This window comes from Kitasatospora sp. NPDC057965, from assembly GCF_042887135.1.
GTDB lineage: Bacteria > Actinomycetota > Actinomycetes > Streptomycetales > Streptomycetaceae > Kitasatospora.
This window is the reverse complement of sequence record NZ_JBHVPZ010000025.1, coordinates 56,606-112,060: the sequence shown is the minus strand read 5'-3', so window position 1 is coordinate 112,060 and position 55,455 is coordinate 56,606. Positions and strand designations below refer to the sequence as shown.

Annotated in this window: 52 protein-coding genes, 1 pseudogene and 3 riboswitches (2 of these 56 only partly in view); of the genes and pseudogenes, 22 read left to right on the top strand and 31 right to left on the bottom strand. The window is 73.4% G+C overall.

Annotated features, from left to right (window positions below):
- Positions 1-37: the 5' portion of an NAD(P)/FAD-dependent oxidoreductase gene (locus ACFVVU_RS28645; protein ID WP_387793131.1), read on the bottom strand. The gene continues 1,193 nt to the left of window position 1, outside the view; 37 of the gene's 1,230 nt are visible here — the first part of the coding sequence; its start codon is at positions 35-37; its stop codon lies off the left edge, out of view.
- Between the two features lie 120 nt (positions 38-157).
- A riboswitch (TPP riboswitch) is annotated at positions 158-264 on the top strand.
- Between ACFVVU_RS28645 and thiO the strand changes: the two genes are divergently transcribed.
- From thiO to pknB, 4 genes are all read left to right on the top strand, one after another.
- Entirely contained in the window at positions 259-1,422 is a 1,164-nt protein-coding gene (gene thiO / locus ACFVVU_RS28640) for a glycine oxidase ThiO (RefSeq protein ID WP_387793130.1), read from the top strand. Its footprint overlaps the riboswitch before it by 6 nt.
- Positions 1,419-1,640 (top strand): sulfur carrier protein ThiS, encoded by a 222-nt coding sequence (thiS, locus tag ACFVVU_RS28635; protein WP_380683776.1) that lies wholly within the window; start codon positions 1,419-1,421, stop codon positions 1,638-1,640. The genes thiO and thiS overlap by 4 nt, the downstream gene beginning before the upstream one ends.
- 3 nt (positions 1,641-1,643) lie before the next feature.
- Positions 1,644-2,441, top strand: a complete 798-nt coding sequence (locus ACFVVU_RS28630) for a thiazole synthase (RefSeq protein WP_355361741.1) — start codon at positions 1,644-1,646, stop codon at positions 2,439-2,441.
- A gap of 148 nt (positions 2,442-2,589) precedes the next feature.
- Positions 2,590-4,377 (top strand): Stk1 family PASTA domain-containing Ser/Thr kinase, encoded by a 1,788-nt coding sequence (gene pknB, locus ACFVVU_RS28625; RefSeq protein ID WP_387793145.1) that lies wholly within the window; start codon positions 2,590-2,592, stop codon positions 4,375-4,377.
- A 51-nt stretch (positions 4,378-4,428) separates the two neighbouring features.
- On the opposite strand, the gene ACFVVU_RS28620 is transcribed toward pknB, so the two are convergent.
- Complete coding sequence (locus tag ACFVVU_RS28620; protein WP_380683778.1) at positions 4,429-5,058, bottom strand: molybdopterin-dependent oxidoreductase; 630 nt, start codon at positions 5,056-5,058, stop codon at positions 4,429-4,431.
- A gap of 249 nt (positions 5,059-5,307) precedes the next feature.
- Here ACFVVU_RS28620 and bfr point away from each other — a divergent pair, with 249 nt between their 5' ends.
- Positions 5,308-5,787 carry a bacterioferritin gene (gene bfr / locus ACFVVU_RS28615; protein WP_355361745.1) on the top strand — a complete coding sequence of 160 codons (480 nt, stop codon included), beginning with the start codon at positions 5,308-5,310 and terminating at the stop codon, positions 5,785-5,787.
- Positions 5,788-5,824: 37 nt separating this feature from the next.
- On the opposite strand, the gene ACFVVU_RS28610 is transcribed toward bfr, so the two are convergent.
- On the bottom strand, positions 5,825-6,127 hold the full coding sequence (locus ACFVVU_RS28610) for a bacterioferritin-associated ferredoxin (RefSeq protein WP_380683779.1): 303 nt from the start codon (positions 6,125-6,127) through the stop codon (positions 5,825-5,827).
- A 213-nt stretch (positions 6,128-6,340) separates the two neighbouring features.
- On the bottom strand, positions 6,341-7,678 hold the full coding sequence (locus tag ACFVVU_RS28605) for a class II 3-deoxy-7-phosphoheptulonate synthase (RefSeq protein WP_380683781.1): 1,338 nt from the start codon (positions 7,676-7,678) through the stop codon (positions 6,341-6,343).
- Positions 7,679-7,988: 310 nt separating this feature from the next.
- On the opposite strand from ACFVVU_RS28605, the gene ACFVVU_RS28600 reads away from it, so the two are divergent.
- Positions 7,989-9,947, top strand: coding sequence for an anthranilate synthase family protein (locus ACFVVU_RS28600; RefSeq protein WP_380683782.1), 1,959 nt, complete (start codon positions 7,989-7,991; stop codon positions 9,945-9,947).
- 48 nt (positions 9,948-9,995) lie between these two features.
- On the opposite strand, the gene ACFVVU_RS28595 is transcribed toward ACFVVU_RS28600, so the two are convergent.
- From ACFVVU_RS28595 to ACFVVU_RS28585, 3 genes are read right to left on the bottom strand one after another with little or no spacing between them, the layout of a single operon-like run.
- Positions 9,996-10,694: a response regulator gene (locus ACFVVU_RS28595; protein ID WP_380688240.1), complete on the bottom strand. Its 699-nt coding sequence runs from the start codon at positions 10,692-10,694 to the stop codon at positions 9,996-9,998.
- A gap of 40 nt (positions 10,695-10,734) precedes the next feature.
- Entirely contained in the window at positions 10,735-11,973 is a 1,239-nt protein-coding gene (gene macS / locus ACFVVU_RS28590) for a MacS family sensor histidine kinase (RefSeq protein ID WP_380688238.1), read from the bottom strand.
- Positions 11,974-12,008: 35 nt separating this feature from the next.
- Entirely contained in the window at positions 12,009-12,833 is an 825-nt protein-coding gene (locus ACFVVU_RS28585) for a lysophospholipid acyltransferase family protein (protein WP_380688242.1), read from the bottom strand.
- A gap of 265 nt (positions 12,834-13,098) precedes the next feature.
- Here ACFVVU_RS28585 and ACFVVU_RS28580 point away from each other — a divergent pair, with 265 nt between their 5' ends.
- Complete coding sequence (locus ACFVVU_RS28580; RefSeq protein ID WP_387793126.1) at positions 13,099-13,893, top strand: alpha/beta hydrolase; 795 nt, start codon at positions 13,099-13,101, stop codon at positions 13,891-13,893.
- Positions 13,894-13,903: 10 nt separating this feature from the next.
- Positions 13,904-14,719 (top strand): hypothetical protein, encoded by an 816-nt coding sequence (locus ACFVVU_RS28575; protein WP_387793124.1) that lies wholly within the window; start codon positions 13,904-13,906, stop codon positions 14,717-14,719.
- 26 nt (positions 14,720-14,745) lie between these two features.
- Here the strand turns inward: ACFVVU_RS28575 and ACFVVU_RS28570 are convergent, their stop codons facing one another.
- The 5 genes from ACFVVU_RS28570 to ACFVVU_RS28550 all read right to left on the bottom strand — a co-directional run bounded on the left by ACFVVU_RS28570 (position 14,746) and on the right by ACFVVU_RS28550 (position 18,959).
- Positions 14,746-15,507 carry an endonuclease/exonuclease/phosphatase family protein gene (locus ACFVVU_RS28570; protein WP_387793123.1) on the bottom strand — a complete coding sequence of 254 codons (762 nt, stop codon included), beginning with the start codon at positions 15,505-15,507 and terminating at the stop codon, positions 14,746-14,748.
- Between the two features lie 151 nt (positions 15,508-15,658).
- Positions 15,659-16,603: an ROK family glucokinase gene (locus tag ACFVVU_RS28565; RefSeq protein ID WP_380688252.1), complete on the bottom strand. Its 945-nt coding sequence runs from the start codon at positions 16,601-16,603 to the stop codon at positions 15,659-15,661.
- 192 nt (positions 16,604-16,795) lie between these two features.
- A complete protein-coding gene (locus tag ACFVVU_RS28560) occupies positions 16,796-17,170 on the bottom strand; it encodes a DUF5304 family protein (protein ID WP_380688254.1) in 375 nt (124 codons plus the stop codon).
- 108 nt (positions 17,171-17,278) lie between these two features.
- Positions 17,279-18,454, bottom strand: coding sequence for an ArsA family ATPase (locus ACFVVU_RS28555; protein WP_387793121.1), 1,176 nt, complete (start codon positions 18,452-18,454; stop codon positions 17,279-17,281).
- Positions 18,455-18,503: 49 nt separating this feature from the next.
- Positions 18,504-18,959: an SRPBCC family protein gene (locus tag ACFVVU_RS28550; protein ID WP_380688258.1), complete on the bottom strand. Its 456-nt coding sequence runs from the start codon at positions 18,957-18,959 to the stop codon at positions 18,504-18,506.
- Positions 18,960-19,316: 357 nt separating this feature from the next.
- Here ACFVVU_RS28550 and ACFVVU_RS28545 point away from each other — a divergent pair, with 357 nt between their 5' ends.
- A complete protein-coding gene (locus ACFVVU_RS28545; protein ID WP_387793119.1) occupies positions 19,317-21,110 on the top strand; it encodes an AMP-dependent synthetase/ligase in 1,794 nt (597 codons plus the stop codon).
- A gap of 18 nt (positions 21,111-21,128) precedes the next feature.
- Here ACFVVU_RS28545 and ACFVVU_RS28540 read toward each other — a convergent pair.
- Positions 21,129-22,256, bottom strand: a pseudogene (locus tag ACFVVU_RS28540) (glycosyltransferase family 4 protein); the annotation flags it as partial.
- Positions 22,257-22,509: 253 nt separating this feature from the next.
- On the opposite strand from ACFVVU_RS28540, the gene ACFVVU_RS28535 reads away from it, so the two are divergent.
- On the top strand, positions 22,510-23,949 hold the full coding sequence (locus tag ACFVVU_RS28535; RefSeq protein WP_387793117.1) for a glycosyltransferase 87 family protein: 1,440 nt from the start codon (positions 22,510-22,512) through the stop codon (positions 23,947-23,949).
- A gap of 6 nt (positions 23,950-23,955) precedes the next feature.
- On the opposite strand, the gene ACFVVU_RS28530 is transcribed toward ACFVVU_RS28535, so the two are convergent.
- The 6 genes from ACFVVU_RS28530 to ACFVVU_RS28505 form a co-directional block, all read right to left on the bottom strand.
- The gene (locus ACFVVU_RS28530) at positions 23,956-24,915 is read right to left on the bottom strand and encodes a hypothetical protein (RefSeq protein WP_380688380.1); all 960 of its coding nucleotides are present in this window, start codon (positions 24,913-24,915) and stop codon (positions 23,956-23,958) included.
- A 230-nt stretch (positions 24,916-25,145) separates the two neighbouring features.
- On the bottom strand, positions 25,146-26,210 hold the full coding sequence (locus ACFVVU_RS28525; protein ID WP_380688378.1) for an NlpC/P60 family protein: 1,065 nt from the start codon (positions 26,208-26,210) through the stop codon (positions 25,146-25,148).
- A gap of 249 nt (positions 26,211-26,459) precedes the next feature.
- Positions 26,460-27,662, bottom strand: coding sequence for an NlpC/P60 family protein (locus ACFVVU_RS28520; protein ID WP_387793115.1), 1,203 nt, complete (start codon positions 27,660-27,662; stop codon positions 26,460-26,462).
- 10 nt (positions 27,663-27,672) lie between these two features.
- Positions 27,673-27,829, bottom strand: a riboswitch (cyclic di-AMP (ydaO/yuaA leader).
- Positions 27,830-28,173: 344 nt separating this feature from the next.
- Entirely contained in the window at positions 28,174-29,217 is a 1,044-nt protein-coding gene (locus ACFVVU_RS28515) for an NlpC/P60 family protein (protein ID WP_380686652.1), read from the bottom strand.
- Positions 29,218-29,428: 211 nt separating this feature from the next.
- Positions 29,429-30,946: an NYN domain-containing protein gene (locus ACFVVU_RS28510; protein ID WP_387793113.1), complete on the bottom strand. Its 1,518-nt coding sequence runs from the start codon at positions 30,944-30,946 to the stop codon at positions 29,429-29,431.
- 135 nt (positions 30,947-31,081) lie between these two features.
- Positions 31,082-31,345, bottom strand: coding sequence for a hypothetical protein (locus ACFVVU_RS28505; RefSeq protein ID WP_380686656.1), 264 nt, complete (start codon positions 31,343-31,345; stop codon positions 31,082-31,084).
- Between the two features lie 202 nt (positions 31,346-31,547).
- Here ACFVVU_RS28505 and ACFVVU_RS28500 point away from each other — a divergent pair, with 202 nt between their 5' ends.
- A complete protein-coding gene (locus ACFVVU_RS28500; RefSeq protein ID WP_387793111.1) occupies positions 31,548-32,390 on the top strand; it encodes a rhomboid family intramembrane serine protease in 843 nt (280 codons plus the stop codon).
- The gene (locus tag ACFVVU_RS28495; RefSeq protein ID WP_355361788.1) at positions 32,387-32,668 is read left to right on the top strand and encodes an Lrp/AsnC ligand binding domain-containing protein; all 282 of its coding nucleotides are present in this window, start codon (positions 32,387-32,389) and stop codon (positions 32,666-32,668) included. Before ACFVVU_RS28500 ends, ACFVVU_RS28495 begins: the two co-directional genes overlap by 4 nt.
- A gap of 16 nt (positions 32,669-32,684) precedes the next feature.
- On the opposite strand, the gene ACFVVU_RS28490 is transcribed toward ACFVVU_RS28495, so the two are convergent.
- From ACFVVU_RS28490 to ACFVVU_RS28480, 3 genes are all read right to left on the bottom strand, one after another.
- Entirely contained in the window at positions 32,685-34,049 is a 1,365-nt protein-coding gene (locus ACFVVU_RS28490; protein WP_387793109.1) for an aminotransferase class V-fold PLP-dependent enzyme, read from the bottom strand.
- Positions 34,050-34,100: 51 nt separating this feature from the next.
- A riboswitch (SAM riboswitch) is annotated at positions 34,101-34,218 on the bottom strand.
- A gap of 107 nt (positions 34,219-34,325) precedes the next feature.
- Entirely contained in the window at positions 34,326-35,402 is a 1,077-nt protein-coding gene (trpD, locus tag ACFVVU_RS28485; RefSeq protein WP_380690286.1) for an anthranilate phosphoribosyltransferase, read from the bottom strand.
- Positions 35,403-35,590: 188 nt separating this feature from the next.
- Positions 35,591-36,016 carry a hypothetical protein gene (locus tag ACFVVU_RS28480; RefSeq protein ID WP_380687297.1) on the bottom strand — a complete coding sequence of 142 codons (426 nt, stop codon included), beginning with the start codon at positions 36,014-36,016 and terminating at the stop codon, positions 35,591-35,593.
- A gap of 393 nt (positions 36,017-36,409) precedes the next feature.
- On the opposite strand from ACFVVU_RS28480, the gene ACFVVU_RS28475 reads away from it, so the two are divergent.
- The 5 genes from ACFVVU_RS28475 to ACFVVU_RS28455 all read left to right on the top strand — a co-directional run bounded on the left by ACFVVU_RS28475 (position 36,410) and on the right by ACFVVU_RS28455 (position 41,267).
- Complete coding sequence (locus ACFVVU_RS28475; protein ID WP_355361795.1) at positions 36,410-37,030, top strand: heme-copper oxidase subunit III; 621 nt, start codon at positions 36,410-36,412, stop codon at positions 37,028-37,030.
- 187 nt (positions 37,031-37,217) lie between these two features.
- Positions 37,218-38,027: a c-type cytochrome gene (locus ACFVVU_RS28470; RefSeq protein WP_355361797.1), complete on the top strand. Its 810-nt coding sequence runs from the start codon at positions 37,218-37,220 to the stop codon at positions 38,025-38,027.
- Positions 38,024-39,094: a Rieske 2Fe-2S domain-containing protein gene (locus ACFVVU_RS28465; RefSeq protein WP_380687300.1), complete on the top strand. Its 1,071-nt coding sequence runs from the start codon at positions 38,024-38,026 to the stop codon at positions 39,092-39,094. The genes ACFVVU_RS28470 and ACFVVU_RS28465 overlap by 4 nt, the downstream gene beginning before the upstream one ends.
- Complete coding sequence (locus ACFVVU_RS28460) at positions 39,091-40,749, top strand: cytochrome bc complex cytochrome b subunit (protein ID WP_380687302.1); 1,659 nt, start codon at positions 39,091-39,093, stop codon at positions 40,747-40,749. Before ACFVVU_RS28465 ends, ACFVVU_RS28460 begins: the two co-directional genes overlap by 4 nt.
- A gap of 134 nt (positions 40,750-40,883) precedes the next feature.
- Positions 40,884-41,267, top strand: a complete 384-nt coding sequence (locus ACFVVU_RS28455; RefSeq protein WP_380687304.1) for a GntR family transcriptional regulator — start codon at positions 40,884-40,886, stop codon at positions 41,265-41,267.
- A 9-nt stretch (positions 41,268-41,276) separates the two neighbouring features.
- On the opposite strand, the gene ACFVVU_RS28450 is transcribed toward ACFVVU_RS28455, so the two are convergent.
- The 4 genes from ACFVVU_RS28450 to coxB form a co-directional block, all read right to left on the bottom strand.
- Positions 41,277-42,539, bottom strand: a complete 1,263-nt coding sequence (locus ACFVVU_RS28450; protein ID WP_387793106.1) for an Ig-like domain-containing protein — start codon at positions 42,537-42,539, stop codon at positions 41,277-41,279.
- Positions 42,540-42,712: 173 nt separating this feature from the next.
- Positions 42,713-43,129, bottom strand: coding sequence for a cytochrome c oxidase subunit 4 (locus tag ACFVVU_RS28445; RefSeq protein ID WP_350549522.1), 417 nt, complete (start codon positions 43,127-43,129; stop codon positions 42,713-42,715).
- Positions 43,129-44,904: a cytochrome c oxidase subunit I gene (ctaD, locus tag ACFVVU_RS28440; protein WP_380687175.1), complete on the bottom strand. Its 1,776-nt coding sequence runs from the start codon at positions 44,902-44,904 to the stop codon at positions 43,129-43,131. Before ctaD ends, ACFVVU_RS28445 begins: the two co-directional genes overlap by 1 nt.
- Complete coding sequence (gene coxB / locus ACFVVU_RS28435) at positions 44,901-45,755, bottom strand: cytochrome c oxidase subunit II (RefSeq protein WP_380687177.1); 855 nt, start codon at positions 45,753-45,755, stop codon at positions 44,901-44,903. Before coxB ends, ctaD begins: the two co-directional genes overlap by 4 nt.
- A 335-nt stretch (positions 45,756-46,090) precedes the next feature.
- Here coxB and ACFVVU_RS28430 point away from each other — a divergent pair, with 335 nt between their 5' ends.
- A complete protein-coding gene (locus ACFVVU_RS28430; RefSeq protein ID WP_387793143.1) occupies positions 46,091-47,563 on the top strand; it encodes a cysteine desulfurase/sulfurtransferase TusA family protein in 1,473 nt (490 codons plus the stop codon).
- Here the strand turns inward: ACFVVU_RS28430 and ACFVVU_RS28425 are convergent.
- Positions 47,556-48,533: a carbohydrate kinase family protein gene (locus ACFVVU_RS28425; protein ID WP_380687179.1), complete on the bottom strand. Its 978-nt coding sequence runs from the start codon at positions 48,531-48,533 to the stop codon at positions 47,556-47,558. The genes ACFVVU_RS28430 and ACFVVU_RS28425 overlap by 8 nt on opposite strands.
- A 276-nt stretch (positions 48,534-48,809) precedes the next feature.
- Between ACFVVU_RS28425 and ACFVVU_RS28420 the strand changes: the two genes are divergently transcribed.
- Positions 48,810-49,028, top strand: coding sequence for a hypothetical protein (locus ACFVVU_RS28420; protein ID WP_387793104.1), 219 nt, complete (start codon positions 48,810-48,812; stop codon positions 49,026-49,028).
- Positions 49,029-49,138: 110 nt separating this feature from the next.
- On the top strand, positions 49,139-49,837 hold the full coding sequence (locus ACFVVU_RS28415) for a hypothetical protein (RefSeq protein ID WP_387793102.1): 699 nt from the start codon (positions 49,139-49,141) through the stop codon (positions 49,835-49,837).
- A gap of 141 nt (positions 49,838-49,978) precedes the next feature.
- Here ACFVVU_RS28415 and erpA read toward each other — a convergent pair whose 3' ends face one another.
- A complete protein-coding gene (erpA, locus tag ACFVVU_RS28410; protein WP_355361817.1) occupies positions 49,979-50,332 on the bottom strand; it encodes an iron-sulfur cluster insertion protein ErpA in 354 nt (117 codons plus the stop codon).
- 242 nt (positions 50,333-50,574) lie between these two features.
- Between erpA and ACFVVU_RS28405 the strand changes: the two genes are divergently transcribed.
- Positions 50,575-51,444, top strand: a complete 870-nt coding sequence (locus ACFVVU_RS28405) for a GNAT family N-acetyltransferase (RefSeq protein WP_387793100.1) — start codon at positions 50,575-50,577, stop codon at positions 51,442-51,444.
- A gap of 97 nt (positions 51,445-51,541) precedes the next feature.
- On the opposite strand, the gene ACFVVU_RS28400 is transcribed toward ACFVVU_RS28405, so the two are convergent.
- The 3 genes from ACFVVU_RS28400 to ACFVVU_RS28390 all read right to left on the bottom strand — a co-directional run bounded on the left by ACFVVU_RS28400 (position 51,542) and on the right by ACFVVU_RS28390 (position 54,642).
- A complete protein-coding gene (locus ACFVVU_RS28400) occupies positions 51,542-52,909 on the bottom strand; it encodes a pyridoxal phosphate-dependent decarboxylase family protein (protein ID WP_380688843.1) in 1,368 nt (455 codons plus the stop codon).
- 195 nt (positions 52,910-53,104) lie between these two features.
- Positions 53,105-53,569 carry an Lrp/AsnC family transcriptional regulator gene (locus ACFVVU_RS28395; RefSeq protein WP_380688845.1) on the bottom strand — a complete coding sequence of 155 codons (465 nt, stop codon included), beginning with the start codon at positions 53,567-53,569 and terminating at the stop codon, positions 53,105-53,107.
- A gap of 149 nt (positions 53,570-53,718) precedes the next feature.
- Positions 53,719-54,642, bottom strand: a complete 924-nt coding sequence (locus tag ACFVVU_RS28390; protein WP_380688847.1) for an NADP-dependent oxidoreductase — start codon at positions 54,640-54,642, stop codon at positions 53,719-53,721.
- Between the two features lie 201 nt (positions 54,643-54,843).
- On the opposite strand from ACFVVU_RS28390, the gene nadA reads away from it, so the two are divergent.
- Positions 54,844-55,455: the 5' portion of a quinolinate synthase NadA gene (gene nadA / locus ACFVVU_RS28385; protein WP_380688849.1), read on the top strand. The gene runs 573 nt beyond the window's last position; 612 of the gene's 1,185 nt are visible here — the first part of the coding sequence; its start codon is at positions 54,844-54,846; the stop codon falls past the right edge of the window.

Sequence of the window (55,455 nt, the reverse complement as noted above, 5' to 3'; positions counted from 1 at the left end):
CCCGATCCGTCTGTCCCGTTCCGTTCAGCTCAGCCACGCCCGTCACTGTACTGAGGCCGGTCCCGGGTCCGAGGTCCTAGGCCGCCCCTCCCCCGTCCCTCCCCGCCCCGCTCCCGGGCACCTTCAGGGGGCGCACCCCCCGGAGTTAAGGTGGGGGCACCATCACGGGAGCCCGGCGCACCGGGCTGAGAGGCGGGCTGGCACGGCCCGCGACCGTCCGAACCTGATCCGGGTCATACCGGCGAAGGGAGAGCAGCTTTGACACGCCTGGTACGGGGCGCCCATGCCGAGGTGCTGGTCATCGGCGGTGGGATCATCGGCCTCGTCGTCGCCTGGCGGGCGGCCCAGCGCGGGCTGCGCGTCCTGCTGGTCGACCCCTGGCCCGGCCACGGTGCCGCCCAGGTCGCGGCGGGCATGCTCGCCCCGGTCACCGAACTCCAGTACGGCGAGGAGCCGCTGCTGCGCCTCGGGATGGCCTCCAACGAGCGGTACGCGTCCTTCGCCGCCGAACTCACCGAGGCGAGCGGCGGCCGGGACATCGGCTACCGGCAGTGCGGCACCCTCGCCGTCGCCCTCGACGCCGACGACCGCGCGGAACTGCGCGAGCTGCACGCCTTCCACCAGCGGCTCGGCCTGGACTCGCAGTGGCTCACCGGCCGTGAGGCCCGCCGACTGGAGCCGATGCTCGCACCCGGCGTGCGCGGCGGCCTGCACGTCACCGACGACCACCAGGTGGACGGCCGCCGGCTGGCCGAGGCCCTGCTGCACGCGTGCGAGCGGGCCGGCGCGGTGGTGCACCGCACCGAGGTCACCGATCTGCTGGTCGAGCACGACCGCGCGACCGGAGCCCGGCTGGCCACCGGCGAGAGCGTCACCGCCGACCGGATCGTGCTCGCGGCCGGCTCGCGCAGCCACCTGCTGCCCGGCCTGCCCCCGGGCGTGCTGCCGGCGATCCGCCCGGTCAAGGGGCAGGTGCTGCGGCTGCGGGTGCCGGAGGCGTACCGGCCCTTCCTCTCGCGCAACGTGCGCGCCGTGGTCCGCGGCGGCCACCTCTACCTGGTGCCGCGCGAGAACGGCGAGCTGGTGGTCGGCGCGACCACCGAGGAGCAGGGCCACGACACCACGGTCACCGCCGGCGGGGTGTACGAGCTGCTGCGCGACGCGCACGAGCTGGTCCCCGGCATCACCGAGCTGCCGCTGGTGGAGACCGGCGCCGGGCTGCGCCCCGGTTCGCCGGACAACGCGCCGCTGCTCGGCCCGACCGCGCTGCCCGGCCTGGTCGCCGCCACCGGCCACTACCGCAACGGCGTCCTGCTGACGCCCGTCACCGGCGACCTGCTGGCCGACTACCTGGCCACCGGCACCCTGCCGGAGCTCGCCCACCCGTTCGCCCCCACCCGATTCACGAAGGTCCCGGCATGAGCCCCCGCACCAGCGACATCCCCCTGAGCGTCAACGGCGAGCCCCGCGAGGTGCCCGCCACGACCACCCTCGCCGAGGTGGTCGCCACCCTCAGCCAGGCGCACTCCGGCGTCGCCGCCGCCCTGAACGAGGCCGTGGTGCCGCGCGCCGAGTGGCCGCGCACGCCGCTGTCGGCGGGCGACCGGATCGAGATCCTCACCGCCGTCCAGGGAGGCTGACCGATGGCCGACGACCTTCTCACCATCGCCGGGACGTCCTTCTCCTCCCGGCTGATCATGGGCACCGGCGGCGCCCCCAGCCTGGAGGTCCTGGAGCAGGCGCTGCGGGTGTCCGGCACCGAGCTGACCACCGTGGCCATGCGCCGGGTGAACGCCGGCACCCAGGGCTCGGTGCTGGACGTGCTGAGCCGCAACGGCATCCGGGTACTGCCCAACACGGCCGGCTGCTTCACCGCCGGCGAGGCCGTGCTGACCGCCCGGCTGGCCCGCGAGGCGCTCGGCACCGACTGGGTGAAGCTGGAGGTGATCGCCGACGAGCGGACCCTGCTGCCGGACCCGATCGAGCTGCTGGACGCCGCCGAGACCCTGGTCGACGACGGCTTCACGGTGCTGCCGTACACCAACGACGACCCGGTGCTGGCCCGCAAGCTGGAGGACGTCGGCTGCGCGGCGATCATGCCGCTGGGCTCGCCGATCGGCTCCGGCCTGGGCATCCGCAACCCGCACAACTTCCAGCTGATCGTGGAGGGCGCGGGCGTCCCGGTGATCCTGGACGCCGGCGCCGGCACCGCCTCGGACGTCGCGCTGGCGATGGAACTGGGCTGCGCCGCGGTGATGCTGGCCTCGGCCGTCACCCGCGCCCAGGACCCGGTGCTGATGGCCGACGCGATGCGGCACGCCGCCGAGGCGGGCCGGCTGGCCCACCGGGCGGGCCGGATCCCGCGCCGGTTCCACGCCGAGGCCTCGTCCGCGATGGCCGGCCGCGCCGACCTGGACACCCGCGAGCACCCGGCGTTCTGAGGGTCCGCCCCGTCCGTTCCGGGCACCCGACATTCCGGATAATCAACACGATCATCGTTCTGGTGTCACAAACCGGGCACAGAGCGGCCCCGGGAGCGGTGTCTCCCGGGGCCGGCGGACCCCCACGTCCTAGACTCGCCGGGTGGACATGGCATTGCGCGACCCCCTGATCGGTACCCTGCTCGACGGCCGGTACCGGGTCGAGCGGCGGATCGCCACCGGCGGCATGTCCACCGTCTACCAGGGCACCGACACCCGGCTCGACCGGGTCGTGGCGCTCAAGGTGATGCACCCCTCGCTGGCCGGCGACACCGCGTTCACCAGCCGCTTCATCCGCGAGGCCAAGGCCGTCGCCCGGCTCGCCCACCCCAACGTGGTCAACGTCTTCGACCAGGGCGCCGACGGCGCGCACGTCTTCCTCGCCATGGAGTACGTGCCCGGCGGCACCCTGCGCGACCTGCTGCGCGACCGCGGCGCGCTGTCCGTGCGGGCCGCCCTGGACATCCTGGAGCCGGTGCTCGCCGCCCTGGGCGCCGCCCACCGGGCCGGACTGGTGCACCGCGACGTCAAGCCCGAGAACGTGCTGATCACCGAGGACGGCCTGGTCAAGGTCGCCGACTTCGGCCTGGTCCGGGTGCTCGACGCCGCCGACGGCGCCACCACCTCCACCACCGCGACGGCCGGCACCGTGCTCGGCACCGTCTCCTACCTCGCGCCCGAGCAGATCCGCCCGGGCGCCGAGACCGACCAGCGGGTGGACGTCTACGCGGCCGGCATCCTGCTCTACGAGATGCTCACCGGCGCCCGCCCGCACACCGGCGAGAACCCCGTCCAGGTGATGTACCGCCACCTGCACGAGGACGTCCCGCCGCCGTCCGCCGCCGTCCCCGGCGTGACGCCCGGGCTGGACGCCATAGTGGCCGGCGCCTGCGCCCGGGACCGCGCGATCCGCCCGCACGACGCGGTCGAGCTGCTCGCCGCGCTCCAGCGGGTGCGCCGCGGGCTCACCCCGGCCCAGCTGGACGCCGAACCGCCGGCCTCCACCCGGCCCAGCCCGCGGTACCCGACCGGCGAGGCGACCTCGGTGCTCACCCCGGTGCTGCTGCCCGCGCCCCCGGTCGAGCGCACCAGCGTGCTGGACGTGCCGCCGGACCTCATGGACCAGCTGCTCACCGAGCCCCGCCCGTACGACGAGCCGCCGCCCCTGCGCGCGCCGCGCCGCGCCCGGCGCCCCCGGTCCGCCACCGCCCGCCGGCTGCCGCGGGGACCGCTGATCTGGACGGCCGTGGTCGCCGCCCTGGTCCTGCTGGTCGGCGGCGCCACCTACACGATCTCCGGCGCGGTGTACGGCACGGTGCCGGGCGTGCTCGGCAAGGACCGGACCGAGGCGGAGCGGATCCTGGACGCCGCGGGCATGCACGGGCGGGTCTCCGAGGTGTACAGCGAGTCCGTCCCGGTCGGCCAGGTGATGGCCGCCGCCCCCGGGGTGGGCACCCGGACCAGGAAGAGCGACGCGGTCACCCTCACCGTCTCGCGCGGGCCCAAGCGGATCGCCGTCCCGGACGTGGTCGGCCGCCCGTCCGCGCAGGCCTCCTCGACGCTGACCGGGGCGCAGCTGACCGCCGCCACGGTGACCGAGACGTACAGCGACACCGTCCCGGAGGGCTCGGTGATCAGCAGCTCGCCGGCGGCCGGCCAGCAGGTGCCGGAGAACACGCCGGTCGCGCTGGTGGTCAGCAAGGGCATGGTGCCGGTCCCGGACGTCACCGGGATGTCCAAGGAGGCCGCCGAGAAGGCGCTCCAGGCGGCCGGGTTCACGATGCAGAGCAGCGGGGTCAACCTGTTCGGCACCGGCAAGGTGACCGGCCAGTCCCCGGCGGCGGGCGAGCGCCGTCCGCAGCGCACCGTGGTCACGGTCAACTTCCCGTTCCTGTAGGCGTTCCCGCGCGACCCGCCGTCCGCTGCCCGCCGTCCGCTGCCCGTCGGCTCAGCGCAGCGGGCCGTCGCCCGGCTCCTCCTGGTGGGAGTAGCGCTGCTCCCGCCACGGGTCGGCCCGGTTGTGGTAGCCGCGCTCCTCCCAGAACCCGCGCCGGTCGGCCCGCATGTACTCGACCGCCCGGACCCACTTGGGGCCCTTCCAGGCGTACAGCCGGGGGACGACCAGCCGGACCGGGAAGCCGTGCTCGGCGGTGAGCGCCTCGCCGTCGCGGTGGGTGGCGAGCAGCGTGTCGGCGGCGGCGAAGTCCTCCAGCCTCAGGTTGGCGCTGTAGCCGTACTCGGCCCAGACCATGACGTGGGTGACGCCGGTGTCCGGCGGCGCGAGGTCGAGCAGGGCCGCGGCGGCCACCCCGGTCCACTCGCCGTCGAGCACCGAGAAGCGGGTGACGCAGTGCAAGTGGGCCCGGACGGTGGTGCGCGGCAGGGCGTTGAAGCCCTCGAAGTCCCAGCTGTGCTTCTCGGCCGAGGCGGTCGCGCCGAACACCTGGAGATCCCAGGTCAGCGGCTTGAAGCGGGGCACCGGGCCGTAGTGCAGGGCGGGCCAGCCGCGCTGGACGCGCTGGCCGGGCGGGAGCCCGGGGTCAGACGGCGACGACGGTTCTTGTTCGGACTGACCCATGGATCCATGGTGACAGACGGCGGGCGGCACCCGAAGTGCGCCCCTTCCGTACTCCATGCGCCCCGCTCGTACGGGCCAACGACGGGGGCGAGGGTTTTCCTGCGCGCTGGGCAAATCGGATATTCCGACACATGTCCTAGTGAGTGTGAACTTACTGGAATTTCGCCCCAAAGCGGTGCCAGGATGCCTCCAGCCGGAGCCGACGGGCACACGGCCCCGATCCCGCACGCAGAGCAGGAAGGCAACACCATGAAGGGCGACGCAGAGGTCATCGAGTTCCTCAACGAGCAGCTCACCGCCGAGCTGACCGCCATCAACCAGTACTTCCTGCACGCCAAGATGCAGGAGAACTTCGGCTGGACGAAGCTCGCCAAGTACACCCGGCACGAGTCCTTCGACGAGATGAAGCACGCCGAGGTGCTCACCGACCGGATCCTCTTCCTCGACGGGCTGCCCAACTACCAGCGGCTCTTCCACGTCCGGATCGGCCAGACGGTCAAGGAGATGTTCGAGGCGGACCGGCAGGTCGAGGTCGAGGCGATCGACCGGCTCAAGCGCGGGATCGTGGTGATGCGGGCCAAGAACGACGTCACCTCGGCCAACATCTTCGAGTCGATCCTGGCGGACGAGGAGGAGCACATCGACTACCTCGACACCCAGCTCGCCCTGGTGGAGAAGCTCGGGGAGGCGCTCTACATCGCCCAGCTGATCGAGCAGCCGGAGTCCTGAGCGCGGCGGACCGCGGGGCTCCGGCCCGGGGCCGCGGTCAGGCGGCGCGCAGCCGCGCCGGCGCGACGACGGGCACCGGCGCCGCGACCGCGGGCGCGGCGGTGGGCACGACCGCGGGCGCGGCGGCCGGGTCGGCCAGGCCCAGCCTGGCGGCCAGCCGGGCGGTCGGGCAGGGCCGGGCACCGTGCTCGCCGAGCAGCGCCTGGATCCGCCGCACGCAGGAGCCGCAGTCGGTCCCGGCCTTGCAGCCCTTGGCGATCTGGCGCGGGGTGTTGGCACCGCCGTCGATCGCCTGCTTCACCTGGTCCTCGGTGACCGCATGGCACATGCACACGTACATCGCGGTCTCTCCCGGGGGTGAAGCGGTGAAGCGGACTGGATCTTGACTAAGGCAAGCCTTAGTTCACTGAGCCTCACCTTACCCCGGTGGAGCGAGTACGCAAAAGCCTCCCCGGCCCGGGAAACCCCCAGGCCGGAGAGGCTTTTGTCACATGTACTGTCACATGCGCCGTCACATGCGCGGCACCCTCGGGCGCCGCCCGTGGACCGCCGTTCAGTTGCCGCCGCGGTACATCTCGGCGACCAGGAACGCCAGGTCCAGCGACTGGCTGCGGTTGAGCCGCGGGTCGCAGGCCGTCTCGTAGCGCTGGTGCAGGTCGTCGACCAGCACCTCGTCGCCGCCGCCGACGCACTCGGTGACGTCGTCACCGGTCAGCTCGACGTGGATGCCGCCCGGGTGGGTGCCGAGCGCGCGGTGCACCTCGAAGAAGCCCTTGACCTCGTCGAGCACGTCGTCGAAGCGGCGGGTCTTGTGGCCGCTGGACGCCTCGAAGGTGTTGCCGTGCATCGGGTCGCAGATCCAGACCGGCTGCGCGCCCGAGGCGGTGACCTTCTCCACCAGGGTGGGCAGGTGCTCGCGGACCTTGCCCGCGCCCATCCGGGTGATGAAGGTGAGCCGGCCGGGCTCGCGCTCCGGGTCCAGCTTCTCGATCAGGGTCAGCGCCTCGTCGACCGAGGTGGTCGGGCCGAGCTTCACGCCGATCGGGTTGCGGATCTTCGAGGCGAACTCGATGTGCGCGTGGTCCAGCTGGCGGGTGCGCTCGCCGATCCACACCATGTGGCCGGAGACGTCGTACAGCTCGCCGGTGCGCGAGTCCACACGGGTCAGCGCGGTCTCGTAGTCCAGGATCAGCGCCTCGTGGGACGAGAAGAACTCGACCGTCTTGAACTCCTCCGGCGCCACGCCGCAGGCGTTCATGAACGCCAGCGCGTTGTCGATCTCGCGGGCGAGCTGCTCGTAGCGCTGGCCGGCCGGCGAGTTGCGCACGAAGTCCTGGTTCCAGGCGTGCACCTGGCGCAGGTCGGCGTAACCACCGGTGGTGAAGGCACGCACCAGGTTGAGCGTCGCGGCGGACGCGTTGTACATCCGCTTCAGCCGCTCCGGGTCCGGGATCCGGGACTCGGGGGTGAACTCGAAGCCGTTCACCGAGTCGCCGCGGTAGACCGGCAGGGTCACGCCGTCGCGGGTCTCGGTCGACTTGGAGCGCGGCTTGGAGTACTGGCCGGCGATGCGGCCGACCTTGACGACCGGCACCGAGGCCGCGTACGTCAGCACGGCCGCCATCTGCAGCAGGGTCTTGAGCTTGTTGCGGATGTGCTCCGCCGAGACACCGTCGAAGGCCTCGGCGCAGTCACCGCCCTGCAGCAGGAACGCCTCACCACGGGCCACGGCACCGAGCCGGGCGCGCAGCTGGTCGCACTCGCCCGCGAAGACGAGCGGCGGATACGAGGCGAGCTCGGCAAGGGTCTTGCGCAGAGCCTCTTGGTCCGGCCATTCAGGCTGCTGCGCCGCGGGCAGGGTCTGCCAGGTGTGGAGATTCGTCACGGTCACGCGCCCAAGGCTACGGGGTGCGACAACCGATTTGTGACCACCGCCCGAGGGGTGAGACACCGTGCGGACAATCGGGTGACGGGCCTCACTCCCGGCCCGGCATCCGCTAGGCTCGGGCCCGTGAACACGCCGCACACCTTCTCCTGGTGGTGGGCCGACCCCCTGGGTGGCCCACAGCCCGCGCGTTCCTAGACGCAGACGACCGGCCGCCCCTCGGGGCGGCCGTCGGCGTTCTCCAGCCGGTCGACAGCCCTCCCGGGAGCGGAATCCCCACCGCCGCAGAAGCCCCCCCGGAAGGAACGCCGTTACCGTGACCAGTGCCGCCGACCTGCTCGCCCGACTCACCGCCGCCGACGCACCGGCCTTCGCCCTGCTGCACCGCCGCACCCCGCGCACCGCCCCGGACACCGTCGAGGTGCTGCTCGGCACCGTCGGCGTCCACGACCGGCTGGCCGACCTGCCGGTCCGGCACGGCGCCCCCGCCGACGGCCCCGTGCACGACCTGCTCGCGCTCGTCCCCTACCGGCAGATCCGCGAGCGCGGCTTCGAGGCGCACGACGACGCCACCCCGCTCCAGGCCCTGGCCGTCACCGAGCAGTACGCCCTGCCGCTCGCCGAGGTCGCCGCCGCACTCCCCCGGCTGCCGGTCACGCTGCGCGACGGCGGCTTCGACATCGACGACGCCGAGTACGCGGCGATCGTGCGCCGGGTGATCGAGGAGGAGATCGGCCGCGGCGAGGGCGCCAACTTCGTCATCCGCCGCGACTTCACCGCGACGCTGGAGGCCCCCGGCGGAGCCGGTGACGGACATTGCTCCCCCGCCCTCGCGCTCACCCTGTTCGGCCGGCTGCTGGAGCAGGAACGCGGCGCCTACTGGACCTTCCTGGTGCACACCGGGGACCGCGTCCTGGTCGGCGCCTCCCCCGAGGTGCACGTCCGGCAGAGCGGCGGGACGGTCGTGATGAACCCGATCTCCGGCACCTACCGCTATCCGGCCGCCGGCGCCGGACTGGACTCGCTGCTCGACTTCCTCCACGACCCCAAGGAGCTGGAGGAACTGACCATGGTGGTCGACGAGGAGCTCAAGATGATGTGCACCGTCGGCGACCTCGGCGGCCAGGTGCTCGGCCCGCGGCTCAAGGAGATGTCCCACCTCGCGCACACCGAGTACGAGCTGCGCGGCCGCACCTCGCTGGACGTCCGCGAGGTGCTCCGGGAGACGATGTTCGCCGCCACCGTCACCGGCAGCCCGGTGCAGAACGCCACCCGGGTGATCAAGCGCTACGAGCGCGGCGGCCGCGGCTACTACTCCGGCGCGCTCGCCCTGATCGGCCGCTCGGCCAGCGGCGGCCAGCTGCTCGACTCGCCGATCTGCATCCGCACCGCCGACATCGACCCGGCCACCGGCCGGCTCGCCGTCCGGGTCGGCGCCACCCTGGTGCGCCACTCCGACCCGCTCTCCGAGGTCGCCGAGACGCACGCCAAGGCCGCCGGGGTGCTCACCGCGATCGGCGCCCGCCCGGCCCCCGCCCGGCCGGCCGGCCCGAGCGGCCCGCGGCTGGCCGACGACCACCGCGTCCAGGCCGCGCTGGACGCCCGGCGGGCCGGCCTCGCCCCGTTCTGGCTGCGGATGCAGCAGCCGGCCCCGGCCACCGAGGCGCTGGAGACCCTGGTCGTCGACGGCGAGGACACCTTCACCGCGATGCTCGCCCATCTGCTGACCTCGCTCGGCCACCGGGTCACCGTGGTCCGCTACGACGAGCCGGGCCTGCGCGAGCGGGTCGCCACCCACCCCGGCCCGCTGGTGCTCGGCCCCGGCCCGGGCGACCCGGCCGCCGCGGACGACCCCAAGATGGCCGTGCTGCGCCCGGTCGTCGCCGACGCGCTGGCCGCCGTCCGCGACGGCCGGCGCACCGCCCCGGTGCTCGCCGTCTGCCTCAGCCACCAGCTGCTGTCCGCCGCGCTCGGCCTGCCGCTGGTCCGCAAGGCGGTGCCCTACCAGGGCGCGCAGGAGGACGTCGACCTGTTCGGGACGCGGCGCACGGTCGGCTTCTACAACGCCTTCACCGCCCGCTGCACGGACCAGGACGCCGCCCGGCTGGCCGCCGAGGGCGTCGAGGTGGCCCGCGACCCGCTGACCGGGGACGTGCACGCGCTGCGCGGGCCGGGCTTCGCCGGGCTGCAGTTCCACCCGGAGTCGGTGCTCACCCGGGAGGGCGTGGAGATCGTCGCCGGGCTGCTGCGCGGCGCGGTGGCCGCCGCCCGCTGAGCCGGGGCACCGGGCGGGGTGCCGGACCGCACCCCGCCCGGTGGGGCGTCAGATCCCGTCGTCCAGCCCCTGCTCGATCGCGTACCGGACCAGCTCGACCCGGTTGTGCAGCTGGAGCTTGCCGAGGGTGTTCTGGACGTGGTTCTGCACCGTGCGGTGCGAGAGCACCAGCCGATCGGCGATCTGCTTGTACGACAGGCCCTTGGCGACCATCCGCAGCACCTCGGTCTCCCGGGCGGTCAGCTGCGGGACGACCGGCGCGGCCGCGGCGGGCGGCTCGGCCGCCAGCCGGCGGAACTCGCCGAGCACCAGGCCGGCCAGGCCCGGCGTGAACACCGCGTCGCCGACGGCCGTGCGGCGCACCGCGTCCAGCAGCTCCTCCCGCCCGGCCGACTTGACCAGGTAGCCGGTCGCGCCGGACTTCACCGCCTCCAGCACGTCCGCGTGCTCACCGCTCGCGGAGAGCACGAGGACGCGCACCGTCGGATCGTGCGCGACCACCTGGCGGCAGACCTCGGCGCCGGGCAGACCGGGCAGGTTGAGGTCGAGCACCACCACCTGCGGGGCGCAGGCGCGGGCCCGGCGCACGGCCTCCTCGCCGTCGCCGGCGGTGGCCACCACGTCCAGTCCGGCCTCGGCGAGGTCGCGGGAGACGGCGTCGCGCCACATCGGGTGGTCGTCCACCACCATGACCCGCACCGGTCGCCCCGCGGGCGCCTGCTGGTCGATCGGCTGCTGGGTCGTCATGCTCGGGGCCCTTTCGCGGGAGGTGTCGGCACGGGGGTTCTCACAAGGCGGCGGCCGGGGCGCCGGAGCCGGCGCGCGGCACCCGCAGCTCCACCTCGACGCCCTCGCCGGGCGCCGAGTAGAGCTCGGCCGAGCCGCCGAGGTCACGCAGCCGGCCGCGGATCGACTGGGAGACGCCGAGCCGGCCGGCCCGCTCCGCCTCGCCGAGCCGCCCGGGGGCGAAGCCCGGGCCGTCGTCGCGGATCGAGACGGTGACGGCCTGCGGCTCGTCCTCCAGCAGGATCCAGGCGCGCGCGGCGGGCCCGGCGTGCCGGCGGACGTTGTCCACCGCCGCGCCGACCGCGGCGGCGAGCTCGCCGGCCGCCGGGGCCGCGAGCAGCACCGGGGTGCCGGGGGCGGAGAGGGTGACCCGCTCGTCCGCGTACGGGGCGAGCAGGGCGCGCAGGTCCTGCGGCGGCTCCGGCTGCTCCGCGCCGCGCGGGGCGGGCAGCGGGCCGCCGCTCATCAGCGCGCGCAGGGCGCGCTCCTGCTCGCCGGCCAGCCGGCCCAGCTCGGCGAGGTCCGCGCCGTCGGCGGACCCGGCGCCGGACGGGGCCTCGGAGCCCCGGCGCTGGACCAGGGCGAGCACCTGCAGCACGCCGTCGTGGATGTCCCGGGAGAGCCGCTCGCGCTCCCGGGTGGCCGCCTCGACCTGGAGCGCCCGGGTGAGCGTGGCCTCGCTGGCCCGGGCGAGCTCCATGACGTAGCCGATCGCGCAGCCGGACAGCATCAGCAGCACGATGTTGTGGATGTTGTCGCCGGTCGGGCCGCCGTGGCCGAGGATATTGGCCACCCCGATCACCGAGCCGGCCGCCGCCGCCCAGCGCCAGCCGCCCCGCCCGGCGAAGCCGAGCACGGTGCCGGCCGCCCAGATGGTGGGCAGGGTCGGCGCGCCGTGGCTGATCCGGGACGGTTCGTCGATCACCCCGCTCATCACGATGCCGGTGACGACGAGGACCAGATCGGTGGCGAGCACGTACCAGGTGCAGCGGTGCGGGCCGGAGAAGGCCCGGGTGGAGGCGAGCGTCCACAGCGTCAGCGCGCCGAGGTAGATCCAGCCGGCGACCGGGTGCAGGAACTGCAGGTAGGAGTCGAAGTACCGGAGCAGCGCGTAGCAGAGCGCCAGCACCCGGAAGAAGGAGATGGCCCGCCAGAGCGGCAGTTCGACGGACATGCCGCCCGCCGCCACCGCCGCGCCGACCGTGCCCGGGCCGGGCCCGGTTCTGCCGCCGTCCGTCATGCCCGCCGTCCTCCCCCCGTGCGGCCGGCCCCGGCTCAGGCCGGCCCGGTCCCCTTCTGCGGCTCCTGGCCGGCCTTCTCGGCCTCGGCCGCCTTCTCCGCCTCCGCCTTCTCCTCGGCCTTCTCGGCCTTGGCGGCGGCCTGCTCGGCCTTCTGGACGGCCTTGCGCTCGGCGTCGGCCTTCTTCTTGTCCTCGGCGATCTGCCGCTTGGCGGCGGTCGCGTAGACGTCGACGTACTCCTGGCCGGACAGCCGCATGATCTCGTACATCACCTCGTCCGTCACCGAACGGAGGATGAAGCGGTCGTTCTCCATGCCCTGGTAACGGGAGAAGTCCAGCGGGCGGCCGATCCGGATGCCCGGGCGGATGCCGAAGTTCGGGACCACCTGGCCGGGCGGCTGCACCTTCTCGGTGTCGATCATCGCGACCGGGATGACCGGCGCGCCGGTAGCCAGCGCGACGCGGGCCAGGCCGCCGACCTTGCCCCGGTAGAGCTTGCCGTCGGGCGAGCGGGTGCCCTCCGGGTAGACGCCGAACAGCTCGCCGCGGTCCAGCACGGCGATCGCCGACCGGATCGCCGCCTCGCCGGCGCCGCGCACGCCCGAGCGGTCCACCGGGAGCTGGCCGACACCCTTGAAGAAGGCGGCGGTCAGCCGGCCCTTGATGCCCGGCGTGGTGAAGTACTCGGCCTTCGCGATGAAGGTCACCCGGCGCTTGATCAGCGCGGGGAAGAAGAAGGAGTCCGAGAAGGACAGGTGGTTGCTCGCGATGATCGCGGCACCCTCGGTGGGGATGTTCTCCTCACCCTCGATCCACGGCCGGAAGAAGATCCGCAGCAGCGGCGCGACGATCATCTTCATCAGTCGGTAGAACAACCCGGGCCTCCTGTATTGCGGACCGGTCGATCCTAATGCCCCTCGGTGTCCGCCCGTGCCCCGCCCCGCCCCGACGGGGTGTCCGGGCCGCCGGGTGACGGGGTGTCGGGCCGGCTTCCCGGCGGGGGTGTACGGAGCGGGCGGGCCCGTGGGACGATGCGAATTCCGCAGCCGCCCGCACCGGTCCGCCCCGCACGCCCCCGTCCGTACAGCGCCCCCTCCAGCGTCCTCGCCCGCGAAGGAGTCCGCCATGCCGCTGCTGCCCGGCGCCGAACCGTACCGCCACCGGGGCGGGCCGGTGGGCGTCCTGCTCTGTCACGGCTTCACCGGCTCGCCGCAGTCGCTGCGGCCGTGGGCGGAGGACCTCGCCGCCGCCGGGTGCACCGTCTCGCTGCCGCTGCTGCCGGGCCACGGCACCCGCTGGCAGGACATGCAGGTGACCCGCTGGGAGGACTGGTACGCCGAGGTCGAGCGGGAGCTGCTGGCCCTGGCGGCGGAATGCGAGCGGGTGTTCGTCGTCGGGCTGTCGATGGGCGGCGGCCTGGCGCTGCGGCTCGCGGCGGTGCACGGGAGCACGGTCGCCGGGCTGGTGCTGGTCAACCCGTCGGTGCGCTCGGACAACCCCGCGAGTGTCATTCTGCCGGTGCTGCGGCACCTCCTGCCGAGCCTGCCCGGGGTCGCCAACGACATCGCCCGGCCCGGCGCGGTCGAGCTGGGCTACGACCGGACGCCGCTGCACGCCGCCTGGTCGCTGGCCCGGCTGTGGAAGGAGGTCCAGGCCCGGCTGCCGGAGGTGACCCAGCCGGTGCTGCTCTTCCACAGCCCGCAGGACCACGTGGTATCGGCGGCCAACTCCGAGCTGGTGCTGGCCCGGATATCCTCGACCGATGTGACGGAGCGGCTGTGCCAGCGCAGCTACCACGTCGCGACGCTGGACCACGACGCGGCGGAAATATTCGCGACCGCCCAGGACTTCATCCGACGGTTGGCCCCCGCGCAGGCGGCGGGCGCCACCTCGGTGAAATCCGACCACCACCAAGGCTGAAGGGCCGGAAGTGCACGAGAGCAGCACGGCGGGCGGCGAGGACGAGACGCCCCGCGAGGAGGGTGCGGCCACCGGCGGCGCGCGGCCGGGCGCCGGGCGGACGGAGGGCGAGCAGACGGGTCGCGGACCTTCCGGTGAGACGGTCGCCGGCTCCGGCGACGCCCCGGCGGCGGGCGAGGAGACGGGCGGCGCGACGGGCAGCACGGGCAACGCGGGCGGGGCGGGCAGCAGCACCACGTCGGGCACCGGCACGACGCCCGGCGCGGGCGCGCCGGCCGGCCAGTCCCGCCCCCGGCGCGCGCCCGAGCGCAGCCAGGCCGAGCAGGACGAGATCTTCGCCGCGCTGGTCGCCCAGTTCGACGACCCGGTCGACCTCAACAACCCGAACTGGCCGGAGATCGAGAACCTCCGGGCGCGCGGCGAGCTCAAGGGCTTCAAGGAGCCCGACGGCCCGCCCGGCGAGCCCGGCGACCTCTCCGACCTGGCCCCCCAGCCGCGCCCCCGCTCCGGCCGGCCGGTCATGCCGGCCGCCGGCTCCGGCCCGCGCGACTTCGAGCTGGCCGAGGAGACCGACGAGGGCCACTTCGAGCCGCCGGAGCCGCCGCCGCTGCCGGAGGCCGACACCACCGCCAAGTTCGCCTGGCTGGCGGTGCTCGGCGGGCCCGCACTGCTGCTCTTCGACGCGGTCGTCTGGCGCGAGGTCTCCGGCTGGCCCGCCTGGGTCGGGGTGGCCGCCTTCCTCGGCGGCTTCGCCACCCTGGTGGTCCGGATGAAGGACCGCGACGAGGACGAGCCCGAGGACCCGCACGGCGGCGCGGTCGTCTGACCGCCGCGGCCGGCCCGGGCATCCGGCTACCCGGCGGGCAGCTGCAGGACGGCGAGCACCGGGAGGTGGTCGGTGGCGGCCCGCAGGTCGGCGCCGGTGACGCCGGGCAGGCCGTGCGGGACGCCGCAGGCGAGCACCTCGACGCCCGGCGTGGCGAAGACGGCGTCCAGCCGCTGGTAGGGGTTCTCCGGAACGGACGTCATCTCGCCGCCCCAGGGCGCCACCACGTGCCCGTCCTGCAGCCGCGCGGCCAGCGAGCGCCAGCCCGGGCCGTCCGGGTGCTCGTTGAAGTCCCCCGCGATCACGCCGAGTTCGGCGTACCGCAGCTGCCCGGTGAGCAGCTCGAACTGGCGCCGCCGCTCGTCCGCGTCCAGGCTGAGGTGGCAGCTGGTGACGGTGAACGGCGCGCCGCCGGGCACCTCGACCAGCGCGGTCGCGAAGCCGCGCGCGTGCAGTCCGCGGGTCTTCGGCAGCAGCCGGTCGTGGACGGCCGCCACCCGGACGCCGGGCCGGCCGAGCAGCAGCGGCCCGGCGGCGGCCCGGCCGCCGCCGGCGAGCACCGCGGTGCCGGTCCGCCGGGCGAGCCAGGCCGCCTGCCCCCGGGGACGCCAGTAGCGCGGTGACTCCTGGACGCAGACGAGGTCGGGCGCGCAGGCCCGGATCACCCGGACCAGGGCGCGCCGGTCGTCGCGCAGCGAGCGGACGTTGTAGCTGAGCAGCCGCAGCCGGCCCGCTGCGGGCGGCGGCAGTTCGGCCGGTTCGGCAGGTGCGGCCGGTGCGGTGGTCATCGCGGTTCCTCCCCTGGGCGTCCTCGGTGACGACCGTACGGCAGGACGGGGGCGTCGAGGGGTGAACACGGACACGGCGCGGCCCGTCCCTCCGGGCGGAGGGACGGGCCGCGGTGCGCGGGTCACGCCGTGCGCGTCGGGGGCCTGCCGGTCAGACCGTGCGGGCCAGGTCGGCCGCGCCGGCGATGCCGGCGGCCGAGCCGGTGGAGGCGAGCACCACCTCGGCGCGCGGGCGGTGCACCCCGCCGGTCAGGTAGTGCTCGAAGGCCTTGGCGACCGGGTCGAGCAGCAGCCGGCCGGAGTCGGAGACCCCGCCGCCGAGCACGAAGACGCCCGGGTCGAAGAGCGCCGCGAGGTCGGCCATCCCCCGGCCCAGCCAGTCGGCCAGCTCGGCGTAGCACTCCAGGGCGAGCGGGTCGCCCTCCTCGGCGGCCTGGGTGATGTGGATGCCGCGGATCGTCTCGGCGACGCCGTCGTTGAGCTCCAGCATCCGCCGGCCGCGCACCGGGTCGGCGGCGGCGCGCTCGCGGCCGTAGCGGCGCAGCGCCCGGCCCGAGCCGTACTGCTCCCAGCAGCCCTTGCCGCCGCAGCCGCAGGGCAGGCCGTCCGGGACCATGTTGAGGTGGCCGATCTCGCCGGCCACGCCGAACCGGCCGCGGTGCAGCCGGCCGTCCAGGACGAGGCCGCCGCCGATGCCGGTGCCGACGGTGATCAGCACCATGTCCTCGTGGCCGGCGCCGGCGCCGAACCGGTACTCGGCCCAGGCGGCGCAGTTGGCGTCGTTCTCGATGACCGCGGGCAGGCCGGTGAGCTCCTCGATCCGGCCGCGCAGGGGCTCGTCCTCCCAGTCGATGTTGGGGGCGAAGATCACCGTCGAGCGGCTGCGGTCGACGAAGCCGGGGGCGCCGATGCCCGCCGCGGTCACGCCGGGGTACTGCTCCTTGAGCTCGCGCACGGCCTGCGCGATCGCGTCGACCGCCCACTGCGGGTCGGCCGGGGTGGGCACCCTGGTCCGGGCGAGGATCTCTCCCGCCTCGTCGACCACACCTGCCGCGATCTTGGTCCCGCCGACGTCGACGCCGATGGTCAGAGCCATGTGTCCCTCAGCTATTCACTCGTTCCCGCTGGACGGAACGCTACCGCCCAACCATGCCCCCGTACACACCGCCGCCTACATTAACCGAAGACATTCTTGCGGCAACCTGCTCAAGACCGTTCAAAAGTCGTACATTTTCACCGGTCGCTTTCCAGGGTGAAGCCAGAACGTGGCCCACAGGGCATCAGGGGTTCACTGCTTGTCGGACGGTCCCTCAGGCGTGTCGTCCAGGTCCACCCGCTCCGGGCGGGCCGGCCCGCCGGCGGTCCAGCGTCGCTCGTGGCCGGTGACGGCGGCCCGGTAGGCGGCCAGCAGTTCGGTGCCGGCGGCGGCCAGACCGGTGCCGGCGGCGGCGAGGTGGCCGTACACCTCGGGCTGCTTGTCGCGCAGGCGGTCGGCCAGCCCGGCCAGCGAGAGCAGGGTCTCGGCGCTCGCCTCCTGGGCCTTCTCCCCGACGACGGTGGCGAACCGGCGGACCTCGTCCACCAGCGGGCCCAGCTCCGGGCCGAACGGGTGCGGGCCGCCGTCCCGGTCGGCGGTGGGCTCGGTCCGGTCCGTGGTGGTCATCGCGCAGGCCTCCTCAGCAGCGGCGGCCGCACCCGCGGCCGCCCGCCCCGACGCTACCGGACCACGACGGGCCCTCCGGACGCCGAGCGGGCCCTCGTCGAGCGGGCCCTAACTCCGGGGCCAGAGCGCGGGGTCGGGGGCGAAGCGGACGGCGAGGACGCCGTCGTGCAGGCCCGCGCCGGCGACCGTGCAGCGGCGCAGCGCCGAGGGCAGCGCGAGCACCCGCCGGTGGGCACCGAGGCCGACCACCAGTTCGTCGCCGCGCCGCACCAGGTCGAGGTCGGCGCGCTCGGCACCGGGCAGGGCGAGGTGCCAGACCAGCAGGCCCTCCGAAGCCAGCCGGTCCTCGACGGTCCACGGCCCGGCCGGGTACGGCTCGGGGCCGGGACCGGCGCCGTAGAGGCGGTCGGCGACGGCCTCCGGGGTGGTCTCGGCGGGCCCGGTGGTGAGCACCGGGACGCCGTCGCAGGCGACGGCCAGCGCGGCCAGCTCCTCGCGGCGGCGGCGGGCCAGGCCGGCCAGCCAGGGGTCGGGCGAGTCGGCGGCCGCGTCCGGCAGCACGCCGTGCACCACCACGGCGTCCGGGCGGTGGCCGTGCAGAGCCAGTCCGGTGCGGATCCGGCGCAGTTCGTCGAAGGGGTGGGCGTCCGCCGCGGTGACCAGCCGGACGCTGGTGCCGGGCGCGGTGATGGCGGCGCGCGCCTCGGCGAGCGCGCCGGTCGCCTTGGCGCGCGCCTCGTACAGCCAGTCGGCGGGCATCGGCACCCCGGCGAGGCCGGCCAGCAGCGGGCGCAGCGCCCGGGCGGCCTGGCGCTGCTCGGGGACCAGCCGGGCCAGGTAGCGCTCCAGCTGCTCGGGCAGCGCCAGGATGGCGATGAGGTCGGCGGGCGGCGGGGCGAGCACCACCAGGACGTCCGCGTCGGCCGCGGGCAGCGCGCGCAGCAGGGCGAGCCGGGCGGTGCCGGGGAGGGCGGTGAGCTCCTCGGCGTCGAGCGGGTCGGCGCCCAGCAGGTCGAGGGCGGGCTTCAGCCGGCCGCCGATCCCGTCGAGGGCGCGCCGGAAGGCGGCCTGCTCGTCGGTGCGGGCCACGGTCAGGCCGGGCGCGTACGCCGTCGGCCCGGCCTCCAGCCGGACGCCGAGGGCGGCGTCCAGGGTGCGGTGCGGGTCGTCGGCCGCCAGCAGCAGGGTGCGCCGGCCCCGCCGGGCGGCGTGCAGCGCGGTGGCGGCGGCCACCGCCGGCGCCGCGTGGTCGCCGCTGACCAGGATGGTGCGTGTCGCCGTCATGCCGTGCCGCCCCCGTTCGTCGGTGCCGTCGGTCCTGCCGGGCGCCCGGTCAGAGCGCCTTGCCGGCGGCGGTGTCCTCGACACGCTTCTTCAGACCGGCCAGGGCTCGGTCGATGATGACCTTCTCGGCCTTGCGCTTGATCATGCCGAGCATCGGGATCTTGACGTCGACCGCGAGCTGGTAGGTGACCTCGGTGCGGTCGGCGCCGAGCGGGGCCAGGGTGTAGGAGCCGTCGAGCGAGCGGAGCATCTGGCTGCGCACCAGGGTCCAGCCGCACTCGCGGTCGCCGTCCCAGGTGTAGGCGAGGACGTGCTCGTCGCGGATCGCGCCGGCGTCGAGCACCAGCCGGACCTGGGAGGCGCGGCCGTTCTCCCCCGTCTCCAGGACCTCGATCTCCTTGACCTCTCCGGTCCAGGCCGGGTACGCGGCGAAGTCGGCGATCACGGCCATGACCGTCGCCGGGGTCGCGTCGATGGTGATGCTCGACCTGGTGTGCTCCGCCATGGAATGGCCCTCCGCGTCGTCCCGTGCTGCTGGTCCGGCCGAGCCTGCTCGGCCGGGTGCGCCCGGAGCAGGCTATCGCGCCCCGCCCCCGGGCCCGTCCTTCGGTGCACCCCCGGAGCCGGACCGGGCGCCGGGGCGGCGGACGGGCCCGCGCGGGACCCGTACGGCGGCCCCCGGCGGGCTACCGGCCGGTACCGGCGGGCTGCCGTAGGGTGCCATTCGAACGACCCGGTTCCCGACCTGGTCGGACGGGTCAAGGTGTGACACTTCGAACACCGGAGCCGACCCCCCTGGTCGAAGCCGCCTACCGGGCAGTAACGTCCTGCCGTCCCGCAGCGTCGCGAACGAGGAGCAGTCTTGCTCGACTTCAGCCTTCCGGCCCTCTACCAGGTACCGAGCGGCGGTAACCTCTCGGACATCGTGGTCCAGAACGCCGAGCGGCACCCCGGTGTCGCGGTGCTCAGCCGCAAGGTGGACGGCCGGTGGCAGGAGTTGACCGCCGCCCAGTTCCTGGTCGAGGTGCAGGCCGCCGCGAAGGGGCTGATCGCCGCGGGCATCGAGCCGGGCGACCGGGTGGGCATCATGTCCCGCACCCGCTACGAGTGGACGCTGCTGGACTTCGCGATCTGGACGGCCGGCGCGATCACCGTGCCGGTGTACGAGACCTCCTCGGCCGAACAGGTCGAGTGGATCCTCGGCGACTCCGGGGTGGTCGCCCTGTTCACCGAGACCGCGACGCACAGCGCGGTGGTCGCCGAGGTCCGGGGCCGCCTGCCGAAGCTGAGGCACACCTGGCAGATCGAGGGCACCGCGCTCGCCGCGCTGGCCGAGTCGGGCCGCGCGGTCACCGACGCCACCGTCACCGAGCGCCGCTCGACGGCCACCCCCGACTCGATCGCCACCATCGTCTACACCTCGGGCACCACCGGCCGCCCGAAGGGCTGTCAGCTGACGCACGGCAACTTCCTGGCCGAGTGCGGCAACGTGGTGGAGCGCCTGGCCCCGCTGTTCCGCACCGGCGAGAGCTCCGTGCTGCTCTTCCTGCCGCTGGCCCACGTGTTCGCCCGGATCGTCGAGATCGCCCCGGCGATGGCCCCGATCAGGCTCGGCCACGTCTCCGACGTCCGGGACGTCACCACCGAGCTGGCCGCCTTCAGGCCGACCCTGATCCTGGGCGTGCCCCGGGTCTTCGAGAAGGTCTACAACACGGCGCGGGCCAAGGCCCAGGCCGACGGCAAGGGCAAGATCTTCGACAAGGCCGCCGACACCGCGATCGCCTACAGCCGGGCGCTGGACGCGGGCGGCGCCGGGCTACTGCTCAAGCTCAAGCACGCCGTCTTCGACAAGCTGGTCTACAGCAAGCTGCGGGCGGCCCTCGGCGGCCGGGCCACCCACGCGATCTCCGGCGGTGCCCCGCTCGGCGAGCGGCTCGGCCACTTCTACCGGGGCATCGGCTTCACCGTGCTGGAGGGCTACGGCCTGACCGAGACCTGCGCGGCCACCGCCTTCAACCCGTGGGACAAGCAGAAGATCGGCACGGTCGGCCAGCCGGTGCCCGGCTCCTCCGTGCGGATCGCCGAGGACGGCGAGGTCTTCTTCAAGGGCCCGCACGTCTTCACCGGCTACTGGAACAACCCGCAGGCCACCGCGGACACCCTCAAGGACGGCTGGATCGCCACCGGCGACCTCGGCTCGCTGGACGACGAGGGCTACCTCACCATCACCGGCCGCAAGAAGGAGATCATCGTCACCGCGGGCGGCAAGAACGTCGCCCCGGCGGTGATCGAGGACCGGATCCGGGCGCACGCCCTGGTCGGCGAGGTCATGGTGGTCGGCGACCGCAAGCCCTTCGTCGCCTGCCTGATCACGGTCGACGAGGACTTCTTCCCCAAGTGGAAGGAGCTGAACGGCAAGCCGGTCGGCGCCACGGTGGCCGACCTGCGCGAGGACCCGGACCTGCTGGCCGCCCTGCAGACGGCGGTGGACGACGGCAACGCGGCCGTCTCGCACGCCGAGGCGGTGAAGAAGTTCCGCCTGCTCGACACCGTCTTCTCCGAGGAGAGCGGCCATCTGACGCCCTCGCTCAAGCTCAAGCGCAACGTCGTGCTCAAGGACTTCGCGGCCGACGTCGAGGCGATCTACCGGAAGTAGCCGCTCCCCCGCGCCCGCCAGCAGCGAGGTCAGCCGCCCGGCCAGCAGGTCCCAGCGCCAGGAGCGGTCCACCCAGCGCCGCCCGGCCTCGCCCATCCGCCGGCGCAGCTCCTCGTCCTTCAGCAGCCGGACGATCCGCTCGGCCGCCGCCGCGGGCGTGCCGCCCGGCACCACGTAGCCGGTCTCGCCCTCCAGCACCGCGTCCGGCGCGCCGCCGGAGTCCCCGGCCACCACCGGCAGGCCGGTCGCCGAGGCCTCCAGGTACACGATGCCGAGCCCCTCGACGTCCAGCCCGCCGCGCCGGGTGCGGCAGGGCATGGCGAAGACGTCCCCGGCGCCGTAGTGCGCGGGCAGCTCCTCCCACGGGACCGAACCGGTGAACCGGACGGCGGAGCGCACCCCGCGGGCGTCCACCAGCTTCTCCAGGTCCGCCCGGTAGGGGCCGCCGCCGACGATCAGCAGCACGGCGTCCGGCACGTCGGCGAGGATCTGCGGCATCGCCTCGATGAGGGTGTCCTGGCCCTTGCGCGGCACCAGCCGGGAGACGCAGACCACCACCGGCCGGTCGGCCAGCCCGAGCCGCTCGCGCACCGCGGCGCCACCGGAATCCGGGTGGAAGGTCCGCTCGTCCACGCCGGGCGGCAGCTGCACCATCCGGGCGGCGGCCTGCGGGCCGACGGCGGCGGCGATCCGGGAGCGGGTGTACTCGCCGAGGTAGGTCAGCACGTCGGTGCCGGTGCCGATCCGGCGCAGCAGCTGGCGGGCCGCCGGAAGCTGGGCCCAGGCGGCCTCGTGGCCGTGGGTCATGCCGAGCAGCCGCCCGGCGCCGGCCCGGCGCAGCGCGGGGGCCATCAGCCCGAGCGGAGCGGCGGCGCCGAACCAGACCGAGTCGCAGCGCTCGGCGCGCAGGATCTCGGCGGCCCGCCGGGCGACCCGCGGTGTGGGAACCATCACCTTCGTCCGGTCGCGGATCACCGGGAACGGCTGTTCGGCGTCGAAGCGCGCCACCTCGGTGCCGTCGCGCCAGGTGGAGGCGTACACCACGACGCTTCCTGCGGGCTGACGGACGGCCATGTTGTGGACGAAGGCCTGGATGCCGCCGGGCCTCGGCGGGAAGTCGTTGGTCACGATCAAGGTCTTGTGCATCAGGCCACGGCTCGCTCGGTCGGGGGGTGCTCGGTGTACCGCTCAGTGATCCGTACGATAGGTCAACACCATGGCCCGCCGGGAACGGATCCGCGCACGGCAACCGTTCCACCCCCGGGTCTGTCCTAGTACCGGGGTGGTCGGCGCGGCCGGTCCGGCCCGTGACCGCGGCCGGCGCCGACCCGCCCGGACCGCCCGGGCACCCGTCGCGCGGCGCCGCCGGCGGGACGTCCGAGACGAACGAGGGAGCGCAGTGGAGTTGGCCCCGGCCACCGAGTCCGGTACATCCAGCGGCGCCGAGGGCTCCGGCACGGCGCTCGCCGTCCGCCGCGAGCCGGTGCAGAGCTCCGCGCGCCCCTCCGGCCGTTCGGGCGCGCTGCTGGCGCTCGGCGCGACCTGGGTGGCCACCCGGACGCTCCTGCTGCTGCTGGTGACCGGCGTGCTGCGGATGCCCGGCGGGGACATCACCGCCGACGTCTGGCTGATCTACCACGGCTGGTACGGCGTGCTGCAGACCGGCACCTTCCCGCTCGACGACGTCACCTGGCAGTACCCGCCCGGCGCCGCCCTGGTGATCCTGCTGCCGGGCCTGCTGCCCTGGTCGTACCTGGTGTCGTTCTGGGTGATCTGCGGGATCGCCGACGCGGCCGCGATGGCCCTGCTGGTGCGCACCGGGCTGCGCAAGGGCCGGGCGCTGACCGGCGCCTGGGTCTGGGTGGCCGGCGTCCCGCTGCTCGGCCCGATGATCTACAACCGCTACGACGTGATCGTCACCGCGATCGCGGTGGCCGGTCTGCTGGCGCTGGTCCGCCGCCCGGCGATCGGCGGCCTGCTGCTGGGTCTCGGCGGCATCGTCAAGATCTGGCCGCTGCTCGGCCTCATCGGTACCCCGTCCGGGCGGCGCACCCGCCGCTCCTGGACGGCCGCGGCCGCCGCGACCGCCGCGATCGGCTTCCTGCTGGCGGCCGGGATGAACGGCGCGTTCGAGTTCCTGACGTTCCAGAAGGACCGCGGCATCGAGGTGGAGTCGGTCGGCGCGCTGCCGATCCACTTCGCCCGCATCGCCGGCGCCTGGGACGGCAAGGTGATGATGAACTACGGCTCGGTGGAGATGCTCGGGCCGTGGGTCGAGGTGGTCAGCAAGGTGATGCTGGCCGGCACCGTGCTCGGCTTCGGCTGGCTGCTGCTGTGGCGCTTCACCGCCCGCCGGCGCAACGCGGCCACCATGTACGACGCGGCGCTCGCCGCGCTGCTGATCTTCACCGTGACCAGCCGGGTGATCAGCCCGCAGTACCTGGTCTGGCTGGTCGGCGCGGCGGCGGTCTGCCTGACCGTGCGCGGCACCAGCCAGCGGCCGGTGGCGCTGCTGATCCTGGCGGCGACCCCGCTGACCCTGGTGGAGTTCCCGCTGGTCTTCGGCGACGTGGTCGCCAGCCGGCCGGGCGCGATCGCCGTGCTGACCGCGCGCAACCTGCTGCTGCTGGCCGCCACCGGGCTGTCCTGCGTGCGGCTGTGGCGCTCCACCCGGCGCGGCGAGCCGCTCCCGGAGACCGTGGTGATGACCCGCCCGGAGCCGGTGCCGGCGGCCGCGTTCTCGGTCCGCCCGGGCATCGCGTACGAGCAGGACCTGCTGGACGGCATCGACCGGCCGGCCGCCGCGCCCCGCGAGCGGCGCCAGGGCGCCCGGCCCTAGCCGGGCTCACCAGGCCGCGAGTGCCCGGAGCTCGGCCTGCCAGAGGCCGGTGAACTCGGCCAGGCCGAGGCCGAGCCGGTCCCGGAGCAGCCCGTCCAGCCAGGCCCGCCGGTCCGCGCCCGGGCCCGCCGCGCCGACCGCCCGGTAGAGCTCCACCAGCCGCCGCGGCCCGTACCGACGGGCGATCAGGTCGCAGGCCAGCCAGGCCTGCTCGTAGACCTGCGCGAGGCCCTCGCCACCGGCCGTGAAGGCGGCGTCCTCGGGCAGCGCGGCGGGCAGCCGCCCGGCGGCGACGTCCCGGGCCAGCTCCGGGGCGAGCTGCCGGGCCGGGCGGCCCGCGTCGTGGTAGCCGGTCCAGTCGGCGACGCCCTCGGAGAGCCAGAGCGGCGTCCAGGCGCTGGTGTCGGCCCGGGTCGCCACGTGCACCGCCTCGTGGGTGACCACCACCTGGCGGCCGAAGTCGCTCAGGTTCGGGTAGCCGTCCGGATTGACCAGGACCCGGTCGGCCGGGGCGTTCAGCGGTGCGCCGGGCGCGGCCACGGTGACCGCGGCCATGCCCGACCAGCCGGACCGCTCCTCCGCCAGCAGCCGGGTGAACTGCTCACCGGTGGCGGGCAGTTCCAGCAGCAGCCGGCCGGCCCAGGCGGTGCCCCAGAGGGCCTCCACGGCGGTCACCGCGCGGTCGCCGACGGCGGCGAGCCCGGCGAGGGCGGGCGCGCCCGAGGCGTCCGAAGCGTCCGCCCCGAGCACGCCAAGCACCAGACAGCGGGCGCCGGCCCCGGCCCGCACGGCGCCGAGGTCCCACAGCGGCGGCGGCCCGCCCGCGCCCTCCTCGCGTTCGACCCGCCAGCCGGCGGCGGACCGGGCCAGGACCAGCCGGCGCGGGTGGACCACCGGAAGCCGGTCGTACCCGGTCACCTCGACGGTCAGCTCGGCGGTGGCGGTGCACCGGCCGGCCGGGTCCACCGGGCCGAGCAGCAGGTTCCGGTACCCCGCCCGCAGCGGCAGCTCCGGCGGTCCCGCGGTCAGCGCCCGGGCCCGCCCGTCGAGCAGCGCCAGGACGTCGGCGTGCGCGTCCGAGGCCGCGGGCCGCGCCGGACCGGCCCCGGGCAGCGAGAGCTGGGCCAGCCCGCCGGCCGCGAGCAGCAGGGCGGTGCGCCGCGACGGCAGGCGGCCGACGGCGGGATCCGGGCGGCTCAGAGCCGGATCACCCCCGCGACCGGCATCGTGCTGACGCTCTCGTAGCGGACCCTGGCGCCCGGGTAGGGGGCGTGCACGATCACCCCGCCGCCGGCGTACATCCCGACGTGGTGCATGTCCCGGTAGAAGATCACCAGGTCTCCCGGCCGCGCTTCGGAGAGGCTGACCCGCTGCCCGGCGTACGCCTGGGCCTGCGAGGTGCGCGGCAGGGTCACTCCGGCCTGCCGCCAGCTCCAGTACATCAGACCGGAGCAGTCGAACGCCTTGGGCCCGGTGGATCCGTAGACGTAGGGCGAACCGATCATCCGCACCGCGGCGGCCAGCGCGGCGGCGCCGCGTTCGGAGGCGGGCGGGGTGCTGCCGAGGTCCAGCCGGTCGGTGCCGCGGGTGACGCGCTGCTCGGCGTCCCGGGCGTCCTGGGCGGCGAGCCGGGCGCGCTCGGCGGTGCCGAGGCTGTTGAGCAGCCGCTGCGCCGTGGCGAGCCGCTGCTGGATCTGCTGCTTGCTCTCGGCCAGCGCCTTGCGGGTCTGCTCCAGCTCGGCGAGCTTGGCGGTGGCCTCGGCCCGGCGCTGGTCGAGCACCCGCTGACGGCCCACCACCTCGTGCAGGGTCTCGTTCTGCCGCTCGGCGGCCTGGTCGAGGGTGCGGGCCCGGGAGAGGTAGCCCTCCGGGTCGGTGGAGAGCATCAGCTGGACGGTCCGGGTCATCCCGCCGCCGCGGTACTCGGCGCCCGCCACGGTGGCGAGGTCGCCGCGCAGCCGGTTGAGCTCGTCCTGGGCGACGGCGATCTGCTGCTGCAGCGTCCCGGTCTCGTTCTGGAGCTTCTGCTGGGCCTCCTGGGCGGCGTTGAACCGCTCCGAGGCCTGCTCGGCCTCGTCGTAGAGCTGCTCCACCTGGGCCTTGACGTCCTTGCGGTCGGCCGGGCCGTCCGGCGAGCCGGGCGCGGCCTGGGCACAGCCGGCGGTCGCCACGCCGAGCGCGGTGGTGGCCGCCGCGGTGAACACCAGCGCCCGGGCGAGCGCGTGCGCACCTGACAGCGGGGAACGGCGGTGCACGGCCATGCGACGTCGGCTCCGATCCTGGGCCCGGCCCGCCGCCGCGCCGGGACGGGCGGCGGTCGAAGCGGGCGTCCGGTGGCAGACGTTAGCGAGTCCGGGCAACCGATTCCAAACCCCTCCGAACCCGAATATTCGGACACTTATCGGACGTCAGATCGGTTCGCGGACCGAGCGCCCCGTCGGGCCGGGGAACGCCGCGGGCCCGGTCCCCCGCATGGGGGACCGGGCCCGACGGAGCCTGCCGACCGTGGGTCAGAGGCGCACGATGGTGTTGACCGGCATGTTGGAGGCCGACTCGTAGCGGACCGACGCGCCCGGCTTCGGGGCGTGGATGACCTGGCCGCCGCCCACGTAGATGCCCACGTGGTGGCGGTCGCCGTAGAAGATCACCAGGTCGCCGGGCTGGGCCTTGGAGATGTCCGACCCGATCTGGGTACCGGCGGTGGCCTGCGCCTGCGAGGTGCGCGGCAGCGACACGCCCGCCTGGGCGTACGCCCAGCCGGTGAGGCCCGAGCAGTCGAAGGAGTTGGGGCCGGTGGCGCCGTAGACGTACGGCGAGCCGAGCTTGCTCTCGGCGGCGGCGATCGCGGCGGCGGCGCGCGAGCCGTTGGCGGCGGGCGCGGCCGGCTTGGTGGCCTCGGCGGCCGGGGCCGACGCGGTCGAGGAGCCCGACGAGCCGGAGGAGCTCGACGAGCCCGAGGACGGCGCGCTCAGGTTGCTGCGGTTGTTGTCCCGGGAGGCGCGCTCGGCGTCGGCCTTCTCCTTGGCGGCCTTGGCGGCCTCGGCCTTGGCGGCGTCCGCCTTCGCCTTGGCCTCGGCGGCGGCCTTCTCCTCGGCCGCGCGGATGGCCTGACGCTCCTGCTCGGTGAGCGTGTTGAGCAGGTCCTGGGCCTTCTGCAGCTTGCCCTGGACCTCCTCCTTGGAGGACTTCAGCTGCTGGGTGGTGGCCTCCAGCTCGCCGAGCTTGGCCTGGGTCTCGGTGCGGTCCTGGTCGAGCCTGCGCTGCTGCTCCTGGAGCTCCTTCAGCGCGCCGGACTGGGTGGAGCCGGCCTGGTTCAGGGCGTCGGCCTGGCTGAGGAAGTTGTCCGGGCTGGCGGAGAGCATCAGCTGGACGGTCTGCGAGATGCCGCCCGTGCGGTACTGCTCGCCGGCGATCTCGGAGAGACCACCCTGCGCCTCGATCACCGAGGCCTGCTGACGGGCCACCTTGTCCTGCAGCTCGGCGACCTGCTTCTGCAGCTCCTGCTGCTTGGCCTGGGCGCCGTTGTACTTCTCGGTGGCGACCTCGGCCTGCTCGTTGAGCTGGTCGACCTGCTCCTTGACCTGATCCTTGGTCGGCGTCGGGTCGGCGTGGGCGCCGGACTGCGCGGAGAGGGCGACGGCAGCGGCGGCCACCCCGGTCAGGATCGAGACACGGGCGCGGCCGGCGGGCTTGGGACGACGATGGGACGCCACGAAGGCGGACTCCTTCTTCCTCATCCGCCTACCGGGTGAGCTGACGGGTTCGGGCGGAAGCGTGCCCTACGACGCCTCACCCGCCGCTCGCGCGGCCGGCCTGGCGCCGATTCACCCCGGAGGAACGTGGTTCCCCGGCTCCGCTCCACAGCGGGCCCCCGACTACTGGGTCCTCACTCGAACGGGCGACCCGAAGGCCCCGTCCCACTGCTTCGCGAACTCGGCGGCGAACCCCGCCGCCACCCAGGCTGGGTGATCGACTGTGCGTGGTTCGAGTCACGACCCTAGTAACAGATCCGTGATCCGTTCAAATCCTTGTCAGAAAAAAGCCGGAAGAATGCCCAAGTTCTTTTGTGAATATGACCGACCGTGACCAACCATCCACGTCCGGCTGATCATTTTCCGTCAGACGGTCGAACGGGCGGGCGAAACGCCAACGCCACCCCCGTGCGGAGGTGGCGCTGATCACAGGAGCCCTCGGCGGGCCGCCCGGGCGTGTCGTGCCGGTCCGTCAGACCCGGCGGATCGTGTTGATCGGCATGGCGTCGGCCTTCATCACCTTCACCACGTCACCGGTGTGCGGCGCGTGCACCACCATGCCGTTGCCGATGTACATGCCGACGTGGCTGCGGTCGCTGCGGTAGATGATCAGGTCGCCCGGCTGGGCCTCGGCCAGCGACGGCACCCGGGTGCCGTAGTTGCCCTGGGCCTGCGAGGTGCGCGGCAGCGAGACGCCGGCCTTCCCGTACGCCCAGACCATCAGACCGGAGCAGTCGAAGGTGCTCGGGCCGGTGGCGCCCCAGACGTACGGCGAGCCCTGCTTGCCCATCGCGTTGGAGACCGCGGCGCCGGCCATGCCGCTGGCCTGCGGCAGGCTGCCCAGGTCGGTGCGCTCGTTGCCGCGCGAGGCGCGGTCGGCCTGCTGCTGCGCCGCCTTCAGCGCGGCGCGGTCGGCGGCGCTCAGCGAGTTCAGCAGGTCCTGGGCTTCCTTGAGCTTCTTGTTGACCTCGGCCTTGGACTGGTTCAGGTCCTTGGTGGTGGTGTCCAGCGAGGCCAGTACGGCGGCCGCCTCGGTCTTCTGCTGGTCGAGCCGGCGCTGCTGGTCCTGCAGGCCCTTGAGCGCCTCGGCCTGGCTGGAGCTGGCCTGCTGCACGCTGGAGGCCTTGTCCAGGTAGCCGGACGGGTCCGAGGAGAGCATCAGCTGGACGGACGGGTCGATGCCGCCGGTGCGGTACTGCTCGCCCGCCACCTCGGACAGCCCGGCCTGGAGCTGGGTCATCTGCTCCTGGCCGCGGGCCACCTGGTCCTGCAGCTGGTCGGCCTGCTTGCGCAGCTGGTCGGCGCGCTCCTTGGCGCCGTTGTACCGCTCGGTGGCCTGCTCGGCCTCCTCCTGCAGCTGGTCGATCTGCGCCTTGACGTCGTCCTTCTTGGGCGACGGGCTGGGCGCGGCGTGGGCGGCGACCTGGGCGGAGAGAGCGACCGCGGTCGCAGCGGCAGCGGTGAGCACGGAGACCCGCGCGCGGCTCGGCTGCTTGGGACGGCGGTGGGAGGCCAAAGGGACCGGCTCCTTCTTCCAATGGCCTCACCCGAAGGGGTGAGAATCCGGAAAATAGGTTTGACGCCAGACCCTAGTGAAGATCCACGCTTCGCGCCACTCCCCCGATCGCGTGAACCCGCGCCGCCGATCTGACTTCACAGAACTCGCACACCATCGCCATCACGGCGCTGACCAGCCGTCATACCGACCGGCTCGCGGCCGGGAGCGGTTACGGCCTGGCCAGCCGGTTCAGCAGCAGCACCGATGCGACGGGGCGCGCGCCGGCCTTCCGCACGCCCTCCGCGACCTCCCGGTCGGTGGAGACCACCACCACCGGGCGCCCTTGCGGCTCCGCCCGGACCAGTCGGCGGATCAGCTCGTCCGCCGTCTCCCCGGTCCGGCTGAACCGCACCCGCACCCCGCGCGGCGGCGCCATGATCACCGGCACGTCCAGGTCCTGGCCGTCGAACACGCAGGTGACCTCCGCCTGGGTGCGCTGCGCCAGCATCGCCAGCCCGCCCAGCAGCCGGATCCGCTGCTGCTCCAGCGGCAGCGTCGGATAGCCCGTCTTGGTCACGTTGTAGCCGTCCACCACCAGATGGACCTGCGGGATCGCCAGCAGCTGGTCCAGCAGCGCCGGATCGTCCTCGGCCAGGCCGCGCCGCGCCACGTCGTGCGGCGAGGCCGAGCCCGGCTCCACCGCCTCCACCAGGTCCGCCGGGCGGATCTGGGACACCGGCAGCGCCAGCTCCCGCTGGAGCCCCTGCGCCGACTGCAGCACGGTGTCCAGCAGCAGCCGCAGCCGCATGTCCTCGACGCTGCGCCCCTCGCGGGCCGACCGGCGCCCCTGCTCCGCGACGTTCTCCAGCTCCGTGACCCGGTGCCGCAGCCGGCGTGCCTCGCTCTCCGCCGTGTTCCGCTCGGCCGCCGCCTGCGCCCTGACCGCCTCCAGCTCGGCGGCCACCTTGCGGGTCTCCGCCTGCGCCCTCCGGGTGTCGCTCTCCAGCGACCGCAGCCGGCGGCGCAGCGAGTCCGCCTCCCGGCGGACGTCCTCCGACTCGGCCCGCTGCCGGTCCAGGTCGGCGCGCGCCGCCGAGCGCACCTCGGCCAGCTCGGCCTGCAGCTTCTCCACCAGCCGCGCCGCCTCGGCCGCCGCGCCCTCGGCGCCCGCCCGCTCGGCCTCCTCGCCGGCCTCGGCCACCAGCCGGCTCCATCCGGCGGAGCGCACCAGGTAGGCGGCCGCCGCGACGTCCATCGGGTCCGCGGCGCCCGGCACGGTGCCCGACTCCAGGGCCCTGACCAGGTCCGGCTGGCCCAGCCGCAGCCGCTCCGCTATCCGCGACCGGAAGGCCGGCTCCGCCTCCAGCGCCGCCGCCAGCGCGGTCGCCGCGTACTTGGCCCGGCGCGCGGGGGTGAACTTGGCGTACTGGCGCAGCGACTGGGGCAGTTCCGCGAGCGGCAGCCCGCCGAGCGCGTCGGAGGCGAGGCCCACCACGCGCCGGCGCACGCCCTCGGGCAGCGGCCGGTCCAGGGTCTCGGCGCCGCCCGTCGCACTGCCCGCGACGTCCCGGTCCGACCCGTCGACGGCTGCCGCCGGCTCGTCACCGCCGCCCGACTCCTCGCCGGCGGCCGCCTCGGCCGGGGCGTCGGTGCCGGAGGGGGCGGCCCCTGCCGCGTCCGGCGTCCGCGCGTCCGCAGCGGGCTGCCGCCCCTGCGGCCCGCCGGGCTCCTTCGCTGCGTCCACCACGTCCTCGGCTCCGATCCTGGTCCAGCGGGGTACGGCCCCCGGCCGCCGTCCCCGTCACACTCCGTGCGTTCTCTCTGTATTGTCCCGTGCGGCGGTCGGCCATGCCCCGCACCGCCCGCCGCACGGATCAGGCGATCAGGCCTGCTCGGAGCCCTCGGCGCCGTCGGCCGCGCCCGGGCGGGCGACCAGTTCGACCTGGTCCACCGCGTTGCACCAGCGGCAGCGCACCGACTCGACGGTCTCGCTGAGCACCTGGGTCTCCTCGATCTTCGACTCGCCGGCCAGGTCGAAGTGGAGGAACTCGGTCACCCGGGCGGTCCGGGTCACGTCGAAGCGGGTCAGGTTGCCGCAGAGCGTGCAGCGCCAGCGCGTCTCGGCGGTCAGGGCGGGGACGGTCATCGGGGGTCCTCTCGGGTGGTCCCTGGGTGGGCTCAGGCGCTCCCCCCGGAGCCCCGGCGTCGGCGGCGGGAGGCGGGATTGCCCGCCCCAAGCCTATTGCCTGGGGCAACCTTCACGGCCACCGGCCGACCGGCCCGCAGCGGGTAGCCCACCTGCCGTAACCACGCGGTGCCCGCCGCGTGCCGGAGGGATGCTGGGGCCCATGGCCCTCCCGGTCCTCCCCGACCGCACCGGCGTGCGCCGCGGCCGGCCGGCCGCCGCCGCACCGGCCGTCTGCTACGCGCTGATCGCGCTCAACACCGCGGTCTTCCTGCTCGGACCGGCGGCCGGGCTCAACCCGCTCTACGGCCACGGCCGGACCCGGGTCTGCGCGGAGCAGCGCTACGAGCAGCGCTGGGGGGCCGTCCCCGCCGAACTGCTGACCGGTCGCCCGCTGACCGCCGGCCAGCTCGCCGAGGCCCCCGACCCGGTGCCCGGCTGCCCGGCCGCGCCCACCCCGGGCAAGCACCCGGCGCTCTCCGTGCTCAGCGCGCTCTTCCTGCACGGCGGCTGGCTGCACCTGCTGGGCAACCTGCTCTTCCTGCACGTCTTCGGCCCCACCGTGGAGCGGCGGCTGGGTCGCCCCCGGTTCCTCCTCTTCTATCTGGCGTCCGGGGCGCTGACCACCTACGGCTTCGCGCTGGCCGAGGCGCACTCGCCGGACGCGACCCGGGTGCTGATCGGCGCCTCCGGGGCGATCTCCGCCGTGCTCGGCGCCTACCTGCGCTTCCACCCGCGGGCCCGGGTCACCACGCTCGTCCCGCTGCTGCTCTTCCTCCCGCTGCGCTTCCCGGCCTGGCTGGTGCTCGGGCTCTGGTTCGCCCTCCAGTGGTGGTCGGTGCATTCCGCCGGGCCCGGTGTGGCGTACGTGGTGCACGTGATCGGTTTCGCGGCCGGGTTCCTCTACGCCTGCACCCTGACCGGGCGCCGGCCCCGGGCCACCCGCCCCCGCGACGGTGCCGCCCGATACGCTGGCGGCACCTCACAAAGGAGTACGCCACCGTGATCACCGCCATCGTCCTGATCAAGACCAGCGTCGACCGCATCCCGGAGATCGCCGAGGCGATCGCCGCCATCGAGGGCGTCAGCGAGGTCTACTCGGTGACCGGTGGCTACGACCTGGTCGCGATGGTGCGGGTGGGCCGGCACGACGACCTCGCCGAGGTGATCCCCGGCCGGCTCAACAAGGTCCCGGGCGTCGCCCACACCGAGACCCAGATCGCCTTCCGCACCTACTCCCAGCACGACCTGGAAGCGGCCTTCTCGATCGGTCTGGACGAGTAGCGCCGTCGGCGGGGCCTCAGCCCTCCCGGCGGGTGTCCGCGACGCAGCGGCCGCCCTCGTTGCGGTAGGTCCAGGCCGCGCCGTCCGTGACCAGCTCGCGGACGGCGGTCAGGAACCGGTCCACGTGCTCGTCCGGGGTGCCCGCGCCGAAGCTCACCCGGATCGCGTTCAGGCTGCGCTCGCCGGGCAGCGAGGGCTCCGGCGCGCCGCACTCCGAGGGCGCGGCCTCCTCGTCGCCGAGCAGCGTGCGGACCAGCGGGTGGGCGCAGAACAGGCCGTCGCGCACCCCGATGCCGTACTCGGCGGACAGCGCGGCCGAGAAGTGCGAGCTGTTCCAGCCCCGGACGACGAAGGAGAGCACGCCCACCCGGTCCGAGTCCGCGCCGAACAGGTTCAGCACCCGGACCTCGGGGATCTCGGCCAGCCCGGCCTTCAGCCGCGCGACCAGCGCGCGCTCACGGGCCTCCAGCGCGTCGAACCCGGCCTCGGTGAGCGCCCGGCAGGCCGAGGCGATGGCGTAGGCGCCGATGACGTTGGGCGAGCCGGCCTCGTGCCGGGCCGGGCCGGTGTGCCACTGCACGGCCACCGAGCCGTCGGCCTCCCGGGCCACCGTGCGGGTGGCGCCGCCCCCGGCCAGGTACGGGTCGGCCGCGTCCAGCCAGTCGGCCCGGCCGGCCAGCACCCCGGCGCCGAACGGCGCGTACAGCTTGTGGCCGGAGAAGGCGATCCAGTCGACGTCCAGCTCGCGCACCGAGACCCGGTGGTGCGGGGCCAGCTGCGCGGCGTCCAGCACCACCCGGGCACCGTGCCGGTGGGCGGTGCGGGTCAGCTCGGCGACCGGCCAGAGCTCACCGGTGACGTTGGAGGCGCCGGTGACGCAGAGCAGCTTCGGGCCCTCGGGCGAGGCGGCCAGCGCGGCGTCGAAGGCCTCGACCGCCTCGGCGTGCGAGCGGGGGGCGCGCAGGTAGGTGACGGGCAGACCGGCGTGCGCCCAGGGCAGCAGCGAGGCGTGGTGCTCGGTCTCGAAGGCGAACACCTGCGTCCCCGCCGGGACGGCGCCGGCCAGCAGGTTGAGCGAGTCGGTGGTGGCGCGGGTGAAGACCACCTGGTCGCCCTCGCGCAGGTCGAGGAACTCGGTGACGGTGCGGCGGCTCTGCTCGAACAGGTCGGTGGAGAGCTGCGACAGGTAGCCGGCGCCGCGGTGCACGCTGCCGTAGTACGGGGCGTAGGCGGCGACGTCGTCCCAGACCCGCTGGAGCGCCGGGGAGCTGGCCGCGTAGTCGAGCGCCGCGTAGCCGACCTTGTCACCGTTGGCGAGCGGGACCTGGACGTCGTGGCCGAGGACGGCGAGGGGGGCGCAGAGAGAGGTGCCGACGGACATGAGGATGCACTCCTGTACGGGTCAGGGACCCCGGGAGTGCTGTCGGTCCGGCGTCCGCGCTTGCCACGCGGACGATGCGCCACGTGACCCGGTCCTCACCCAGGGCACCCCGCCACGGACGGAGGGTTGCCGGACAGCCAGCTGGGGCTTGACGCTGTCGCTCATGACCTGGCGAAGACTCTAGGTCGCGTCCGTCCCGCGGTCAAACAGGAGTCCGCATCCCGGACAGCCGGAGGGGCCCGGGGGAGGGCGCTCCCCCGGGCCCCGACCACCGCGTCACGGCCGGGCGGTGGCCTCCGACCAGTGCTTCAGCAGATCGCCCGCCGCGCCGGAGTCGATGGCCGCGGCGGTGCGCCGCATGGCTGTCCCGAGCTGCTCGGCGAGCGGCGCGCCGGTCAGCTCCAGTGCCACCAGCGCGGCCGCCGAGTTCAGCAGCACCGCGTCGCGCACCGGCCCGTGCTCCCCGGCCAGCAGCCGGCGCGCGACCTCCGCGTTGTACGACGGGTCCCCGCCGCGCAGCGCCTCGATGCCGACCGGCTCGATGCCGACCTCGCGCGGGTCGAAGGTGGTCTCGGTGACGGCGCCGTCCCGGACGATCCAGACCCGCGAGGTGGTGGTGATGGTGAGTTCGTCCAGCCCGTCGTCGCCCCGGAAGACCAGCGCGCCGGCACCGCGCTGCGCCAGCACCCCGGCGATCAGCCCGGCGAGGCGGGTGTCGAAACAGCCGATGGCGTGCGAGGTCACCCGGGCCGGGTTGGTGAGCGGGCCGAGGATGTTGAAGGCGGTCGGCACCCCGAGTTCGCTGCGGGCCGGACCGGCGTACCGCATCGAGGGGTGGAAGGTGGCCGCGAAGCAGAAGGTGAGCCCGACCTCCTCGGCGATCTCGGCGACCCGGCGCGGGCGCAGGTTCAGGCTGATGCCCAGCTTCTCCAGCACGTCCGAGGAGCCGCTCGCCGAGGAGGCGGCCCGGTTGCCGTGCTTGACCACCTTGGCGCCGGCCGCCGCGGCGACGATCGCCGACATGGTGGAGATGTTGACGGTCTTGGCCCGGTCGCCGCCGGTGCCGACGATGTCCACCGCCGGCCCGGGGATGGACAGCGGCTCGGCGTGCGAGTACATCGAGTCCACCAGGCCGGAGATCTCGTCGACCGTCTCGCCCTTGGCCCGCAGCGCCACCATGAAGCCGGCGATCTGCACCGGGGAGGCCTCCCCGCTCATGATCCGGTCCATCGCCCACGCGGTGGCCGCGCGGTCGAGGTCCTCCCCCCTCAGCAGCGCCGACAGGATGTCCGGCCAGGTGCGGACCACCTGCGCGGGCTCGCTACCGCCGTTCGCAGGGTGCACGTTCACCATGGCTGACTCCAGCTCTCGCTCCCCGCGGACGGGGAAGGACGTAGGGACGGAGTCAGCCTATCGAGCGGCGGGTGCCGGGGCTCCGCCGTTCACCCTTCTTCTCTTGTACTGAGACGCGAGGTGAGACAGCCGCCCCGGAGCACCGCCCCGGACGGCCTGACCGGACGGCCGGGCCCGGCCGGGCCCGCCTACCGCGAGGCGGGCGCCCGCTTGGCCAGCCGCGCCCGCAGCAGGGCGGCGACGGCCTCGGCCAGCGCCACCGGGTCCACCGGCTGGGAGATCGCCGCGTCGGCCCGGCTCCAGGCGGCCAGCCAGGAGTCCTGCGGCCGGCCGATCAGCACCAGCAGCGGCGGGCAGCCGTAGATCTCGTCCTTCAGCTGCCGGGCGAGCCCGAGCCCGCCGGCCGGCACCGCCTCGCCGTCCAGGACGCAGAGGTCGATGCCGCCCTTCTCCAGCGCCTTGAGCACCGCGGGAGTGGTCGCGCACTCCAGGTAGTCCAGCTCCGGCAGGTCCTCCGCGGGCCGCCGGCCGAGAGCGGTCAGCACCTGCTCGCGGGTGGTGCGGTCGTGGCTGTAGACGAGAACGGTCAGCGTCTCGTCGGTCGTGTACGCCATGGGCCTGCTCCCTCACGTGTGATCCGGACCACGTTCGCCTCTCCCCGGATGCTACTCCCGATCACCCGCCGCCGAGCCCTTCCCGCGAGATCCTCCTCGAACCGCCGCCGCCCGCCACTGGTCCGGGCGGAGCACGGCGCGTCACCCCCGCCCGCACGGACCACCCGTACGGCGGACGGGTGGTCTCTCCCCTTACTACCGACGGCCCCGCAGGAGCGCCGCGACACGCCGCCAGAGCCCCCGGAAGGGCCTTCGAGGAACCGTCAGAAAAGGGACACGCCGCTGCTCAGCACGGGTGGGTGCGGTCCGCGGGGTGCCAGGGGGGCATACCGCACGCACCGGACACTCCGAGGGAGACCCCCCGGCGTGAAGACGGAATAAGGGACCGACATAATGTCCGTCGTGGCGACAGCAACAGCAGTAGAAACCGGGCACGCGCACGGATCGGTCAACCGGCCGAACATGGTCAGCGTCGGAACGATCGTCTGGCTCAGTTCCGAGTTGATGTTCTTCGCGGCCCTCTTCGCGATGTACTTCACGCTCCGCTCCGTCAAGGGGCCGGAGTTCTGGACCGAGAAGGCGCACGCCCTCAACGTGCCCTTCTCCTCGGTCAACACCACGATCCTGGTGCTCTCCTCGCTCACCTGCCAGCTCGGCGTCTTCGCTGCCGAGCGCGGTGACGTGAAGAAGCTCCGCTCGTGGTTCACCCTGACCTTCGTGATGGGCGCGATCTTCATCGGCGGCCAGATCTTCGAGTACACCGAGCTGGTCAAGAAGGACGGCCTCTCGCTGTCCTCCGACCCGTACGGCACGGTGTTCTACCTGACCACCGGCTTCCACGGTCTGCACGTGACGGGTGGTCTGATCGCCTTCCTGCTGGTCCTGGGACGGACGTACGCAGCCAAGCGCTTCACTCACGAGCAGGCCACCGCCGCGATCGTGGTGTCGTACTACTGGCACTTCGTCGACGTCGTGTGGATCGGCCTGTTCGCGACCATCTACCTGATCAAGTAACCAGCTGATCAGGTCGCTGGCCACCGGCCTCGGGTCCCGCCCTCACCGGCGACGGCCCGATTTCGCCGGTGCCGACGCTCCCACCGACCGACCGCGCGCGCAGCCCTAGACAGGCAGCCTCGTGCCGGCCAGACCGGCCGCCGGGTGCACCCACCAGTCGACCAGATCCTGACACCGGGGTTATTCCGTGAAAAAGCTCTCCGCACGACGGCGCCACCCACTGGCGGCGCTGGTCGTCCTACTTCTCGCCCTGGCGGCAACCGGGGGGCTGTACGCCGCGTTCGCGCCCGCCGACAAGGCGCAGGCCGACGTCGCCGCGCAGTCGCTCGCGATCGACGAGGGCAAGAAGCTCTTCGCCGTGGGCTGCTCCTCCTGCCACGGCCTGAACGGCCAGGGTTCCAGTGACGGTCCGAGCCTCGTCGGCGTCGGCTCCGCCGCGGTGGACTTCCAGGTGGGCACCGGCCGCATGCCGGCCCAGCAGCCCGGCGCCCAGGTGCCGCGCAAGCCGAACATCTACTCGCAGGCGGAGATCGACCAGCTCGCCGCCTTCGTCGCCTCGCTCGGCCCCGGTCCGGTGACGCCGACCGAGGAGCAGTACACCTCGACCAACCCCGAGGATCTGTCCAAGGGTGGCGAGCTGTTCCGCACCAACTGCGCCCAGTGCCACAACTTCTCCGGCCAGGGCGGTGCCCTGACCCAGGGCAAGTACGCCCCGTCGCTGGAGGGCGTGGACGCCAAGCACATCTACGAGGCCATGCAGACCGGCCCGCAGAACATGCCGTCGTTCCCGGACAGCACCATGCCCGAGGAGCAGAAGAAGCAGATCGTGGCCTTCGTCCGCCACACCACCAACGATGAGCCCAACCCCGGCGGTCTCACGCTCGGCAGCCTCGGTCCGGTGACCGAGGGCCTGTTCGGCTGGATCTTCGGTCTCGGTGCGCTCATCCTGGTCGCGATCTGGGTCGCCGCCCACACCACCAAGGCCAAGAAGTCATGAGCCACGACATGTCAGAAGAGAACCTGCCGGAGTCGCACGGCTCCGCCGGGCACCACGAGGTGGCTGCCCACGGCGATCCGTTCGCCGACCCCGGTCTGCCGGCCCACGAGCCGCGCCGCACCGACATCGACGAGCGGGCCGCCAAGCGGGCCGAGCGTCAGGTGTCGCTGATGTTCGTCCTCTCGATGCTCGCCACCATCGGCTTCATCGCCTCGTACGTGGCCATCGACCCGGACAAGATCGTCTACATCTGGCCGCTGGGCCACGTCAGCGCGCTGAACTTCGCGCTCGGCATGACCCTGGGCGCGGCGCTGTTCCTCATCGGCGCGGGCGCGGTCCACTGGGCCCGCACCCTGATGTCGGACCACGAGATCCCGGCCGAGCGTCACCCGATCGAGGCCGACGACGAGGTCCGCGCGGACGTCATCGAGCAGTTCAAGACCGGTGCCGCGGAGTCCGGCTTCGGCCGCCGCAAGATGATCCGCAACACCCTCATCGGTTCGATGGCGCTGGTCCCGCTCTCCGGCGTGGTCCTGCTCCGCGACCTGGGCCCGCTGCCCGAGGACAAGCTGCAGCACACCGGCTGGGACGAGGCCACCGACGCCAAGCCGCTCCAGCTGATCAACATGAACACCAACCTGCCGATGAAGGCCGAGGACATCGTTCAGGGGTCGCTGACCTTCGCGATGCCCGAGGGCCTGACCACGCACTCCGAGGACTTCCAGGTTCGCATCGCGAAGGACGCCCTCATGCTGGTGCGCATCGCGCCGGAGGACATCAAGGACGAGAAGTCCAAGGAGAAGGGTTTCGAGGGCATCCTCGCCTACTCCAAGATCTGCACCCACGTCGGCTGCCCGATCAGCCTGTACGAGCAGCAGACCCACCACGCGCTCTGCCCCTGCCACCAGTCGACCTTCGACCTGGCGGACGGCGCGCGCGTCATCTTCGGCCCGGCCGGCCACCCGCTGCCGCAGCTGAAGATCACCACTGACGAGAAGGGCTTCCTGGTCGCCCACGGCGACTTCGACGAAGCCGTCGGCCCGAGCTTCTGGGAGCGTGCTCGATGAGCAGTGCGAGCAGCACCACCTCCGGCGCCGCCAAGCCCGCCAGCACCCGCGCCAAGCCCGCGAACAAGTGGGAGCAGGCCGCGGACTGGACGGACGGCCGGCTGGGGATCTACTCCCTCGCCAAGGCCAACCTGCGGAAGATCTTCCCGGACCACTGGTCCTTCATGCTGGGCGAGATCTGCCTCTACACCTTCATCATCATCATCCTGACCGGCGTCTACCTGACGCTGTTCTTCAAGCCCTCGATGGGCGAGGTCATCTACGACGGCTCGTACGTGCCGCTCAAGGGCCTCCCGATGTCCGAGGCCTACGCCTCGACCGTCGACATCAGCTTCGAGGTGCGCGGCGGTCTGCTGGTCCGCCAGATCCACCACTGGGCCGCCCTGGTCTTCGTCGCGGCGATGCTCGTGCACATGCTGCGCGTCTTCTTCACGGGCGCGTTCCGCAAGCCGCGCGAGATCAACTGGGTCTTCGGCTTCCTGCTGCTGGTCCTCGGCATGTTCGACGGCTTCTTCGGCTACTCGCTGCCCGACGACCTGCTCTCCGGCACCGGTATCCGGTTCATGGAAGGCGCGATCCTCGCCGTCCCGCTGGTCGGCACCTACATCCAGATGTTCCTGTTCGGGGGCGAGTTCCCCGGCACCGACATCGTGCCGCGGTTCTTCACGATCCACGTGCTGCTGATCCCGGGCATCATGCTCGGCCTGCTGGTGGCGCACCTGATCCTGGTCTTCTACCACAAGCACACCCAGTGGGCGGGCCCGGGCAAGACCGAGAAGAACGTCGTCGGCATGCCGCTGATGCCGGTCTACATGGCCAAGGCCGGTGGCTTCTTCTTCCTGGTGTTCGGCCTGATCGCCGCCATCTCGGCGCTCGCCACGATCAACCCGATCTGGTCGGTCGGCCCGTACCGCCCGGACCAGGTGTCCACGGACGCCCAGCCCGACTGGTACATGGGCTTCTCCGAGGGTCTGATCCGTGTCATGCCGGGCTGGGAGATCGGCCTCTGGGGCCACACCCTGAACCTGGGTGTCATGGTCCCGCTGGCGATCTTCCCGCTGGTGCTGGTCTCGATCGCGCTCTACCCCTTCATCGAGGGCTGGATCACCGGCGACAAGCGCGAGCACCACATCCTGGACCGCCCGCGCAACGCCCCGGTCCGCACCGCCCTGGGTGCCGCCTGGATCAGCCTCTACCTGCTCCTCCTGGTGGCCGGTGGCAACGACCTGTTCGCCACCCACCTGCACCTGTCGATCAACTCGGTCACCTACTTCGTCCGCGTCGGCTTCTTCGTCGTCCCGGTCGTGACCTTCATCGTCACCAAGCGCTGGTGCCTCGGCCTCCAGCGCCGCGACAAGGAGAAGGTGCTGCACGGCCGCGAGACCGGCGTCATCAAGCGCCTGCCGCACGGCGAGTTCATCGAGGTGCACGCCCAGCTGCCGCAGAAGGACCTGCACAAGCTCACCGCTCACGAGCAGGTGCAGCCGTACGAGCTGCCGGCCGAGACCGACGAGAACGGCGTGGCCCGCAAGGCCGGCGTCGTCAGCCGGACCCGGGCGAAGCTCGCCCGCGGCTTCTACGGCGAGGGCAGCCAGATCCCCAAGCCGACCGCCGAGGAGCACCACGAGATCACCAGCGGCCACGGCCACCACTGATCCCGTACGCGTCGCCGCGTCGCACCCGAGGGCCGCTGACCAGAGTTCTTCTGGTCGGCGGCCCTCGGGCTTTGCCGTACCCGCGTCCCCCCGCATCCGTGTCCCCCGTCCGCAGCGAACGCCAGGAGTCCACCGTGCAGCTGTCCGTCGACCCCGCCTCCGCCACTCCCCCGTACGAGCAGATCCGCGCCCAGATCGCCGAGCAGGCCCGCGGCGGCGAGCTGGCCACCGGTCTGCGGCTGCCCACCGTCCGCGCGCTGGCCGAGCGGCTCGGGCTGGCCGCCGGGACGGTCGCCCGCGCCTACCGGGAGCTGGAGGCCGACGGGGTGGTGGAGACGCACGGCCGGCGCGGCACCCTGATCGCCGCGGTCGGCGACTCCGCGCACCGGCTGGCCGCAGCGGCGGCCGCCGAGTACGCCGAGCGGGTCCGGCGGCTCGGACTGCCGCTGGCGGACGCCCTGGGCGCCGTGGACGGCGCGCTGCGGGTGGCGTACGGGGACGACGCCGCGGCGGGCTGAGCGGGCCGCTCAGAGCTGCGGGGCGATCATCCCGGTGGCGGGCGCCCGGGTGACCGGGGCGGTGGTGCTGACGGGTCCGCCGAGGGCGCTGTGCTTGACCCAGTCGGTCCAGGCGATGTTCCAGTCGCCGAAGCCGTTGCCGAACGGCTCCATGGACTTGCCCGCGCTGTTCACCACCGTCACCAGGTCCCCCACCCTGGTGTTCTGGTAGAACCAGTGGGCGTTCTCGGTGCTCATCCCGGTACAGCCGTGGCTGACGTTCTCCACCCCCTGGGAGCCCACCGACCAGGGCGCGGCGTGCACGTACTCGCCGCTCCAGGTGACCCGGGTGGCCCACTCGACGTCGAGGTCGTAGGACTCCTGGCTGCCGGCCGCTATGCCGATGGTCTCGCCGCTCATCCGGACCTTGCGCTCCTGGCCGAGCACCACCTTGACGCCGTTGCGGGTGTCGAAGCCGGGCTTGCCGGTGGTCACCGGGATCGTCCGCACCGGCCGTCCGTCCCGCTTGAGGGTGAGTTCGTGCGCGGCGGCGTCCACCACGGTCTCGACCCGCTCGCCGATCCGCAGCGCCAGGGCGGCGCGGTCGCCGCCGTACAGGCCGTCGGAGATCCGGCTGCCGGTGGCCTCGAAGGCCAGGCTGACGGTGGTGCCGGTGGGCCAGTACTCCTCGGGGCGGAAGTGCAGGTTCTTGTCGTCCACCCAGTACCAGCCGCCGGTGACGGCGGGCTGCGAGGTCACCGTCAGCGCGCGCTCCACCTCCTGGCGGGCCTGCGGGTCCTTGACGGCCTCGGAGAGCTGGACGGTGAGCGGCTGGCCCACGCCGTAGACGCCGCTGCCGGAGGAGTCCGGGCCGAGCTTGGCGGTCAGCAGGTGCTGGGCGGCCAGGGTGGAGAAGCCTGCGGTGGTCTCGCCGCGGCCGCCGCGGCCGTCGTCGGCGGCGATCCGCACGCTGTAGGAGGTGCCGGCCTTGAGCCGGCCGGTGGTCTGCCAGCTGCGCTGGTCGTCCGAGAGCCGCCCGGCGACCACCCGCCCGTCCGGGCCGACCACGGTGACGTCGGTCAGCCGGCTGCCCGCCTCGGCGGTCACCGTGACCGGCTGGGAGGGGTCCGCCCGGTCGGTGGCGGACAGGTGCACCAGCGCGGCGGCGTCGACCTTGCGGACCGCCTCGGCGACGTCCTCGCCACCGCCGGCGGTGCAGCCCGCCAGCGGGACCAGTACGGCGAGGGCCAGGGTGATGCCACCGAGACCCGCGACTGCGCGTCTGTCGGCCATGACCGCCTCCCGGGGTTTCGCACGATTGGTCAGATCGTAGGAACCGCCTCCGGCGGAGCGACATCCGAACGGGGCGCCGTTGGGCCGGCAGGGTGAGGCCGTCACTCCGGGGACGCAACAGGGCCGGGCATCCCGTGCGGGATGCCCGGCCCTGTGCGAGGGGGAGCCAGTGCCTACTGGTTCTGGTTCTCGCCCCGGTAGAACTCGAAGACCCAGCCGAACAGGCCGATCAGGATGATCGGGAGCGACCAGAACATCAGCCACCAGCCGAAGATCACGCCGAGGAAGGCGAGCGCGCCGCCGATCGCGAGCGAGAGCGGCTGCCAGCTGTGCGGGGCGAAGAAGCCCAGCTCGCCGGAGTCGTCCGCGACCTCGGCCTCGGGGTTGTCACCCGCGCCGCTGTCCACCCGGCGGGCGGTGAAGGCGAGGTAGTAGCCGATGAAGGCGCACAGACCGAAGGCGAGGAACAGCGCGGTGGTGCCGGCCGCCTCGATGCCGTGGTCGGAGCTGTTGGTCCACAGGCCGTAGGTGATCGCCATGGCCAGCACGAAGACCGACAGGCCCAGGAAGATCTTGCCCTGTTCCTTCATCAGACGTCACCCTCCTTCTTGCCCTTGCCCAGCTGCGGCGCGTCGTACTTCGCCGGGGTCACACCGGCGAGGTGCTTGGCCGGCTCGCCGTGGTTCTCCAGGTAGTCCAGCGCGGCGATCTCCGGGTAGTGGAGGTCGAAGGCCGGGGATTCGGAGCGGATCCGGGGCAGGGTGAGGAAGTTGTGCCGCGGCGGCGGGCAGGAGGTCGCCCACTCCAGCGAGCGGCCGTAGCCCCACGGGTCGTCGACCTCGATCTTCTCGCCGTACTTGGCGGTCTTCCAGACGTTGTAGAGGAACGGCAGGATCGACAGACCGAGCAGGAACGAGCCGATGGTCGAGACGGTGTTCAGGGTGGTGAACCCGTCGGCGGCCAGGTAGTCGGCGTAGCGGCGGGGCATGCCCTCCGCGCCGAGCCAGTGCTGCACCAGGAAGGTGGTGTGGAAGCCGAAGAACAGCGTCCAGAAGGTGATCTTGCCGAGGCGCTCGTCCAGCATCTTGCCGGTCATCTTCGGCCACCAGAAGTGGAAGCCGGCGAACATCGCGAAGACGACGGTGCCGAAGACCACGTAGTGGAAGTGGGCGACGACGAAGTACGAGTCCGAGACGTGGAAGTCGATCGGCGGGGAGGCCAGCAGCACACCGGTCAGACCACCGAAGAGGAAGGTGACCAGGAAGCCGACCGTCCACAGCATCGGGGTCTCGAAGCTGAGCGAGCCCTTCCACATGGTGCCGACCCAGTTGAAGAACTTCACACCGGTCGGGACGGCGATGAGGAACGTCATGAAGGAGAAGAACGGCAGCAGCACCTGGCCGGTGACGTACATGTGGTGGGCCCACACCGTCACCGACAGGCCGGCGATCGCGATGGTGGCCGCGATCAGGCCGGAGTAGCCGAACATCGGCTTGCGGCTGAAGACCGGGATGATCTCCGACACGATGCCGAAGAACGGCAGCGCGATGATGTACACCTCGGGATGGCCGAAGAACCAGAACAGGTGCTGCCAGAGCAGCGCACCGCCGTTGGCCGGATCGAAGACGTGCGCCCCGAACTTGCGGTCCGCCTCCAGGGCGAACAGCGCGGCGGCCAGCACCGGGAAGGCCAGCAGGATCAGCACCGCGGTCAGCAGGACGTTCCAGGTGAAGATCGACATCCGGAACATCGTCAGGCCGGGGGCCCGCATGCAGATGATCGTGGTGATGAAGTTGACCGCACCGAGGATGGTGCCGAAGCCGGAGAAGGCCAGACCCATGATCCACATGTCGGCGCCGATGCCCGGCGAGCGGACCGCGTCCGACAGCGGCGCGTAGGCGAACCAGCCGAAGTCGGCGGCGCCCTGCGGGGTGAGGAAGCCGGCGACGGCGATCAGCGAGCCGAACAGGTACAGCCAGTAGGCGAACATGTTCAGACGCGGGAAGGCGACGTCCGGCGCGCCGATCTGCAGCGGCATGATCCAGTTGGCGAAACCGGCGAACAGCGGCGTCGCGAACATCAGCAGCATGACCGTGCCGTGCATCGTGAACGCCTGGTTGAACTGCTCGTTCGACAGGATCTGGGTCCCGGGACGAGCCAGCTCGGCGCGCATGACCAGCGCGAGGATGCCGCCGATCAGGAAGAAGGCGAACGACGTCCCCAGGTACAGGGTGCCGATCGTCTTGTGGTCAGTGGTGGTGAGCCACTTGATGATGGTGGAACCCGGCTTCCGGGTCCGCTGCGCCCCGACCGTGACGGCCCCGGCGCCCCCGCCGGCCGCGGCGGGCTCGTTGAGGATGGTCACTTCTCTTCACTTCCCATGGTCGTGATGCCGGAGGGCACCGCGCCGGTCTGACCCTTGGCCCGCAGGTCCTTCAGGTGCTGGTCGTACTCGGCACGGTCGACGACCTTCACGTTGAACAGCATGCGCGAGTGGTCGACGCCGCAGAGCTCGGCGCACTTGCCCATGTACTCACCCTTGACGGTCGGGGTGACCTCGAACTTGTTGACCACGCCCGGCACGACGTCCATCTTCATCATGAAGTTGATGGGCCAGAAGTCGTGGATCACGTCACGAGAGGTGAGGCGGAACTGCACCGTCTCGTCGACCGGCAGGTACAGCGTCGGCGGCTCGCCGGGGGTACCCACCTCGTACGCGGCCTGCTCGTTGGCCGGGTCCGGGTTCTCGGTGTTCTCGTAGTTGAACGCCCAGCTCCACTGGAAGCCCACCACGTTGACGGTGTGCTGCGGCTTCTCGGAGACGGCGGTCAGCTTCGACTCGTCGCGGGCGACGAAGTAGAAGAGGACCGACACGATGATGATCGGGACCGCGGTGTAGAGCGCCTCGATGGGCACGTTGTACCGGGTCTGCGGGGGGATCTGCACGCCGGTGCGGCTGCGCCGGTGGAAGATCACGCTCCAGATGATCAGACCCCACATCAGTACGCCGACCACCAGCGCCGCGATCCAGGAGCCCTGCCACATGTGGAGGACCATCGGCCCTTCCTTGGTGACGGGGCTCGGGAGGCCAAGCCTGGGGAGGTCGTTGGCCGAGCAGCCGGTGGCGGTCGCGATGACGAGGCCCAGTGCCAGCGCCTGAGGCAGCTTCCGCCGCATCGTGCGCCGCGGCGAGCGGTCGGAGCCGTTGGGACTCACGTAGCGCCTTCCCGAAGTCTCGCCCGCCTTCGCGTCGCCCCGGGGAGGTTTCCCCTCCTCGGCGACCCGTCCACGGGCACGGTTTGAATGCTTATGCGGGCCAAACCCTACTCCAGCCTTATGCGCTGCTGACGGGCAGGTCCCGGTAACGCGCCGCCCGAGCACCCGATCAGGCCCGGCAGGGGCTGCGCCGCAGGTCATCCTAGGCATTCGGGGTCCGTACGCCCGATCGGGGGATGACCTCGGACAACACGAGTGACGCCCCGTCGGACGCGGACGATTCGGACATTCGGGGTGATCGACTGACGACCGGTGAGCCACCGCCGAAGCCCGGAATGCACCCGGGAGTGTCGTTAAATGTGACCGTGTACTTCGATGTGGCCTCCACCGCACCGCTCCACCCCGTCGCCCGGCAGGCGCTGACCGCCGCCCTCGACGAGGGGTGGGCCGACCCCGCCCGGCTCTACCGCTCCGGGCGACAGGCCCGGATGCTGCTGGACGCGGCCCGGGAGACCGTGGCCGAGGTGCTCGGCTGCCGGGCCGACGAGATCTCCTTCACCGCCAGCGGCACCCAGTCCGTCCAGCTCGGCATGCTGGGCGCGCTGCACGGCAACCGTCGGCGCGGGCGGCACCTGGTGCACTCCGCCGTCGAGCACTCCAGCGTGCTGCACACCGCGGAGCGGCACCAGGCGGCGGGCGGCGAGGTCACCGCGGTGCCGGTGGACCAGCAGGGCCGGGTCGACCCGGCGGAGTTCGCGGCCGCCCTGCGGCCGGACACCGCGCTCGCCGTGCTGCAGTCCGCCAACCACGAGGTGGGCACCGTGCAGCCGGTCGCCGAGACGGCCGCGCGCTGCGGGGAGGTGCCGCTGCTGGTGGACGCGGCGCAGAGCGCCGGGCGGATGGACGTGCCGGCCGGCTGGTCGCTGCTGGCCGCCAGCGCGCACAAGTGGGGCGGGCCCGCCGGGGTCGGGGTGCTGGCGGTGCGCAAGGGCGTGCGGTACGCCTCGCCGCTGCCCGCCGACGAGCGCGAGGGCGGCCGGGTGCCGGGGTTCGTCAACGTGCCGGCGATCGTCGCGGCGGCGGCCTCGCTGCGGGCGGTGCGGGCCGAGGCGGAGCGGGAGAACGCCCGGCTGCACGAGCTCGTCGAACGGATCCGGGCCCGGGTGCCGCGGCTGGTGCCCGAGGTCGAGGTGGTCGGCGACCCGGTGCGGCGGCTGCCGCACCTCGTCACCTTCTCCTGTCTGTACGTGGACGGCGAGGTGCTGCTGGGCGAGCTGGACCGGGCCGGGTTCGCCGTCTCCTCCGGCTCCTCGTGCACCTCCTCCACGCTGACCCCGAGCCATGTGCTGGCGGCGATGGGCGTGCTCACCGAGGGCAATGTCCGGGTCTCGCTGCCGTTCGGCACCGCCGAGGCGGACGTCGAGCGGTTCCTGGCCGTCCTGCCGGAGGTGGTGGCGGGCGTCCGCGCGCCGCTGGGGCTGGACCTGGCACCGCCCTCGGCCGCCGGGAAGGACTCCGGGGAGGGCGCCGGGCCGGAGCGCCCGGAGGCGAGCGGGCGAATCGCCGGGCGGCTGCTGGTGCTCGACGCGCTGGGCAAGCGGTGCCCGCTGCCGGTGATCGAGCTGGCGAAGCGGATCGGCGAGGTGCCGGTGGGCGGGACGGTCGCGGTGCTGGCCGACGACGAGGCGGCCCGGTTGGACGTCCCCGCCTGGTGCGGGATGCGCGGCCAGGAGTACCTGGGCGAGGCCCCGGCCGCCGAGTACGGCGGCGACCGGGGGTCGGCCTATCTGGTGCGGCGGGTCAGTTGACCAGGTGCGCGCGGACCTCGGCGCCGGCCTCGTCGCCGTAGGCGGCGGTGAAGCGCTGCAGGAAGTCGTGCGGGCGCAGCTCGTACTCCTGGGTGCCGACGGTCTCGATCACCAGGGTGGCGAGCATGCAGCCGATCTGGGCGGAGCGCTCCAGCTCCAGGTCCCAGGAGAGGCCGGCCAGGAAGCCGGCGCGGAAGGCGTCGCCGACACCGGTCGGGTCCACCTTGGCGGTCTCGGGGGCGCAGCCGACCACCACCGGGGCCTCGCCCTTGCGGTCGATCCGGACGCCCTTGCTGCCCAGGGTGGTGATCCGGGTGCCGACCCGGGTGAGGATCTCCTCGGAGTCCCAGCCGGTCTTGGACTCGATCAGCGCGGCCTCGTACTCGTTGGTGAAGAGGTACGCGGCGCCGTCGACGATCTGGCGGATGTCGTGGCCGTCGAGGCGGGCCAGCTGCTGGGACGGGTCGGCGGCGAAGGCGTAGCCGCGGGTGCGGCACTCCTGGGTGTGGCGGACCATCGCCTGCGGGTCGTCGGCGCCGATCAGCACCAGGTCCAGGCCGCCGATGCGGTCGGCGATCGGCTTGAGCTCGATGTTGCGGGCCTCGGCCATGGCACCGGTGTAGAACGAGGCGATCTGGTTGTGGTCCTCGTCCGTGGTGCACATGAAGCGCGCGGTGTGGCGGGTCTCGGAGATGTGGACGGAGCGGCAGTCCACGTTGTTGCGCTCCAGCCAGCTGCGGTACTCCGCGAAGTCCGCGCCGGCCGCGCCGACCAGGACCGGGCGCAGGCCCAGGACGCCCATGCCGAAGGCGATGTTCGGCGCGACGCCGCCGCGGCGGATGTCCAGGGTGTCGACCAGGAAGGACAGCGACACGGTGTGCAGCTGCTCGGCGACCAGCTGGTCGGCGAACCGGCCGGGGAAGGTCATCAGGTGGTCGGTCGCGATCGAGCCGGCGACGGCGATACGCACGGGGTCTCCTCAGGATGGCGGCGGGGCCATGGGACAGCGGGGTGGAACGGCGGTGCAACCCACCCACGGTACCCGGCGGGGACGGGGCACCAGCAAGACAGCGGGCACCGCTCCCCCGTCCGCTGTCACCCGCCGTCCCCGAAGGTGTACTACCCCGCGGTAGCTCTGGTGGGCTCCGGTCCGCCCGGCCTAGGGTCGGCAGGAAGGGGCCGTTTCGGCCCTGCCCAGGCCCGCGGCGACGCTGCCGCGGCACCGGTGGATCGGAAGTGATGGCCGATGATGCCCAGTCACCACCCGCTGCGGGTTCCGCCCGCCCTGCGCGGCGACGCGGACGGCGAGTCGCTGGACGCGCTGGTGGACTCCTCGCGCCGGCTGCGGCGGTTCTGGCCGCTGCTGGCGGCCGGCCGGCAGGACAGCGCGCCGGTCGGGTCCGGCTTCCGGGTCCCCGCCGGGGCCCAGCGGCTGGTCGCGGGGATGCCCGAGTACGGACCCTGAGCCCGCCCCGGCCCGGGGAGGCGCACGGGAACCGGAATCGCCCGGGGCACGTCACATCCGCGCGGTGCGGCCGGCACGGCGCACCGCTGAACCCTCGGGAGGATGTGCAGATGGATCTGGAGACCATGCCCCGGCGTCCCGGCCGGGTGCGCGCGACGGCACTGGCGGGCCTGGCGCTGGCGGCGGCCACCGTCCTGGCCGGATGCGGCGGCGCGGCGAAGGCGGGATCGGGGGCGGCGTCCGCCACCGCGGAGCCGGCGGCGGCGAGCGCGTCCGCCTCTCCCGGCCCGGCCACCGACGGCGCCGCGACCGCGCCGGCTCCGGTGACCACGCCGCCGTCCGGCCCCTCGGCCACCGCCCCGGACCCGCGGCCGGCCGGCACGGGCCCGGCGCTGACCCCGACCCCGGCGCCCACTCCCCCGGGTGCGGGCGGCAACGGCATCGCGGTGGGCGAACCGGCGCCGAACGGCTCCGGGACCGGCTCGCCGGTGCACCCCGCGATCACCTACCGGTCGGACGGCAACCGTCTGACGGTCTGGTTCTACGGCGGGGTCTGCCAGAAGTACGCGCTCAAGGCGGACGAGTCCAAGCCGGGCCGGGTGGACATCCGGGTGACCACGGCGGCGCCGGTGCCCGCCGGGCAGGACTGCATCGCGGTGGCCCAGCGGCAGACGGTGACGGCCGACCTGAAGGAGCCGCTGCGGGGCCGGACGGTGACCGATCTGGCGACCGGGCAGGAGGTGCCGCTGGAGGCGGACCCGAAGATCGGCCCCGACCCGGTGGTCCCGGACATCCCGGGCGCCCCGTGACGGTACGACCGGCGTGACCGGCACGGCCAGTGTGATCGGAATGACCGGTGTGACCGGCATGGCCGGCATGGCCGGCATGGCCGATGCCCGGACACGACGAAGGCGGCCCCGGGCATCCGGGGCCGCCTTCGCGTCAGGCCATTAGCTGAACGAGTCGCCGCAGGCGCAGGAGCCGGTGGCGTTCGGGTTGTCGATCGTGAAGCCCTGCTTCTCGATGGTGTCCACGAAGTCCACCGTGGCGCCGCCCAGGTACGGGGCGCTCATGCGGTCGGTGACGACCTTGACGCCGTTGAAGTCCTTGACCACGTCGCCGTCGAGCGAGCGCTCGTCGAAGAACAGCTGGTAACGCAGGCCGGAGCAGCCACCGGGCTGGACGGCGACCCGCAGCGCGAGGTCCTCCCGGCCTTCCTGCTCCAGCAGGGCCTTGACCTTGCCCGCGGCGGCATCGGTGAGGAGGATGCCACTCTCGACAGTGGTCTCGTCCTGGACGGTCATCTGCTTTCTCCCGGTCTTGACGACGGTCTGCCGCCAGTGCCAACCGACGGTCGCCCGGATTCATTTCCCGGACGGCGGTGTTTTCGGAGGATTCGTGGCGGCGTGATTCCGTGGGCCGGGCGTGCACCCGCTCCCCATACGCTCCCCATGCTCGCACACCGGCGGACCCCGGTCACCGCCCGATGGGGCCGATCCGGGTGAACGGGCCACGCGGCGGCGCCCGGACGGCCAGGATGGTGGGCATGATCCTGCGCCCGATCCAGGACACCGCCGCCGACGCGGAGGTGGTCCAGTACGTCGCCCGTGCAGCGTTCGCCTCCCTCCCCGACGCCCCGCCCGCCACCGAGCCGCCCCGGCCGGCCGTCTACCAGCTGGCCCGGACGAGACACCTGGCGCGCACCGATCCGCAGGGCTGCTGGCTCGCCGAACTCGACGGCGAGCCGGTCGGCGCGGTGCTCTCGCTGCGCCGCGAGGGCGTCTGGGTGCTGGCGCTGCTGGTGGTGCCGCCCCACGTCCAGGGCAAGGGGGTCGGCCGGCTGCTGCTGGACCGGGCCCTCGTGTACGGGCGCGGCTGTCTGCGCGGCATGCTGTGCGCCTCGCCGTCGCCCGCCGCGGTGCGCCGCTACCGGCTGGCCGGCTTCACGCTGTACCCGGCGATGCGGCTGACCGGGCGGGTGGACCGGTCCGGGCTGGTCGACCCCGGGGACATCCCGGTGCACCCGGGGAACGTCACCCACCGGCACCTGCTGGACTCGGTGGACCGCCGGCTGCGCGGCTCCGCGCACGGCCCGGACCACGAGCTGCTGCTCGCCCACAGCGAGGAGCTGCTGATCGCGGACGCGCTGGCGGGCAGCGGCTACTGCTACCGCGACGGCGGCGAGGTGAAGCTGCTGGCGGCCACCTCCAAGCGCATCGCCACCCGGCTGCTGCGCGAGGCGCTGGCCCGGGTGCCGGAGGGGGTGGAGGCCCTGGTGGAGGCGCTGACCGCGGAGCAGGAGTGGGCCCTGGACGTCGGTCTCGAAGTGGGCCTGACGGTGGAGACCCGCGGCTTCGTGGGCCTGCGCGGGATGCGCCCGCCGATGCCGTACGTGCCGAACGGCGGGCTGCTGTAGGGCTTGTCCTGGAGCTGCGGCGGGAACGGACGGACCCCCGCCGGGCCGGGGCCCGGCGGGGGTCCGTCGGTGCGCGCGTGTGCGCGTCGGGTGTGCGTCACACCATGGTGTCGAGGATCTCCCCGACCATCTCCATGGTGGTGCCGGGGTGCAGGAAGGCGAAGCGGGCGACGGTCTCGCCGTCCCAGCCGGTGGGGGTGACGAAGCCGATCTGGTCCGCGAGCAGCTGCTGCGACCAGCGGTAGTAGTCGTCGTTGGTCCAGCCCGTGCGCTTGAAGCAGACCGCGGAGAGCTGCGGGTCGAACAGCAGCTCCAGGTGGTCGGTGTCGCGGATCAGCTGCGCGGTCTCCCGGGCGAGCGTGAGGCCGGCCTCGATGGCGTCGGTGTAGGCCTGGACGCCGTGCACGGCGAGCGAGAACCAGAGCGGCAGGCCGCGGGCGCGCCGGGTCAGGTGGTAGGCGTAGTCGGTGGGGTTCCACTCGTCGCCCTCGGTGTGCAGGACGTCCAGGTAGGAGGCGTCCTGGGTGTGCACGGCGCGGGCGAGCTGGGGGTTGCGGTAGATCAGCGCGGCGCAGTCGAACGGCGCGAAGAGCCACTTGTGCGGGTCGACGACGAAGGAGTCGGCGAGCTCGATGCCGTTGTAGCGCTCCCGGACGGAGGGGGCGAACAGGCCCGCGCCGCCGTAGGCGCCGTCCACGTGGAACCAGAGCCCGCGCTCACGGGCCACCTCGCCCAGGCCCAGGAGGTCGTCGACGATGCCCTCGTTGGTGGTGCCGGCGGTGCCGACGACGGCGATCACCGTCTCCGGGTTCGGGTCGGCGGCCAGCGCGGCGCGCAGCGCCTCGCCGGTGAAGCGGCGGTTCACGGTCGGCACCTTGAACGCCTCGACACCGATGATGTTGAAGGTGTTCTTGACCGAGGAGTGCACCTGGTCGGCGACGGCGACCCGCAGCCGGGCCTCCGGGCCGACGCCCAGGCGGCGGCGGGCGGTGTCGCGGGCGACCACCAGCGCGGAGAGGTTGCCGGCCGAGCCGCCGGAGACGAAGGTGCCGCCGGCCGACTCCGGCAGGCCCGCGCGGTCCGCTATCAGGCGCAGCACCTGGTTCTCGGCGGCGATCGCGCCGGCCGCCTCCAGCCAGGAGATGCCCTGGAGCGAGGCGCAGGAGACGACCATGTCGAAGAGCAGCGCGGCCTTGGTGGGGGCGCACGGGATGAAGGACAGGTAGCGCGGGCTGTCGGCGGAGATCACCGCGCGGGAGAGCTCGTGGTCGTAGAGCTTGAGCACGTCGGCCGGGTTGTTGCCGTCCTGGTTGAGCAGGCCGGACAGCTGGGCGCGCAGGTGCTCGCCGTCACCGGGGTGGTCGAGCGGGACGGGGTCGTACTGCAGCCGCTCGCGCATGTAGTCGAAAACCAGGTCGACCAGGTCGCTGTCGGGCCGGTGCATGCGGTCGGGGGCTGCGGACACGGGTGTCCCTCTCGGCTGTGGGGTGTCGGGGGGTCCGGCGGCGCGGGGGGTTGGCACCGCACGGCCGGACATGATCAGCGTAGGCAGCGACGGGCCCGGTCCGCGCGTCGGAACGCGGCCGGTCGGGCAGCTTTCGGGCGTCTTCGACGGGCCGCGCGCAGGATTCCTGCGCCGGCCCCGGACGCGGCCGGCCGATCAGCCGATGAGCTGGGAGAGGACGACGGAGGAGCGGCTGCGCTGGACGCCCGGCTCGCGGCGGATCCGCTCGATGACGGCCTCCAGGTGCCGCATGTCGGCGGCCCGCAGGTGGACCAGCGCGTCCGGGTCGCCGGTGACCGTCCAGGCGGCGACCACCTCGGGGAACTGGCGCAGGCTGGCGAGGATCTCCTCGGGGGCGGTCCGCTCGCGGCAGTAGACCTCGACGAAGGCCTCGGTCTGCCAGCCGAGCACCGAGGGGTCGAGCACCACGGTGAAGCCGCGGACCACCCCGCGCGCCCGCAGCCGGTCGATGCGGCGGCGGACGGCGGTGGCGGAGAGGTTCACCTGGAGGCCGATCTCCGCGTAGGAGGCGCGGCCGTCCCCGGCCAGCCGGGCGAGGAGGAGGCGGTCGGTCTCGTCCAGGGAGGCCCCGACCAGCTCGTGCGCTCGGCTGCTGCTCATCGGTGCGGGGCTCCACGGGTCGTGCGGCGTCGGGAACGGCGGCGGGGCGACGGCGGCCCGCCGAAACGGTTCGGCAACCATTCTGGCTGATGTCAGGAGTGAGAGCACCGCTGACGGATGACGCGGGGTGTCCGCGCGCCCCGGAGGCGTCAGTCCACGAGCAGGACGATCTTGCCCCGGGTGCGGCCCTCCGCGCTGAGCGCCTGGGCCGAGGCGGCCTGGGCGAGCGGGAAGGTGGAGGCGACGGTCACGGTCAGCCGCCCCTCGTCGGCGAGCGCGGCCAGCTCGGCCAGCCCGGCGGCGTCCGGACGGACCCAGACGTACCGGCCACCGCGCGCCCTGACCCCGAAGTCGGCGACCGAGGCGATCCGGGAGGGGTCGGCGACCAGGGCGGCCGAGACCTCGACGGCGTCGCCGCCGACCAGGTCCAGCGCGGCGTCCACGCCCTCCGGGGCGAGCGCCCGGACCCGGTCGGCCAGGCCTTCGCCGTGCCGGACCGGCTCGGCCCCGAGGGAGCGCAGGTAGTCGTGGTTGCGCTCGCCGGCGGTCCCGATCACCCGGGCCCCGAAGGCCCTGGCGAGCTGGACGGCCAGGTGGCCGACCCCGCCCGCGGCGGCGTGCACCAGGACGGTGTCCCCGGCGCCGACGCCCACCGCCCGCAGCGCCTGGAGGGCGGTCAGCCCGGCCAGCGGCAGCCCGCCGGCCTGCGCCCAGTCCAGCGCGGCCGGTCTGCGGGCCAGGGTGCGGACCGGCGCTGCGACCAGCTCGGCGTAGGTGCCGTGCTCGACGGCATCCTTGCGCAGGTAGCCGTAGACCTCGTCACCGGGGGCGAACTCGGTGACCCCGCCGCCGACCGCGCGGACCACCCCCGCCGCGTCCCAGCCCATCACCAGCGGGAAGTGCGCGTCGAGCAGGCCGTCCAGCCGGCCCTCCCGCACCTTCCAGTCGACCGGGTTCACCCCGGCCGCCCTGACCTGCACCAGGACCGAGTCGGGACCGACCTTCGGGTCGGGCAGGTCGGTGTACTCGACCACCTCGGGGCCGCCGTAGCGGTGGATCGCGATTGCCTTCATGCCACCAGCGAAACCCGGACGGACCGGGATCCCGTTTCGGCCACGCCGCGAGCGCCCGGGAAGGCTCCGAACCGGCGAGCGGTTCTCGTCACATCGACAGGATGGCCATCGTCACTCTGACGCTAACCGGTTATCATAGATTGCGTCAGATAGACGAAAAGGCTGCACCGCTTGATCGGCCGCACAGAAGGGCGCCCGCCCGTGACCACCACCATCACCGAGACCTACGGCGTCGACCCCACTCCGACGCCGCTCGCTCTGCTGCTGCTCGGCCGCGAGGCCGACCCGAACAGCGAGCGCGGCGTCGAGTGCCCCGGCGACCTCCCGCCGGCCTCCGACCCGGACCTCGTCGAGCGCGCCCGGGCGGCCAAGGCCGCGCTCGGCGACCGCGTCTTCATCCTGGGCCACCACTACCAGCGCGACGAGGTGATCGAGTTCGCCGACGTCACCGGCGACTCCTTCAAGCTCGCCCGCGACGCGGCGGCCCGCCCGGAGGCCGAGTACATCGTCTTCTGCGGTGTGCACTTCATGGCCGAGTCGGCCGACATCCTCACCGGCGACGACCAGCGGGTCGTCCTGCCGGACCTCGCGGCCGGCTGTTCGATGGCCGACATGGCCACCGCCGAGCAGGTCGCCGAGTGCTGGGACGTGCTGACCGACGCCGGCATAGCCGACGTCACCGTCCCGGTCTCGTACATGAACTCCTCCGCCGACATCAAGGCCTTCACCGGCCGGCACGGCGGCACCATCTGCACCTCCTCCAACGCCAAGCGGGCGCTGGAGTGGGCGTTCGAGCAGGGGCAGAAGGTGCTC

What these genes read in the sequence shown, in the direction of transcription:
- ACFVVU_RS28490 (WP_387793109.1), bottom strand. Translation starts at nt 34,049, where the DNA reads ATGTCCGTCGGCACCTCTCTCTGCGCCCCCCTCGCCGTCCTCGGCCAC.
- ACFVVU_RS28475 (WP_355361795.1), top strand. Translation starts at nt 36,410, where the DNA reads ATGTCCGTCGTGGCGACAGCAACAGCAGTAGAAACCGGGCACGCGCAC.
- ACFVVU_RS28630 (WP_355361741.1), top strand. Translation starts at nt 1,644, where the DNA reads ATGGCCGACGACCTTCTCACCATCGCCGGGACGTCCTTCTCCTCCCGG.
- erpA (WP_355361817.1), bottom strand. Translation starts at nt 50,332, where the DNA reads ATGACCGTCCAGGACGAGACCACTGTCGAGAGTGGCATCCTCCTCACC.
- ACFVVU_RS28430 (WP_387793143.1), top strand. Translation starts at nt 46,091, where the DNA reads ATGCACCCGGGAGTGTCGTTAAATGTGACCGTGTACTTCGATGTGGCC.
- ACFVVU_RS28620 (WP_380683778.1), bottom strand. Translation starts at nt 5,058, where the DNA reads ATGGGTCAGTCCGAACAAGAACCGTCGTCGCCGTCTGACCCCGGGCTC.
- trpD (WP_380690286.1), bottom strand. Translation starts at nt 35,402, where the DNA reads ATGGTGAACGTGCACCCTGCGAACGGCGGTAGCGAGCCCGCGCAGGTG.
- ACFVVU_RS28465 (WP_380687300.1), top strand. Translation starts at nt 38,024, where the DNA reads ATGAGCCACGACATGTCAGAAGAGAACCTGCCGGAGTCGCACGGCTCC.
- ACFVVU_RS28500 (WP_387793111.1), top strand. Translation starts at nt 31,548, where the DNA reads ATGGCCCTCCCGGTCCTCCCCGACCGCACCGGCGTGCGCCGCGGCCGG.
- ACFVVU_RS28445 (WP_350549522.1), bottom strand. Translation starts at nt 43,129, where the DNA reads ATGAAGGAACAGGGCAAGATCTTCCTGGGCCTGTCGGTCTTCGTGCTG.
- ACFVVU_RS28505 (WP_380686656.1), bottom strand. Translation starts at nt 31,345, where the DNA reads ATGACCGTCCCCGCCCTGACCGCCGAGACGCGCTGGCGCTGCACGCTC.
- ACFVVU_RS28580 (WP_387793126.1), top strand. Translation starts at nt 13,099, where the DNA reads ATGCCGCTGCTGCCCGGCGCCGAACCGTACCGCCACCGGGGCGGGCCG.
- ACFVVU_RS28450 (WP_387793106.1), bottom strand. Translation starts at nt 42,539, where the DNA reads ATGGCCGACAGACGCGCAGTCGCGGGTCTCGGTGGCATCACCCTGGCC.
- ACFVVU_RS28610 (WP_380683779.1), bottom strand. Translation starts at nt 6,127, where the DNA reads ATGTACGTGTGCATGTGCCATGCGGTCACCGAGGACCAGGTGAAGCAG.
- ACFVVU_RS28550 (WP_380688258.1), bottom strand. Translation starts at nt 18,959, where the DNA reads ATGGCGGAGCACACCAGGTCGAGCATCACCATCGACGCGACCCCGGCG.
- ACFVVU_RS28480 (WP_380687297.1), bottom strand. Translation starts at nt 36,016, where the DNA reads ATGGCGTACACGACCGACGAGACGCTGACCGTTCTCGTCTACAGCCAC.
- ACFVVU_RS28415 (WP_387793102.1), top strand. Translation starts at nt 49,139, where the DNA reads ATGGATCTGGAGACCATGCCCCGGCGTCCCGGCCGGGTGCGCGCGACG.
- ACFVVU_RS28525 (WP_380688378.1), bottom strand. Translation starts at nt 26,210, where the DNA reads ATGGCCGTGCACCGCCGTTCCCCGCTGTCAGGTGCGCACGCGCTCGCC.
- ACFVVU_RS28560 (WP_380688254.1), bottom strand. Translation starts at nt 17,170, where the DNA reads ATGACCACCACGGACCGGACCGAGCCCACCGCCGACCGGGACGGCGGC.
- ACFVVU_RS28395 (WP_380688845.1), bottom strand. Translation starts at nt 53,569, where the DNA reads ATGAGCAGCAGCCGAGCGCACGAGCTGGTCGGGGCCTCCCTGGACGAG.
- ACFVVU_RS28555 (WP_387793121.1), bottom strand. Translation starts at nt 18,454, where the DNA reads ATGACGGCGACACGCACCATCCTGGTCAGCGGCGACCACGCGGCGCCG.
- ACFVVU_RS28585 (WP_380688242.1), bottom strand. Translation starts at nt 12,833, where the DNA reads ATGAAGATGATCGTCGCGCCGCTGCTGCGGATCTTCTTCCGGCCGTGG.
- ACFVVU_RS28405 (WP_387793100.1), top strand. Translation starts at nt 50,575, where the DNA reads ATGATCCTGCGCCCGATCCAGGACACCGCCGCCGACGCGGAGGTGGTC.
- ACFVVU_RS28460 (WP_380687302.1), top strand. Translation starts at nt 39,091, where the DNA reads ATGAGCAGTGCGAGCAGCACCACCTCCGGCGCCGCCAAGCCCGCCAGC.
- ACFVVU_RS28390 (WP_380688847.1), bottom strand. Translation starts at nt 54,642, where the DNA reads ATGAAGGCAATCGCGATCCACCGCTACGGCGGCCCCGAGGTGGTCGAG.
- bfr (WP_355361745.1), top strand. Translation starts at nt 5,308, where the DNA reads ATGAAGGGCGACGCAGAGGTCATCGAGTTCCTCAACGAGCAGCTCACC.
- ACFVVU_RS28420 (WP_387793104.1), top strand. Translation starts at nt 48,810, where the DNA reads ATGATGCCCAGTCACCACCCGCTGCGGGTTCCGCCCGCCCTGCGCGGC.
- macS (WP_380688238.1), bottom strand. Translation starts at nt 11,973, where the DNA reads ATGACGGACGGCGGCAGAACCGGGCCCGGCCCGGGCACGGTCGGCGCG.
- ACFVVU_RS28595 (WP_380688240.1), bottom strand. Translation starts at nt 10,694, where the DNA reads ATGACGACCCAGCAGCCGATCGACCAGCAGGCGCCCGCGGGGCGACCG.
- ACFVVU_RS28565 (WP_380688252.1), bottom strand. Translation starts at nt 16,603, where the DNA reads ATGGCTCTGACCATCGGCGTCGACGTCGGCGGGACCAAGATCGCGGCA.
- pknB (WP_387793145.1), top strand. Translation starts at nt 2,590, where the DNA reads ATGGCATTGCGCGACCCCCTGATCGGTACCCTGCTCGACGGCCGGTAC.
- ACFVVU_RS28570 (WP_387793123.1), bottom strand. Translation starts at nt 15,507, where the DNA reads ATGACCACCGCACCGGCCGCACCTGCCGAACCGGCCGAACTGCCGCCG.
- thiS (WP_380683776.1), top strand. Translation starts at nt 1,419, where the DNA reads ATGAGCCCCCGCACCAGCGACATCCCCCTGAGCGTCAACGGCGAGCCC.